Origin of the sequence: Pseudomonas sp. SJZ080, from assembly GCF_007828295.1 — a bacterium.
GTDB lineage: Bacteria > Pseudomonadota > Gammaproteobacteria > Pseudomonadales > Pseudomonadaceae > Aquipseudomonas > Aquipseudomonas migulae_A.
The window spans coordinates 1-42,774 of record NZ_VIUK01000037.1; the positions used below are offsets into that span (position 1 = coordinate 1).

The window sequence follows — 42,774 nt, forward strand, 5'->3', positions numbered from 1 at the left end:
CATGCGAATATTACTGATCAGACTGAATGCCATGCTGAGAGATGGCACCGAATGGCGGTGACGAATGGCAGGGTGAAGACAGTTGCTCCCACATTAGATCGGTGTAGTGCCTACTTTTTTGCGACACAGCGTTAAACCGTCTCCTACAGGCAACAACGACAGATCCACACGCGAGTCATCCTTCAAGGCGAGATTGAGCGCCTGGATGGCTCGGGTGTCTTCGCTCTCGGGATTCTGCTCAAGCACCCGCCCGCTCCACAGCGTGTTATCGAACACCGCCAGGCCTCCGACACGCAGCAAACGCAGCGCATGCTCCAGGTAGGCTGGATAGTTCGCCTTGTCGGCATCAATGAAAATCAAATCGAATTGTCCGGGCTGATCCAACTGACCCAAGGTTTCCAGCGCAGGCGCCAGGCGCAGGTCAATTCGTTCGGCGAGCCCTGCTTCCTGCCAGTAACGGCGCGCCGTGGCGTTGTAGTCACCAGGAATGTCACAGCAGATTAGTGAACCGTCCTCCGGCAACGCCGCCGCCATGCACAACGCGCTGTAACCGGTGAAGGTGCCGACTTCCAGCAAGCGCCTGGCGCCGGTGAGTTTCACTAGCAATGCGAGGAATTGCCCCTGCTCCGGGGCCACCTGCCAGCGTGCCATCGGCAGCGCCTGGGTTTCATCGCGCAAACGCTTGAGCAGCGGCGTTTCCCTCAGGGAAACGTCGAGCAGGTATTGATACAGGGAATCGTCGAGATTGAGTGTCCGAGCGGTCATGACGACCTCTGCGAATTAAGGGTTACGCGCCAGATGCTCAGGTTGCAGGACACGCTTGGCGCTGAGGTAGGCTTTCTGCCAATAAGCTTTGGACAAGCTGTCGAGCTTCACTGTGCCACCCGTGGCCGGCGCATGGACGAAGCGGCCTTCACCGACGTAGATCCCGGCGTGGCTGACCTGAGAGCCGCCATTGGTGGCAAAGAAAATCAGGTCGCCGGTTTGCAGGCCTTCCTTGCCGACATTGGCCGCTTGCATGCTGATCATCTCGCGGGTAGTGCGCGGCAGAGAGATGCCGGTGACGTCACGGTAGACGTAACCGATCAGGCCGCTGCAATCGAACCCGGAATCGGGCGTATTGCCGCCCCAGCGATAAGGCGTGCCGACCAGGCCCAACGCGCGAAACAGCACATCTTCGGCCTCAGGCGAAAAAGGTTGGGGTGAACCGAAGACAATCGGCGCGCGAACCACCGGCGCAGGCGGCGGTGTACGGCTGGCGCAGGCGCTGAGCAGCGCTGCGAAGAACATGAGTGCGAGGCGGGCCGACATCGTCATAAGCAGAACATCCTGATCTGGCTGCGGCTTTTTTCTGCCGACAGGGCAGAAAAGAAAACCGCCTGCGCAGGACGCAGGCGGTTTGCCATCAATAATAGATCAGGATTCTAGCGGCTATGCGGCAAACTTCAAGTAAGACTTTAAGTTCGCCTTACAAACTGTCCGCCTACTCTGTTGCAGAGAGGCTTTTTGTCGCCACTGAAGTGGCGACAGGTTGATGCATTACTTGCGAGCCGTGACCACGGTCGGGGCCATCGCGAGTGCGCGCTTGGCTTCAATGAAGGTCTTGCTCCAGTAGCTGTCGCCCAGGCTATCGACCCGGACACCACCGCTTTTGCGGCTGCTGGAATGGATGAACTGGTTGTCACCGAGGTAGATCCCCGCGTGACTGACACGACCGCGACGGCCGTTGGTGGCGAAGAACAGCAGATCGCCCGGTTTGAGCGCGCTACGAGCAACCAGCGGCGCGTCCACGTTGATCATTTCGCGAGTGGAACGCGGCAGGTTCATGCCGGCTTCTTCACGGAACAGATAACCGATGAAACCGCTGCAATCGAAGCCAGCCTCGGAGGTGCCGCCGAAACGGTAACGGGTACCGATCAGGGACATGCCACGTTCGAGGATGCTGTCGGCCAGAACCGGAAGCTGGTAGGACTTGCCGTCAGCGAAGTCTGCCAGTTCTTTATCGGTGGCCAGCTCTTCCTGGAAAAGAACGGAAGAGGATTGCGCAGTAACAGAATTTTTAACCTGCTGTTGAGGCGCTTGCTCCGACACTGGAGAGTGGGCAGCGCAACCGAACAACAGGGTGACGAGTGCGAGAGGCACGAGGGGTGCAAAGCGATTTAGCATGGGCACGACCGTGGCTGATAGTTGTAAAGAAGCCGAGACTATGCCCGCTATCATCCTCATTTGCAAATTCAATCGAACTTTATGTGACTTTCCGGTTTCGCGTTTCCATCTAAGCGCTTAAGCCCCATTTAGACGCTTGCGCGACCTACACCCCGTAGGAAAGCGCACTTTTTGGCGCCTGAAAAATGCCAAAAACCTTGCAGGGCTTGGCTTTTACCAGCCCAGAGTCTCTTTCAGAAACGGAATGGTCAGCTTGCGCTGAGCTTGAAGGGAGGCCTGATCGAGACGCTCAAGCAGCTCGAAAAGCGCACTCATGCTGCGAGTGCCACGGGTCAGAATAAAATGCCCGACTTCATCGGTCAGGTGCAATCCACGACGAGACGCACGCAGTTGAAGGGCGCGCAATTTGTCTTCGTCGGACAGCGGTCGCATCTGGAAGATCAGTGCCAGCGTGAGACGGGATTTCAGGTCCGCCAGCTTCACCGGCAATTCGCGCGGTGACGTCGATGCTGCAATCAGCAGGCGCCGACCGCTGTCACGCAGGCGATTGAACAGATGGAACAACGCCTCTTCCCAGTCCGCCTTGCCGGCAACCGCCTGCAGATCATCCAGGCAGACCAGTTCGTACTGTTCGAGGTTGTCGAGAATTTCGGTGCCGCGATCCATCAACTCGGCCAGTGGCAGATACACCGCCGGCTCACCCATCTGCTCGAAGCGCAAGCAGGCTGCCTGCAACAAATGCGTACGCCCTACCCCGTGCTTGCCCCAGAGGTAAATCAGGCTTTCGGTCCAGCCGGCGTCGGCTTCGCACAGCCGCTCGACATAGCCGAGTGCAGCGGCATTGGCGCCTGGGTAGTAATTGATAAAGGTAGCGTCATCACGCAGACGCACACCTAGGGGCAGCTGAATCGGTTTCATGCTGACTGAACAGTTCCAAAGGAACCGTTAGTGGCCTCTGTGTAAAGTGTGCGAAGTTTATACCCGTGAAGCTGACCGCACAATGCGACAGACCATAAGCAAAATCAAAGGTTTGCGTTATCGCCCCGGTTTCATGTGCGTTTCTTTGGCGGCGTATGTGACAGCCGCCCATGGGACACGGGCCAGCCTGTCACTGAACCAGGCCGCCCGCAATGCGTCATCGGCGACCTCTAGAGCTCAGGTTCGTCGACGCCGCCGTAGATATCAGAATCTTTATACAAATCATGCACATGGCGCACCAGCACCATAATCACCGCCGCCACCGGGAGCGCCAGCAGCACGCCGGTAAAACCGAACAGCTCACCACCGGCCAGAATCGCAAAGATCACCGCCACCGGGTGCAGACCGATGCGGTCGCCCACCAGCAACGGCGTCAGCACCATGCCCTCCAGCGCCTGGCCAACCATGAACACCGCAACGATGCCAACCATTGGGTACAAGTCGCCACCAAACTGGAACAGGCCGGCAATCAGCGCCGCGCCAATCCCGATGACAAACCCCATGTACGGCACAATCGCCGCCAGACCGGCAATCATCCCGATCAACAGCCCCAGTTCCAGCCCGACCAGCATCAGCCCTGCCGAATAGATGACACCCAGCGCCACCATCACCAGCAATTGCCCGCGCACGAACGCACCAAGCACTTCATGGCATTCGCCTGCCAGGATCACCACGCGCTCTTCACGGTCACGGGGTAGCAGGCTGCGGATCTTGGCCACCATCAGGTCCCAGTCCCGCAATAGATAGAAGCTCACGACCGGGATCAGCACCAGATTGGCCAGCCAACCGATCAACGCAAGACCGGATGCAGTGGCCTGACTCAGCACCACGCCCACGATGTCGGTGGTCTGCCCCATGTGTTCGCTGATCGCCGCTTTAAGCTTGTCGAACTTCCAGAAACCGTCCGACAGCCCGAATTTCGATTGCGCCCACGGCAATGAGGTGTGCTGCAACCAGTCGAGCATCTGCGGCGCCAGCTCGTACAGGCGAAACAACTGCTTGGCGAGCATCGGCACCAGCACCAGCAGCAACGTGGTGAAGATCAAGGTGAACAGCGCGAACACCGCCACCACGCCCCAGGTCCGGGACAGGCCGGCCTTTTCCAGCCGATCCACCAGCGGATCGAACAAATATGCCAACAGCAACGCCACAAGAAACGGCGTCAGAATCGGATGCAACAGCCAGATAAACGCGCAGAGCAGAACCACCCCACCCAACCAGAACCAACGCCGCGTATCGGCCATGTACCACTCCATTTGCATCTATATAAAGAAAGAAAGCCTTACCAACGGAAACGCAACTGCGGCACCGGTGCAGGCGGTGGCGCGACAACAGGCGCCGAGCCCTCTGCCACCGGCTGGACAGGCACGGTCGGCGCCGGGGCTTCACCCGCCGGAACCTCTTGCAACTTCGCCAGCGACAACTGCGACCGCAACTGCTCGGCGCTGCCATTGACCCGGTAGAGAATCCGGTCAGCGTCAACACTTTGCAGGCGCGCGCCAAACGGTTCCAGCAAACGCCCAAGCGTCGCATAACGCTCCAGATTCATGCCCTGCACTTCCAGCAGCTGCTCGCCCGAACTTCCGGGCTTGACCACAAAGCGTGGTGCCAGTCGCTGGCTGACCGCGAGCAGTACCGCATCGGCGACAGCGGCCTGATCCGCGCCCTGCACGCTGCCCGCTTCTTTCTGGTCGCCCAGCCACAGATGCCATTTGGCCTGCCACTGACCACTCTCTTCACGGGCATGCACGGCCAGCAAGGCGTCGGCATTGTAACGATCCGATGCGCCGCGCAGGGGCGCCGCATCGGTGCCTTCAAGATTCGGCGCGGTGGCGACCAGTTGCTCGCTCAGGTCCGCCAGTGGCAGCCGCAGCGGCAGACCACGGTGCTGTGCCGCGCGACGCAGTGGCGCCGCGCTGGCCTGGCCATCACCCACCAGACTCGAACCTTCGGTCGAGTCGTTCAGCCACCACGTCAGAATCGATGGCCGGTTCGCGCCCCACAATGACAGCCCGGCACGGCGCAACGCCTGCTCGGTGCTGGCCGGGTCGAAATCCACCTTCAGTACTTCCGGCGGGCCGGCTTCGAAACCGTACTGGCTGATGATCTGCTGCGGGTCCTTGCGAATGGCGGCCAACCCCGGACTTTGCACAGCCTTGGGATCGCCGGTCAGGCGCAGCACCAGCGTGTCGAGCGCACGCTGGGTGGCTTGATCACGCTCCTCTGGCGCCTGGCTGGTGACAGGCTCGCGCACCTGATAAAGGCTTTTGACCGTTTCGGCATGACTCACCAGGCTGACCAGAGACAAACAACCCACAAACAATGATCTGAAAAAACGCATGGAGGATTCCTGACGACAAGAGCGGCTGGAACTGACCGCATGAAGATAATCGGGCAAGGCTGTGACCATCGCCCCCCGTAAAACATTCACACGTCCCGGTTAAGTTTTTCGCACTGCCATAACGATAGACGGATAATCGCGATACCTTATACAGCCAAGCGGGAGGCGACCAACACGGGCAATAACGGTTTTTTTGTATCGATATGCCCCTGCTGTCGGCCTGAGGATGGCCGCTGCCCCTCAAGCCTGATAAAATCGCGCGCCTTCGCAGACCGGCAACAGCCGGGCACCCTGAAATTCGCGCAAGGCACATGCCCTTCGTTTGTTTCGGCGGTCCCACTGGACTCGGTCGTTACCCCTGAATCCCCCCTAAAGGCCTGGATCATGAGCAAGCAACCCTCCCTGAGCTACAAGGACGCCGGTGTAGACATCGACGCCGGTGAAGCATTGGTCGAACGCATCAAGAGCGTCGCCAAGCGCACTGCGCGCCCGGAAGTCATGGGCGGCCTGGGCGGTTTTGGCGCCCTCTGCGAAATCCCGGCCGGCTACAAGCAGCCAGTGCTGGTTTCCGGCACTGACGGCGTCGGCACCAAGCTGCGTCTGGCGCTGAACCTGAACAAGCACGACAGCATCGGCATCGACCTGGTGGCCATGTGCGTGAACGACCTGGTGGTCTGCGGCGCCGAGCCGCTGTTCTTCCTGGACTACTACGCCACCGGCAAACTGAACGTCGAAACCGCGACCCAGGTCGTGACCGGCATCGGCGCAGGCTGCGAACTGTCCGGCTGCTCCCTGGTCGGCGGCGAAACCGCTGAAATGCCGGGCATGTACGAAGGCGAAGACTACGACCTGGCCGGCTTCTGCGTCGGCGTCGTGGAAAAATCCGAAATCATCGACGGTTCCAAAGTCGCTGCCGGCGATGCCCTGCTCGCCCTGCCGTCTTCCGGCCCGCACTCCAACGGCTACTCGCTGATCCGCAAGATCATCGAAGTGTCCGGTGCCGACATCGAAAACATCCAGCTCGACGGCAAGCCGCTGACCGACCTGCTGATGGCCCCGACCCGCATCTACGTGAAACCGCTGTTGAAGCTGATCAAGGAAACCGGCGCAGTCAAAGCCATGGCCCACATCACCGGTGGCGGCCTGCTGGACAACATCCCGCGCGTGCTGCCAAAAGGCGCTCAAGCGGTGGTTGACGTTGCAAGCTGGACTCGCCCGGCCGTGTTCGACTGGCTGCAAGAGAAAGGCAACGTCGACGAAAACGAAATGCACCGCGTGCTGAACTGCGGCGTTGGCATGGTGATCTGCGTAGCTCAAGAGCACGTCGAAACCGCGCTGAACGTGCTGCGTGAAGCCGGCGAGCAGCCTTGGGTCATCGGCCAGATCGCCACCGCTGCCGAAGGCGCGGCCCAGGTTGAACTGAAGAACCTCAAGGCTCATTGATGTCTCAGACCTGTGATGTGGTGGTGCTGTTGTCCGGCACCGGCAGTAACTTGCAGGCCCTGATCGACAGCACGCGGACCGGCGACAGCCCGGTCCGCATCGCCGCGGTGATTTCCAACCGCGCCGACGCCTACGGCCTGCAACGTGCCAGGGAGGCGGGTATCGACACCCGCTCCCTGGATCACAAGGCGTTCGAAGGCCGCGAAGCCTTCGATGCCGCGCTGATCGAACTGATCGACACCTTCAATCCCAAACTCGTGGTCCTGGCCGGTTTCATGCGCATCCTCAGCGCTGACTTCGTGCGCCACTACGCGGGTCGCCTGCTCAACATCCATCCCTCGCTGTTACCCAAATACAAAGGGTTACACACCCATCAGCGCGCGCTGGAGGCCGGAGACACTGAACACGGCTGTTCCGTGCACTTTGTCACCGAGGAACTCGATGGCGGACCACTGGTCGTACAGGCAGTAATACCGGTAGAGTTGCAGGATTCGCCGCAGAGTCTGGCGCAGCGAGTTCACACCCAGGAACACCTGATCTACCCGATGGCCGTACGCTGGTTTGCCGAAGGCCGTTTATCACTCGGCGAACAAGGTGCTTTACTGGATGGCAAGTTACTCGCGGCCAGCGGCCACTTGATTCGAACCTAGGAGATTTTATGCGTCGCGCCCTGCTCTTCGCTTGCGCTCTGCTTGCCCTGCCTTTTGCGCAGGCAACAGAACTTCAACCTTTCTCCGCCAGCTACACCGCCGACTGGAAGCAGCTTCCAATGAGCGGCACTGCCGAGCGCAGCCTGACCAAGGAAGCCAACGGTGTCTGGAAGCTCAGCTTCAAGGCCTCGATGATGATCGCCAGCCTGACCGAAGAAAGCACCCTGACCCTGGACAAGGACACCCTGCTGCCACAGTCCTACCACTTTGAACGCGGTGGCCTGGGCAAAGCCAAAAAGGCTGACCTGGATTTCGACTGGACCGCCAAAATGGTCACCGGCACCGATCGCGGCGACGCGGTCAAGATCCCGCTCAACCGCGGCATGGTCGACAAATCCACCTATCAGCTGGCCCTGCAACACGACGTGGCCGCCGGCAAAAAAAGCATGAGCTATCAGGTGGTCGATGATGGTGAAGTCGATACCTACGACTTCCGCGTGCTGGGTTCGGAAAAAGTCGACACCAAGGCTGGCCAGATCGACGCGATCAAGGTCGAGCGCGTGCGCGACCCGACACAAAGCAAGCGCATTACCGTGCTGTGGTTCGCCAAGGACTGGGATTACCTGCTGGTTCGCCTGCAACAGGTCGAAACCGACGGCAAGGAGTACAACATCATGCTCCTGGACGGCAAGGTCAACGGCAAGTCCGTCAAAGGCAGCTGATCCGGATCGACACGAATGAGCCCCGCAAATGCGGGGCTTTTTTTCGCCTAATGCTTCGTCTACATAACCTGTGGCGAGGGAGCTTGCTCCCGCTGGGTTGCGATCACCTCAACAAGAAAGTGGAACGCGCATCAGGTGGAATGCTCTATACCTTCAAGGTCTTTTTTGATCGAATGACTTTTCCTACTGCTGAGGTTTCCCATGACAGTTACCGTCAATACCGTTTCCGCCGAAGGTTTTCGTCACAGCGTACAAATCGATGACCACGAACTCTTTGCCGACGTACCGACCTCCGCGGGCGGTGAAGGCTCGGCACCCGAGCCGCACGATTACTTCGACGCAGCGCTCGGCGCGTGCAAGGCCCTGACCCTGAAGCTGTATGCGAAGAAAAAAGACATTCCGCTGACGGGTGTTGGTGTGGAGGTCAAACGCGACAACAGTGAAGAGCAGAAAGGCAAATACGCCCTGCACGTCAAACTCACCCTCAAGGGTGTGCTCACCGATGCCCAGCGCGACGAACTGCACCGCGTGGCCGACCGTTGCCCGGTGCACAAGCTGATGACCACCACGCAAGTCAGCATCGAAACCCATCTGTCTGAAGGCGCATTCAGCCAATAGCGGCAAGGGCCGGGCAAGCGGGTTATGCTCCACGCGTCACCCGCTCAGCCTGGAATGCACCATGAACACTCCCCTCGTGATCCGCCCCCGCGCCGAAGATGTCGAAGGCCAGCCGATTCTTCGTCCGCTGCCGTCAGCCAAATGCCGCAGCGTCGGGCCCTTTGTGTTTTTCGACCACATGCTGGAAACCCGTTATCCGGCGGGCAAAGGCATGAACATCCGTCAGCATCCGCACATTGGTCTGTCGACCCTCACCTACTTGTTTGAAGGAAAAATCCAGCACAAGGACAGCCTTGGCTCCGATCAGGTGGTGGAGGCCGGTGACGTCAGCTGGATGACCGCCGGCAGCGCCATAGCCCACGTCGAGCGTACGCCCGAGGCATTGAAGGAAAGCGGATTCACGATGCACGGTTTGCAGATCTGGCTGGCATCGCCGAAGGATCATGAGCGAGGCCCGGGGCACTACAGCCATCACCCGGCAGCCACGTTGCCGGTCAGCGATAACCTTGGCGTGAAGATCCGGATGATCGCCGGGTCAGGCTTTTGCCTGGAATCGCCAGTGCCGGTGCTTTCTCCTACGCTGTACGCGGAATTGAACCTGCAAACAGCAACCACGCTGCTGATTCCCACCGAGCATGAAGAACGGGCCCTGTATGTGTTGAGCGGTGATGCGCAGCTCGATGGCGAGCCGTTAGAGCCGTACTCGCTAGTGGTGCTGCCGGCCGGGGAAGAAATGACGTTGTTCGCCGAGAGCGACTGTCATGCGGTGTTGTTCGGCGGCGCGCCGCTGGATGGACCGCGACGGATCAACTGGAATTTTGTGGCGAGCGATCCGGCGGCTATCGACGAAGCGCGGCGACGCTGGGCGGCCGGGGATTGGCCGACTGTGCCGGGGGAAAGCGAGCGTATTGAGCTGCCTTGAGGTTTGTGGCGTTATTGCCGCCGCCATCGCGAGCAGGCTCACTCCTACGGTAGACCGAGTCGCAATCACTGTTCCCACATTGGAATGCGGTCTACTGTAGGAGCCGGCTTGCTGGCGATGGCGGCGTCGAAATCGCCATCGCCAGCAAGCCGACTCCTACAGGATCGGGTTCACAGCCAAAAAAATTCAGGTCATAAAAAACCCGCCGAAGCGGGTTTTTTTACAACGTCGTTAAACCGACAGTTCAACCAGCAGCTTGTTGAGACGGCGCACATACGCGGCCGGGTCCTTCAAGCTGTCGCCGGCCGCCAGAGCCGCTTGATCGAAGAGGATGTGCGACAGGTCGCCGAAGCGCTCGTCGCTCTGCTCGTTGTCGAGCTTCTCGATCAGCGGGTGCGCCGGGTTGAATTCGAAGATAGGCTTCGAATCCGGAACCTTCTGACCGCTGGCTTCCAGGATCTGACGCATTTGCATGCCCAGGTCCTGCTCGCCGATGGCCAGAATCGCCGGGGAGTCGGTCAGACGATGGGAAACCCGCACTTCAGCCACGGATTCGCCCAGCGCAGTTTTCAGACGCTCAACCAGACCTTCTTTGGACTTGGCGACTTCTTCCGCGGCTTTCTTGTCTTCTTCCGAATCCAGGTTACCCAGATCGAGGTCACCGCGCGCCACGTCGACAAAGCTCTTGCCGTCGAAGTCGCTGAGGTAGCTCATCAGCCACTCGTCGATGCGGTCGGTCAGCAGCAGCACTTCGATGCCTTTCTTGCGGAAGACTTCCAGGTGCGGGCTGTTTTTGACTTGCGCGTAGGTTTCGCCGGTCAGGTAGTAAATCTTGTCCTGACCTTCCTTGGCGCGCGCCAGGTACTCGGCCAGACCCACGACTTGCTCACCTTCTTCGCCCTGAGTGGACGCGAAACGCAGCAGGCCAGCGATTTTCTCTTTATTGGCGAAGTCTTCTGCCGGGCCTTCTTTCATGACCTGGCCAAAGTTTTTCCAGAAGCTTTTGTATTGCTCAGGCTCGTTCTTCGCCAGCTTTTCCAGCATGTCGAGAACGCGCTTGGTCAGCGCCGACTTCATGGAATCGATGATCGGGTCTTTCTGCAGAATTTCCCGCGACACGTTCAGCGACAGGTCATTGGAATCGACCACGCCTTTGATGAAGCGCAGGTACAGCGGCAGGAACGACTCGGCCTGATCCATCACGAACACGCGCTGCACATACAGCTTCAGGCCTTTCGGCGCTTCACGCTGGTACAGGTCGAACGGAGCACGGGCTGGTACGTAAAGCAGCGAGCTGTACTCAAGCTTGCCTTCGACCTTGTTGTGGCTCCAGCTCAGCGGGTTTTCGAAGTCATGAGCGATGTGTTTGTAGAACTCCTGATATTCCTCGTCCTTGATCTCGGTGCGAGGACGGGTCCACAGGGCACTGGCGCGGTTGACGGTTTCCCACTCAACGGCCGGCTTCTCTTCACCTTCAGCGGCTGCCACTTCTTTCGGCAACTCAATCGGCAAAGCGATGTGGTCGGAGTACTTCTTGATGATGTTGCGCAGACGCCAGCCATCGGCGAACTCGTCTTCACCGGACTTCAGGTGCAGGACGATGCGAGTACCACGATCGGCTTTCTCGACGGTGGCAACTTCGAAATTACCTTCGCCCTTCGACGACCAATGCACGCCTTCGCTGGCGGCAGCACCGGCACGACGACTGAACACGTCGACTTTGTCGGCGACGATGAAGGCAGAGTAGAAACCCACACCGAACTGACCGATCAGGTGCGAATCCTTTTTCTGATCGCCCGTCAGGTGTTTCATGAAATCGGCGGTGCCGGATTTGGCGATGGTACCCAGGTGGGTGATCGCATCTTCACGGCTCATGCCGATGCCGTTGTCTTCGAGGGTGACGGTTTTAGCGTCTTTGTCGAAGCTCACACGGATTTTCAGTTCGGCGCCACCTTCCAGCAACTCAGGCTTGGACAGGGCTTCGAAACGTAATTTGTCGACAGCGTCAGAGGCGTTCGAGATCAATTCGCGAAGGAAGATTTCCTTGTTGGAATACAGCGAATGGATCATGAGGTGCAGCAGCTGCTTCACCTCGGTCTGGAAGCCCAGGGTTTCCTTTTGAGTTTCCACACTCATGGTCATCAAACTCCAATCAGATGGCAGTGGCCGCGACCTAGAGGGTCGGCGGCGGGTTGTCATCAAAGTTGGGGGCTCGGATCAGGATTTCAAGGGCTCATCGATTTTGAAGTGGGCGCGGGCCGTGGCGATGGGTTCGGATTCGGTGCTTTGCCAGGCGGTCACTGCCACGTTGGCGACACGCCGCCCCTGACGGCACACCTGACATCTGGCCCACGTGTCACGAAACTGCCCAGCGCGCAGGTAGTCGAGGGAAAAGTCGATGATCTTCGGCACGCCCGGCGAACCGGTGAGAATCAGCAAGTGCAATGCGGCGGACAGCTCCATGAACCCTGCAATCACACCGCCATGAATCGCCGGCAGTAAAGGGTTACCAATGTTGTCCTTGTTTGCCGGGAGGCGAAACAACAGGTCATCCCCGACCCGCGCGCATTCGACACCGATCAGCTTGGCGTAGGGAATCAGGTGCAGCAGCGCGGCGTAGTCGCCCTGCTCATGGGCCTGTTGCAGTTGTTCCTTGAAGTTGTCGGTCATTTCGCTCCTCCGGCGATGGCGCCACCAAATCCCTTGGTGCCTTTGACGCCCTTGCCCATGCGCATGAACGTACCCACGACATGGGCGATGGGCTGTTCGGGATCGTCCTGATAGGCAAAACCACGGGCGAAGATCACGTCCGTGGTGACCCGGTAGCACTGGGCAAAGCCATACACATCCTTGTGCAGCTCGGCCGCGTGCATGTAGTCGATGCGCAGGTCGAGGGTCGGGCAGACTTCGAACTCGGGCAGTACGCAGAGGGTGGACATGCCGCACGCGGTGTCCATCAAGGTAGTCAGCGCCCCGCCGTGGATCACGCCGGTTTGCGGATTGCCGATGATTTGCGGGCTGTACGGCAGAATCACTGTGAGTCCGTCACTGCTGGCACTGTGAACTCGCAGCCCGAGTACCTGACAGTGTCGCAATGCCGATAGAAATCGTGTCGCGCGCTCAAAAACGGGGTTTTCGGCCATTTGATAAAAACTCTTCTTAGTATTCCGACATCGCACTAGGCGTGTTCGGTAAAAGTTCCCGTGGGAATAATCTTATATATCTGAACGAATTGAGGAACTTAACCCTGTTGGCTGTGCTCGAAAGGCCAAGTAGATATTTTTCCCAAGGAGAAACACCCCATGCGTAAGACTTTAGCTATTGCCTTGATGTTGACCGCTTCCCTCGGTCTCGCTGCCTGCGATAAAAAATCCGAGGACAAAGCTCAAGATGCTAACCAACATGCTGAGCAAGCTCAGCAAGACATGAACAAAGCTCAGGATAAAGTGAACGACGCAGCGAAAGAAAACGCCGAAGCTGCCAAAGCTCAGGCTGAATCGAACGAAGCCGCTGCAAAAGAAGCACCTAAAAACTAAAACAGTTTTTAGCGTGATAAAGAAAACCCGCCAAGTGCGGGTTTTCTTTTGCTCGTCATTTGCCTTGCTAGAGCAAAACAGTTCTAAAAGTCGGACTAATCATCAACAGCAACGAACACACTAGTCCGACAAACCACACCAGACTTCGCTGCCAGGCGAGATCGCCCCAATAGCACAATAAGTAAATGATTCGCGTCATCACGAAGATGATTGCCAGCGAATCAATCAGCCATCCCGCCGTCTGCGTGGTGTGCGCCATCAACACCCCCGCCGAGAACAAGATGAAGGCTTCGAAGCAGTTCTGATGGGCCGCCACCGCTCGTGCACCGAAGCCGGTGAGTTGTGCCTGCTGCTGGCGCGGCAGGTGATTGTTGTAACCCCCCTGCTCTTTCATGGCCTTGGCCACCGGCATGCGGGCCACGTAAATCAGCAAGGCGCTGATAAACACACACCAGAACGGAATACTCATCAAGCAGCCTCTTTGATCGCTTCAGGCAAGGGCGCCTCTGTAGGGGTATAGACCATCACGTCGAGAACGTCGGAATGAAACTCCCGGCGATAGAGCACCAGCACCACGCCGGCACTCATCAGCATGAACAACCAGGGGCTGACAAACCAGGCCAGCATGGTCATGCCGAAGTAATAGGAGCGCAGGCCGAAGTTGAACTGGTTGGCGGCCATTGAAATGACACGCGCCGCCCGGGACGCAAAGGCTTTGCGCTCCTGCTCCGAGACATGGCGCTCGCCGACCATGGGCGCCGAACCAATCAGAATGGCCGCGAAGTTGTATTGGCGCATGCACCAGCTGAACGTAAAGAACGCATACACAAACACCAGCGCCAGGCACAGCAACTTGATCTCGGACATTCCCTGGGAGGCCTGCTGCACCATCGGGATATCCGCCAGCAAAGACACAGCCCTCTCCGACGCACCCAGCACGGTGAGAATGCCGGCCAGGATAATCAGTGTGCTCGAGGCGAAGAACGACGCGTTGCGCTCCAGGTTACCGACCACGCTGGCGTCGGCGATGCGGTTGTCGCGCAGCAGCATGCGGCGCATCCAGTCTTCGCGGTACAGGTGCAGCACACTGGCCAGGCACGCAGTGTCGCGGCCCTTCCACGTCGCATAACGGGTATAGCCGCCCCAGCAGATGACAAACCAGATAGCGGCGAGAATGTGGATCAGGTTGGCGTGGATGAACGACATGCAGGTCCTTGTGATGTGTTAAAGAGTAACGAAATCGAATGTGGGAGCGGGCTTGCTCGCGAAGACGGAGGGTCAGTCGATATCAATGTTGAATGATAAGCCGTCTTCGCGAGCAAGCCCGCTCCCACATTGGATTTTGCAATGCTTCGACGTTAGCTCAAGAAAAAAGACACCGCATCACGCGCATAAAAAATGCCCCGTATCGATTGATACGGGGCATTTCTGTTGTAGCTCAAGACCCGCTTATGGCGGGCCGTGACAGCCTTAAGCCAGCGCTTCTTCGCGCTTGCCCAGCATACGGTCGCAAACCACCGCAACCACCAGCGTCATGACCGACGGCACCAGCCACGCCAGGCCTTGCTCGCTCAGCGGCAGGTGAGCCAGTTGCGTCGGCATCCAGTCCGCCAGACCTGCGCCCTTGAGCGCGTCGATCAGACCGAAGATGAACGACACCAGCATCACCGGACCGACGATGCGGCCCTGTTCATACCAGAAGTCCTTGCAGAAGCTCAGGGCGACCAGCGCGATGCACGGCGGGTAGATCGCGGTGAGTACCGGGATCGAAAACGCAATCAGCTTGGTGAGGCCCAGGTTGGACACAAACAGGGAAAACACGGCGAGGATAATGACCAGTGTCTTGTAGGACAGTGGCAACACACGGCTGAAGTATTCGGCGCAAGCACAGGTCAGGCCGACCGCTGTGACCAGGCAGGCCAACGAGATCAGCACCGCGAGGAAACCGCTGCCCAGCGAACCAAAGGTGTGTTGAACGTAAGCGTGCAATACCGCTGCGCCGTTGGTCGCACCGGCAGCCACTCCATGGCTGCCCGAACCGAGACGGAACAGACTGACATACACCAGCGCCAGACCAACGCCCGCAATCAACCCGGCAATGATCGCATAGCGGGTGATCAACACCGGCGACTCGACACCACGGGAGCGGATGGCGTTGACGATGACAATGCCGAACACCAGCGCACCGAGGGTATCCATGGTCAGGTAACCATTGATGAAGCCTTGGGAAAACGGTGCTGCGACATACTCCGGCGTCGCCACGCCGATATCACCGGCCGGCAAAGCGAACGCGGCGATGCCGAGAGCGGCCAGGGCGGTGATCTTCAGCGGTGCGAGAAACCGTCCTACGGTATCCAGCAAACGGCCCGGGTAGAGCGAGATGAAGAACACCAGCAGGAAATACACCGAGCTATAGAGGAACAGCGCCAGCGGGCTTTCGCCGGTCAGCGGCGCCAGGCCCACTTCGAACGATACGGTCGCAGTGCGCGGCGTCGCGAACAGCGGGCCAACGGCGAGGTAGCACGCAGCGGCCAGCAAGCCACCGGCGATTTTGCCGATCGGACTGCTCAAGGCATCCATCGCGCCGCCGACCTTGGCCAGGGCCACGACGGTGATCACCGGCAGACCGACCGCGGTAATCAGAAAGCCCAGCGCCGCCATCCAGACATGAGGCCCGGACTGCAAACCGACGATAGGCGGGAAGATGATGTTGCCAGCCCCGACGAACAGGGCAAATGTCATAAAACCAAGTGCCAGGATGTCCTGGCCTTTCAACACTTTCATTAAGGAAATACCACACTACTGAATCGGAATTTAGAGAGGGATTTCCCTTATGGGTGAGGGAAATGCTGTCGGTCCGCATAGGACTGACCCTTTAGCGCGTAGCGGCCTTGTGGGCTGCGGACGCAAAAATGGCGGCTAGCCTAACGAATTTGCGCGACAAACGCACTGTTAGGGGGCGAACTATCCGATCTGCGACAGTTTCGTGTCGCGTTTTTGCATGTAAATGGTTGGCGTCTGTAAGTACGCCTTCGCGAGCAAGCCCGCTCCCACACTGGATCAGCGTCGTACATAAGAATTTGTAACAACGCAGATCCAGTGTGGAAGCGGGCTTGCTCGCGAAGGGGCCGGTCCTGCTTGAAGTAAACCCCGGAAACGACAAAGGCCACCCGAAGGTGGCCTTTGTCTGGTGAAGCGTCAGCTAAGCGCGAGGCTTACTTGACAGCCCAACCGGTCAGCTCGGCCAAGGCCTTGCCGATGTCTGCCAGCGAACGCACGGTTTTAACGCCTGCGTCTTGCAGCGCAGCGAATTTCTCGTCCGCAGTGCCTTTGCCGCCAGAGATGATTGCGCCAGCATGGCCCATGCGCTTGCCCGGAGGAGCAGTCACACCAGCGATGTAGGAAACAACCGGCTTGGTCACGTGTGCCTTGATGTAGGCAGCCGCTTCTTCTTCAGCCGAACCGCCGATCTCGCCGATCATGACGATCGCTTCGGTCTTCGGGTCTTCCTGGAACAGCTTCAGGATGTCGATGAAGTTCGAACCCGGGATCGGGTCACCGCCGATGCCGACGCAAGTCGACTGACCGAAACCGGCGTCAGTGGTCTGCTTCACAGCTTCGTAGGTCAGGGTGCCGGAACGGGAAACGATACCGACCTTGCCTGGCAAGTGAATGTGACCTGGCATGATGCCGATCTTGCATTCGCCTGGAGTGATCACGCCTGGGCAGTTAGGGCCGATCAGGGTGATACCCAGCTCGTCGCACTTGACCTTGGCATCCAGCATGTCCAGGGTAGGAATGCCTTCAGTGATGCAAACGATCAGCTTGATGCCGCCGAATGCTGCTTCCAGGATGGAGTCCTTGCAGAAAGGAGCTGGAACGTAGATCACGCTGGCGGTGGCGCCAGTGGCAGCTACAGCGTCTTTCACGGTGTTGAACACTGGCAGACCCAGGTGCTCGGTGCCGCCTTTGCCCGGAGTTACACCACCAACCATCTTGGTGCCGTACTCGATGGCTTGCTGGGTGTGGAAACTACCTTGCGAACCGGTAATACCCTGGCAGATAACTTTGGTGTCTTTATTGATCAGGACGCTCATTATTTGCCCTCCGCAGCTTTAACGACTTGTTGAGCAGCGTCGGTCAGGCTGGTAGCAGCGATGATGTTCAAACCGCTTTCTGCCAGTACTTTAGCGCCCAGCTCAGCGTTGTTGCCTTCAAGGCGAACAACAACCGGGATTTTCACGCCGACTTCTTTCACAGCGCCGATGATGCCTTCGGCAATCATGTCGCAACGAACGATGCCGCCGAAGATGTTGACCAGTACTGCAGCGACGTTAGTGTCGGACAGGATGATCTTGAACGCTTCGGTAACGCGTTCTTTGGTAGCACCGCCGCCCACGTCGAGGAAGTTGGCTGGTTTGCCGCCATGCAGGTTGACGATGTCCATGGTACCCATGGCCAGGCCAGCACCGTTGACCATGCAACCGATGTTGCCTTCCAGCGCTACGTAGTTCAGTTCGAACTTGGCAGCGTGCGCTTCGCGCGGATCGTCTTGCGACGGATCGTGGAAAGTCTTCAGCTTAGGCTGACGGTACATGGCGTTGGCGTCGATGTTGATCTTGGCGTCGAGGCAATGCAGATCGCCGTCAGCCTTGATCACCAGCGGGTTCACTTCCAGCAGAGCCAGATCGTGATCCTTGAACAGTTTGGCCAGACCTACGAAGATCTTGGCGAACTGAGCAACTTGCTTGCCTTCCAGACCCAGCTGGAATGCCAGCTCGCGACCCTGGAATGGCTGAGCGCCAACCAGTGGATCGATAGTGGCCTTGAGGATTTTCTCAGGGGTGTCGTGAGCGATTTTCTCGATGTCCACGCCACCTTCGGTGGAAGCCATGAACACGATGCGACGGCTCGAACGGTCAACGACAGCGCCCAGGTACAGCTCTTTAGCGATATCAGTGCACGATTCAACCAGGATCTTGGTGACTGGCTGACCATTGGCATCAGTCTGGTAAGTCACCAGACGCTTGCCCAGCCACTGCTGCGCGAATGCCTTGGCGTCTTCTTTGCTGCGAACCAGCTTTACGCCGCCCGCTTTACCGCGACCACCAGCGTGGACCTGGGCTTTGACAACCCACTCGGTGCCGCCGATCTTGTCGCAAGCTTCTGCTGCTGCTTCCGGGGTGTCTACCGCATAACCGGTGGAAACTGGCAGGCCGTACTCAGCGAACAGCTGCTTACCCTGATACTCGTGAAGATTCATGCTTATTACCGTCTTCGTTAGGTACTGCGCATTCGGTGCTGCACTCGTTCAAGTGCCGCACCACCTGTGACTGCTGCTTGCGTAACCTTTCCGGACAACCGGTGCAGCTACGCAAGACTGCGTCCAGCGGATATTCCGCGGTGAGTCTTGCATGCAAGGCTCACGACGGGCCATACCGCCGTGGTTTCTTATTGTCTTAACGCTTCTTGCGGTTGGCGATGTGAATGGCGCCGCCATTCACTGCCAGAGCTGCTTCGTGCAAGGCTTCAGACAGGGTCGGATGGGAGAAAACCATCATGCCCAAGTCTTCAGCGCTGGTGCCGAATTCCATACCGATCGCGCCCTGCTGAACCAGTTCTGCAGCGCTCGGGCCAATCACGTGGACGCCCAATACGCGGTCAGTCTTGGCATCGGCAATGACTTTCACGAAACCGCCGGTATCGTTGGCTGCCATGGCACGGCCACTGGCTGCGAACGGGAAGGTGCCAACGTTAACTTCAACGCCTTCAGCCTTCAAGGTCTGCTCGGTTTTGCCGACCCACGCGATTTCCGGGTGAGTATAAATAACAGACGGGATCAGGTCATAGTTGATTTGGGCTTTGTGGCCCTTGATGCGCTCAACCACCATGATGCCTTCTTCGGACGCCTTGTGCGCCAGCATCATGCCGCGAACCACGTCACCGATCGCGTAAACACCCGGTACGCTGGTGGCGCACTGGTCGTCAACGAATACGAAACCGCGCTCGTCGATGGTCACACCGCTGTCGGCAGCCAACAGTTCGGTGGTCACTGGACGGCGACCAACGGCAACGATCAGTTTGTCGAAAGTGATGTTCTGTTCGCCGTTGGCATCGGTGTAGTTCACAACGACTTCGTCGCCGTTCACTTTGGAACCGGTAACGCGAGCGCCCAGCTTGATGTCCAGACCTTGTTTGGTCAGGGTCTTGAAAGCTTCTTTGGAAACCGCGTCGTCAGCGGCTGGCAGGAACTTCTCCAGCGCTTCCAGAACCAGGACTTCGGCACCCAGACGCGACCAGACCGAACCCAGTTCCAGACCGATCACGCCGGCGCCGATCACGCCCAGACGTTTTGGTACGGTCTGGAATTCCAGCGCGCCCGTCGAATCGACGATCACGTTCTGGTCAACCGGAGCCGGTGGAATGTCGATCGGACGCGAGCCCGAAGCCAGAATCACGTTCTCGGCTTCGATGATTTCAACGCTGCCGTCTGGCTTGGTCAGTTCGACTTTCTTGCCGGCCAGCAGTTTACCGTGGCCTTGCAGGGAAGTGACGCCGTTCGCCTTGAACAGGGTGGCAACGCCAGAGGTCAGGCCTTTGACGATGTTGGCTTTACGGCCAACCATTGCTGCCACGTCCATGGTCACGCCAGCGTGATTGATACCGTGGATCGCGAAGCCTTCTTTGGCTTCCTTGTATTTCCAGGAGCTGTCCAGCAGCGCCTTGGATGGAATGCAGCCGACGTTCAGGCAAGTACCGCCGAGGGCCAGTTTGCCTTCCTTGTCGGTGTATTTCTCGATGCAGGCAGTGGTGAGGCCCAGTTGCGCTGCTTTGATGGCAGCCACGTAGCCGCCAGGGCCCGCGCCAATCACTACCACGTCGAATTTCTGAGTCATGTGTCATTCCTTCTCGAATCAAACCGGACGGCCCCTTTTGGGGACCGTCGTGGGACGAAGCTGGTCATTACAGACGGGCCGCCATCCTGCAGCGGCCCATGCAACGAAATCAGATATCCAGCAGCAAACGAGCCGGGTCTTCCAGCAGGTTCTTGATGGTAACCAGGAAGGTCACAGCTTCTTTGCCATCGATCAGACGGTGATCGTAGGACAGAGCCAGGTACATCATCGGACGGATCACGACCTGACCGTTGATCGCCATCGGGCGCTGCAGAATGTTGTGCATGCCCAGGATTGCCGCTTGCGGCGGGTTGACGATCGGAGTCGACATCATCGAACCGAAGGTACCACCGTTGGTGATGGTGAACGTACCGCCGGTCATTTCGTCCATCGACAGTTTGCCGTCGCGAGCCTTCTTGCCGAAGGTGGCGATGCCGCCTTCGATTTCAGCCAGGCTCATCAGTTCGGCGTTACGCAGAACCGGTACAACCAGACCGCGGTCGCTGGAAACAGCAACACCGACGTCAGCGTAGCCGTGGTAAACGATGTCGGAACCGTCGATCGACGCGTTGACAGCCGGGAAGCGTTTCAGCGCTTCGGTGGCCGCTTTCACGAAGAACGACATGAAGCCCAGGCGTACGCCGTTGTGGGACTTCTCGAACAGGTCCTTGTACTTCGAACGCAGGGCCATGACTTCAGTCATGTCGACTTCGTTGAACGTGGTCAGCATCGCCATGTTCGACTGGGCTTCTACCAGACGCTTGGCCACAGTAGCGCGAACGCGGGTCATCGGTACGCGCTTCTCGATGCGGTCGCCAGCGGCGAACACAGGAGCAGCGGCAGCAGGAGCAGCAGCCTTGGCAGGTGCGGCAGCCGGAGCGGCTTTCTTCGCGGCAACAGCAGCGACCACGTCTTCCTTGGTCACACGACCGCCTTTGCCGGTACCGGCAACGGAAGCGATGTTGATGCCGTTTTCTTCAGCCAGCTTGCGAGCAGCCGGTGCAGCAACAGGATCGTCTTCGCCTTCGGCGGCAGGAGCAGCAGCCTGTGCCGCGGCCGGAGCAGCAGCGGCAGCCGGAGCAGCGGCAGCAGCGCCGCCTTCAACGATGGAGCCCAGAACTTCGTCGGACAGAACGGTGTCGCCTTCGTTCTTGACGATAGCGCCCAGCACGCCGTCAGCAGTCGCCAACACTTCCAGCACAACCTTGTCGGTTTCGATGTCGACGATCAGGTCATCACGCTTTACAGCGTCGCCCGGTTGTTTGTGCCAGGTGGCAACGGTGCCGTCGGCAACCGATTCCGGGAAAGTGGGGGCTTTGATTTCGATAGCCATTATCTGTGAGTCCTTAAATTCGGTTTCAGGTGCGCGAAGGCGTTAAACAGTAAAGGCGTCTTGCAGCAGTTTTTCCTGCTGCTCAGCGTGCATCGATGCGTAACCGCATGCAGGTGCAGCAGAAGCCTCACGGCCCGCGTACTCAAGTACGAGAGACTTGTTGAGATTGCTGATGCTGCGACGCATGTGGTGTTGGCTGCAGTACCACGCCCCCTGGTTCATCGGCTCTTCCTGGCACCACACGGCATTTTTGACGTTGGTGTAAGGAGCCAGGACTTCTTTCAGATCGTCCTCAGGGAATGGATACAGTTGCTCGATACGCACGATGGCGATGTCATCACGACCTTCGGCACGGCGTTTTTCCAGCAGGTCGTAGTAGACCTTGCCGCTACACAGAACAACGCGCTCGACCTTTTTCGGGTCCAGTGCATCGATTTCCGGGATAACGGTCTGGAACGAACCTTCGGCCAGATCTTCCAGGGTCGAAATGGCCAACTTGTGACGCAACAGCGACTTCGGAGTCAGAACGATCAATGGCTTGCGCAGCGGGCGAATCACCTGACGACGCAGCAAGTGGTAGATCTGAGCAGGTGTAGTCGGTACGGCTACCTGAATGTTGTGCTCGGCGCACAGTTGCAGATAACGTTCCAGACGAGCCGAAGAGTGCTCCGGCCCCTGACCTTCATAACCGTGCGGCAACAGCATGGTCAGACCGCAGAGACGGCCCCACTTGTGCTCGCCACTGGTGATGAACTGGTCGATAACCACCTGGGCACCGTTGGCGAAGTCGCCGAACTGGGCTTCCCAGATAACCAGGGCATTCGGCTGGGTAGTCGAGTAACCGTATTCGAACGCCAGTACCGCTTCTTCCGACAGGAACGAGTCGTACAGGTCGAAGCGTGGCTGACCGTTGTACAGGTTCTGCAGCGGAATGTAGCTGCTCGCGTCTTTCTGGTTGTGCAAGACAGCGTGACGGTGCGAGAACGTACCGCGACCGATGTCCTGACCCGTCATGCGAATCGGGTGACCTTCGAACGCCAGGGTCGCGTACGCCATGGTTTCGGCGTAACCCCAGTTGATCGGCAGGCCGCCGGCTTGCATTTTCTGACGGTCTTCGTAGATCTTCGAGACCTGGCGCTGAACCACAAAGCCTTCTGGAATTTCCAGTAGCTTGGCAGACAGTTCCTGCAAGGTTTTCAGATCGAAACGCGTGTCGTGACGCGCGGTCCAGGCGTGGCCCAGATACGGACGCCAGTCCACGAACAACTCTTTGTTCGGCTCTTTGACCAGGCTTTTTACAACATGCAGACCGTTGTCCAACGCGTTGCGGTATTCATCGACTTTCGCCTGAACACGCTCAACGTCCAGCACACCGCTCTGAGTCAGGCGATCGGCATACAGCTCACGGGTAGTGCGCTGTTTGGTGATCTGCTGATACATCAGAGGCTGGGTGCCGCTAGGCTCGTCGGCCTCGTTGTGGCCGCGACGACGGTAGCAGACCAGGTCGATCACCACGTCACGCTTGAACTGCATGCGGTAGTCGATGGCCAGCTGGGTCACGAACAATACGGCTTCCGGATCATCACCATTCACATGGAGGATCGGCGCCTGGATCATCTTCGCAACGTCGGTCGCGTACTCGGTGGAACGCGAGTCCAGCGGGTTGCTGATGGTGAAACCAACCTGGTTGTTGATCACGATGTGCACGGTGCCGCCGGTCTTGAAACCGCGGGTCTGCGACATCTGGAAGGTTTCCATGACCACGCCCTGACCGGCGAATGCCGCGTCACCGTGGATGGAAATCGGCAGAACCTTCTCACCGGTAGGGTCATTACGACGATCCTGACGGGCGCGAACGGAACCCTCGACCACTGGAGATACGATTTCCAGGTGGGACGGGTTGAACGCCATGGCCAGGTGAACTTCACCACCGGTGGTCATGACGTTGGACGAGAAGCCCTGGTGATATTTAACGTCACCGGAACCCAGCTCGACCTTCTTCTTGCCTTCGAACTCGTCGAACAGCTCGCGCGGGTTCTTGCCGAAGGTGTTGACCAGCACGTTCAGACGGCCACGGTGGGCCATGCCGATGACGATTTCCTTGGTGCCGTAGGAACCGGAACGCTGGATCAGCTCGTCGAGCATCGGAATCAGGCTCTCGCCGCCTTCCAGACCGAAACGCTTGGTGCCCGGGTATTTGGTGCCCAGGTATTTTTCCAGGCCTTCACCGGCAGTCACGCGCTCGAGCAGGTGGCTCTTGATGTCGGCGGAGTACGTCGGACGACCACGCACGCTTTCCAGACGCTGCTGGAACCACTGGCGCTGCTCGGAATCGGTGATATGCGTGAATTCAGCGCCGATGGTGCGGCAATATGTCTGCTGCAACGCTTCGTGAATTTCGCGTAGGCTCGCCTCCTCTTTGCCGATGAACAGGTCGCCGGCACGGAAGGTCGTATCAAGATCGGCATTGGTCAAGCCGTAATGATTGATCGACAGGTCTGCAGGTGCAGGACGCTGCCACAGCCCCAGCGGGTCAAGCTGGGCTGCCTGGTGGCCACGCATACGGTAGGCCTGGATCAATCGCAGCACTTCAACTTGCTTCTTCTCGTGCTCACTGCTCACGCTGCCGGCGGAAACCGGTTGTGCGCGGCGCTGGTTCTTTGCCAGCAAGACGAAATGATCGCGAATTGTGGAGTGCGAAACATCGGTGGCAGAGTTGCCGTCAGTAGGCAACTTCTGAAAGTAGGTGCGCCACTCTTCTGGCACAGCGTTAGGGTCGTGCAGGTAGAGCTCATAAAGCTCTTCCACATAGGCAGCGTTTCCACCTGAAAGGTGGGCACTGTTCCACATGCGCTGCATCACGCTTTCTTGCATGCTTGGTCACCCTCGGTTAGGGGAACACCACCGGCGTCGACACCGAGCAAACTTGCAGAAGTCCGAATGCAGCGACCAAAACAAGCCACTTAGGATCACGCTGATAGTCCGGGTACCAGCCCGGATGCCCCTGCTTGTCTCATTTCTTCAAAATAAGAGCGGCAGCTTTGTGAGCTGCTGCTCAGGTTAAAACTACGGCGCCGGTTGAAGCCTGCGCCGTAGCATCTACGGGTACAGCGGTCCTACGGGTACTGCTGAATCACACGCCGCTTTGCAGCAACATGTGACGCACGTGACCGATGGCCTTAGTCGGGTTCAGGCCTTTCGGACAAACGTTGACGCAGTTCATGATCCCGCGGCAGCGGAATACGCTGAACGGGTCATCCAGCGAAGCCAGACGCTCGGCAGTCTTGGTGTCACGGCTGTCTGCCAGGAAGCGGTACGCTTGCAGCAGAGCAGCTGGACCCAGGAACTTGTCCGGGTTCCACCAAAAGGACGGGCAAGAGGTCGAGCAGCAAGCGCACAGGATGCACTCGTACAGACCGTCGAGCTTTTCACGCTCTTCCGGAGTCTGCAGACGCTCGATGGCCGGAGCCGGCGTGTCGTTCTGCAGGAATGGCTTAACCTTCTCGTATTGCTTGTAGAAGATGCTCATATCGACGACCAGGTCACGGATAACCGGCAAACCTGGCAACGGACGAACGATCAGCTTGTTACCTTTTACGACAGAAGACAGCGGCGTGACGCACGCCAGACCGTTTTTGCCGTTGATGTTCATGCCGTCGGAACCGCAAACGCCTTCACGGCAAGAGCGACGATAGGAGAAACCTTCGTCCTGCTCTTTGATCAGGGCCAGCACGTCCAGCACCATCAGGTCTTTACCACCGGTATCGACCTGGAATTCCTGCATGAACGGCGCAGCGTCCTGATCAGGGTTGTAGCGATAAACACTGACTTGCAACATGGCGGCCACCCTTAATAAGTCCGAATCTTAGGTTCAAAAGTCGGAACAGTCTTCGGCGAGAAGTTCACAGCACGCTTGGTCACGCGCTTGTCACCCGGGAAGTACAGGGTGTGGCACAGCCAGTTTTCGTCGTCGCGATCTTCGTAGTCTTCACGGGCGTGAGCGCCGCGGGACTCTTTGCGGATCTCTGCAGCGATGGCGGTGGCTTCGGCCACTTCCAGCAGGTTTTGCAGTTCCAGGGCTTCGATTCGAGCGGTGTTGAACGCCTGGCTCTTGTCGTTGATCTTGACGTTGGCGATACGGCCACGCAGATCAGCCAGCTGGGCAATACCCTTCTGCATGTATTCGCCGGTACGGAATACACCGAAGTAGTTCTGCATGCAGCTTTGCAGCTCTTTGCGCAGAGTAGCGACGTCTTCGCCTTCGGTACGCGAGTTCAGGCCATCGAGACGTGCCAGGGCAGCGTCGATGTCGGACTGGCGAGGACGGGCGTAATCAACGCCTTCTTTCAGGGTCTGCTCCAGGAACAGGCCAGCGGCACGACCGAATACCACCAGGTCGAGCAGCGAGTTGCCGCCCAGACGGTTGGCACCGTGAACCGATACGCACGCCACTTCACCTACGGCGAACAGGCCAGGAATGATCTGGTCCTTGCCTTCAGCGTCTTGAGTGATTGCCTGACCATGAATGTTGGTGGCAACGCCGCCCATCATATAGTGGCAGGTTGGAACGACCGGAATCGGCGCCACGGCTGGATCGACGTGAGCGAAGGTCTTGGACAGTTCCATGATGCCTGGCAGACGGCTGTGCAGAACTTCTTCACCGAGGTGATCGAGTTTCAGCATTACGTGGTCGCCATCCGGACCGCAACCGTTGCCGGCGATGATTTCCTTAACCATCGAACGGGCAACAACGTCACGACCCGCCAGGTCTTTGGCGTTCGGAGCATAACGCTCCATGAAACGCTCGCCGTGCTTGTTGATCAGGTAACCGCCTTCACCGCGGCAGCCTTCTGTAACCAGTACACCGGCGCCGGCGATGCCGGTCGGGTGGAACTGCCACATTTCAATGTCTTGTACCGGTACGCCAGCACGCAGAGCCATGCCGACGCCGTCACCGGTGTTGATCAGGGCATTGGTAGTGGACGAGTAGATACGACCTGCACCGCCAGTCGCCAGAACGGTGGCGTTAGCGCGGACGTACGAGGTTTCACCGGTTTCGATGCAGATGACGATCATGCCGACAAAGGCGCCGTCTTCGTTCTTCACCAGGTCGACGCCGTAGTATTCATTGAGGAATACGGTGCCGGCCTTCAGGTTGGCCTGGTACAGGGTGTGCAGCAATGCGTGACCGGTACGGTCGGCAGCAGCGCAAGTACGGGCAGCCTGGCCACCTTTACCGAAGTCTTTCGACTGACCGCCGAACGGACGCTGATAGATGCGGCCCTGTTCGGTACGGGAGAACGGCAAACCCATGTGCTCGAGTTCGAAGACCGCTTCCGGGCCTACGGAACACATGTATTCGATAGCGTCCTGGTCACCGATATAGTCGGAACCCTTGACGGTATCGTACATGTGCCAGCGCCAGTCATCGTTCGGATCTGCCGAAGCGATGGCACAGGTGATACCACCCTGGGCGGATACAGTGTGCGAACGGGTCGGGAAAACCTTGGTAACTACGGCAGTCTTGTGACCACCTTGTGCCAGCTGCAGCGCAGCGCGCATGCCGGCACCGCCGCCGCCAATGATGATGGCGTCGAACGAAAGCGTATTAACTGTAGTAGACATGAATCAGATACCCCAGAGAATCTGCACACCCCAGACGAAGTAAGCGAACATCGCAACGCCGCATACCGCCTGGAAAAGGAAACGTACTGCAGTCGCGGACTTGCCCAGCGCCATCGGCGTCAGGTAGTCGGTCGCGATGGTCCACATGCCGACCCAGGCGTGAGCGCCCAGGGCCACAAGGGCCAGCAGACTGAAGATACGCATTCCGTTGTGCGCGAACAGGCCATGCCATTGGTCGTAGCCAATGCCCGGATTCGCAACGAGGTATCCGATCAGGAAGATGAAATAAGCCGCGAGAACGACCGCAGACACACGTTGTGCCATCCAGTCGTAGAGGCCTGAACGCGACAGGTTCGTAACGCTGGTTACCATATCCAAACTCCCGCCAGAACGATCAACACCGCAGACACGGCGATAATGATTTTCGAGCCCAGTGTGCCGCCTTCCAGCGTCTCACCGATGCCCATGTCCATGATCATATGGCGCACACCGGCTACCAAGTGATACAGAAGAGCGGACAGGAGGCCCCATGCTACGAACTTGGCCAGAGGGCTGGTCAAGGTTGCCTTCACGTCGGCAAAACCTTCCTCGGAACCCAGGGATTTGCTCAATGCATACAGCATGAAGCCAAGGCCCAGGAAGAGGATGATGCCGGAAACACGGTGAAGAAACGACGTAACGCCGGTGATGGGGAGTTTGATGGTCCTTAGGTCTAGGTTTACAGGTCGTTGGCTTTTCACGGCTTTTTTTCACACTGAAGAGCCCCTAACAATCAGGGCAAAGTTGTTGGGGAGTGCACTGGTCAGGTAACCACCACCCAGGGATGCGACCCCCAATAAAGCAGGCCCAAAAGCCCCTGGCGGTCGGTGGCCGAGTATAGACAGTTAGGCTACTAATGACAACGCGTTCGCCTTCCCCTAATAGCTGATTGCACAAGTTGGATAAAAGGCGTAAATGGCAGTCAATTTCGAGGAAAAAGTCCGGTTAAAGCCTTCTGGAGCAAGACTTTAGGCAAATTGACATTCGAATTTATCTCACTATAGTGGTGCGGGCCCTGCGTGGGGGGTCTGTCTGATGATTTCAAGCATAAATAGGAGGCCACATGGCTGACAAAAAAGCGCAGTTGATCATCGAGGGCGCAGCCCCCGTCGAGCTGCCCATTTTAACCGGCACCGTTGGTCCCGATGTTATCGATGTTCGGGGCCTGACGGCCACGGGCCGTTTCACCTTTGACCCTGGTTTCATGTCGACAGCTTCCTGCGAGTCGAAGATCACCTATATCGACGGCGACAACGGCATTCTGTTGCACCGCGGCTACCCGATCGAACAGCTGGCTGAAAAGTCGGACTACCTGGAAACCTGCTATCTGTTGCTCAACGGCGAACTGCCGACCGCAGAACAGAAGGCCCAGTTCGTCAGCACCGTAAAGAACCACACCATGGTTCACGAGCAGCTGAAGACGTTCTTCAACGGCTTCCGTCGCGACGCCCACCCGATGGCCGTCATGTGCGGCGTAGTCGGCGCCCTCTCGGCCTTCTACCACGACTCCCTCGACATCAATAACCCGCAGCATCGCGAAATCTCCGCGATCCGCCTGGTTGCCAAGATGCCGACCCTCGCAGCGATGGTTTACAAGTACTCCATGGGCCAACCCATGATGTACCCGCGCAACGACCTGTCGTACGCGGAAAACTTCCTGCACATGATGTTCAACACCCCGTGCGAGATCAAACCGATCAGCCCGGTACTCGCCAAGGCCATGGACCGGATCTTCATCCTCCATGCCGACCACGAGCAGAACGCATCGACGTCCACCGTGCGCCTGGCCGGCTCTTCGGGTGCAAACCCGTTCGCCTGCATCGCCGCCGGCATCGCTGCACTGTGGGGCCCTGCCCACGGCGGCGCGAACGAAGCCGTTCTGACCATGCTCGATGAAATTGGCGATGTCTCGAACATCGACAAGTACATCGCCAAGGCCAAGGACAAGAACGATCCGTTCAAGCTGATGGGCTTCGGTCACCGGGTTTACAAAAACCGCGACCCACGCGCCACCGTGATGAAACAGACCTGCGACGAAGTGTTGAAGGAACTGGGCATCACCAACGATCCGCAACTCGAACTGGCCATGCGCCTGGAAGAGATCGCCCTGACCGATCCGTACTTCATCGAGCGCTCGCTGTACCCGAACGTCGACTTCTACTCGGGGATCATCCTCAAGGCGATCGGCATTCCAACCAGCATGTTCACGGTGATCTTCGCTCTGGCGCGGACTGTCGGCTGGATCTCCCACTGGAAAGAAATGCTCTCCAGCCCGTACAAGATTGGCCGTCCGCGCCAGCTGTACACCGGCTACGAGTCGCGTGATATCACCAAGCTGGAAGACCGCAAATAAGACCTGTCTTGCGATAACGTCTTAAAGTGGTATCGGGAACGGCCTCTATTTATATAGGGGCCGTTTTTGTTTGTGCTGACGCAGCGGCCTTAGGGCCAACTGGCGCTTTGGTTGTGTGTATATCCGTTTCTTCGGTAACGGCCGCCTAAGGTTCCGCCCTTGCGGCGGGTTACTTGGAAATGCGCCAAGTAACCAAGCGCTTTTGCCACTTTCGTTCGGTGCCTCGCCAAGCCCTCCTTCCGACCCTGCTCCGTGGGCCCGCCGCCACAGCACCGCGAGGCGGCCTGCGGGCCGGCCTTTCTCTTTGATCGTACACACCCCCCTGCTAGCGATGAACGCTAACGATTACGCGTGCGGTCTGAATGAACGCGGTGTCCGGACGTTTTTCGCGAGCAAGCCCGCTCCCACAAGGTCAGCGTATGTCGGCGAGAACAGGTTGGTTGGCAGGCCGTCTTCGCCAGCAAGCCGGCTCCTACGAGGTCAGCGTAAATTAGCGAGAATAGGTTGGCTGGCAGGCCGTCATCGCCAGCAAGCTGGCTCCTACGAGGTCAGCGTATAGCCGCGAGAACAGGTCGGCTGGCAGGCCGTCTTCGCCAGCAAGCCGGCTCCTACGAGATCAGCGTATTTCCGCGAGGATAGGTTGGCTGGCAGGCCGCCATCGTTAGCAAGTCGGCTCCTGCGAGGTCAGCGTATTTCCGCGAGAATAGGTTGGCTGGCAGGGCGCCATCGCCAGCAAGCCGGCTCCTACGAGGTCAGCGTATTTCCGCGAGAATAGGTTGGTTGGCAGGCCGTCTTCGCCAGCAAGCCGGCTCCTACAAGGTCTGCGTATAGCCGCGAGAACAGGCCGGCTGTCAGGCCGCCATCGCCAGCAAGCCGGCGCCTACAAAAGCAGATCGGCATACACCCGCTTCTCACCACTCATCAGGCCGAGCGTTAGCTCGCCTGCAGCTCTTGATCTTGATCCACCCGCCCCTTCGGGAGGCTGAGTGGAGGGGTTCATCCGGGGAGTGGCGCGCAGCGCCGTTCGACGCAGTCGAACTCATCGCATGTAGGTGCCAGCGAAGCCAACCGGAGGGCGATGCCCCCGGATGAATACCGGAGCGAAGGAACGCCGAGCCTCAGCGAGGGGCTGGACGCTCGGGGCGAGACCTTTTGGTTCCTTTTGGGGCGTTTGCCAAAAGGGACTCGCCGTAAGGGCGAAACCGCCAGCCGCCGTTACCGCAGAAATGGATATGTACACCCAAAAGAAAATGGTCGACCACCAGGCCGCCTTCGCCAACACGCCAATCTCACACCTACAAACAGCAATAACCGCCCAATAAAAAATGCCCCGATCTCTCGACCGGGGCATTTCTATTCAACCCAACTGTTACACAAACAATCTCGAAGCCTTAGTGCGAAACCGCCCCACTCGCCCCCAAACCAGTCTGCGAACGAACAAACTGCGGGAAGAACAACGCCCGCTCATTATCCGCAGCAGCCGACTTGTCAGTGATCGAGAAGAACCAGATCCCCACAAACGCAATGATCATCGAGAACAACGCCGGGTACTCATACGGGAAGATAGCCTTCTCGTGATGCAGGATCTGCACCCAGATGGTTGGCCCGAGAATCATCAAGCCAACAGCACTGACCAGACCCAGCCAGCCACCAATCATCGCACCGCGCGTGGTCAGCTTCTTCCAGTACATGGAAAGCAGCAGCACCGGGAAGTTACAGCTCGCCGCGATCGAGAACGCCAGGCCCACCATGAACGCGATGTTCTGGCTTTCGAACAGAATGCCCAGACCGATCGCCAGCACCGCCAGGGCGATGGTGGTGATTTTCGAGACACGGATCTCGTCCTTCTCGTTCGCCTTGCCTTTCTTGATCACACTGGCATACAGGTCATGGGACACCGCCGAAGCACCGGCCAGGGTCAGACCGGCAACCACTGCCAGAATGGTCGCGAACGCTACCGCCGAGATGAAGCCCAGGAAGATACTGCCACCTACCGCGTTGGCCAGGTGCACCGCCGCCATATTGTTGCCGCCCAACAGCGCGCCAGCCGCATCTTTGAAGGCAGGGTTGGTGCTGACCAGCAGGATCGCGCCGAAGCCGATGATGAAGGTCAGGATGTAGAAGTAACCAATGAAGCCAGTTGCATACAGCACGCTCTTGCGAGCTTCTTTCGCGTCACTCACGGTGAAGAAGCGCATCAGGATGTGTGGCAGGCCAGCGGTACCGAACATCAGTGCCAGCCCCAGGGAGAACGCGGAGATCGGATCTTTCACCAGGCCGCCCGGGCTCATGATCGCCTCACCTTTAGGGTGAACCTTGATCGCCTCGGAGAACAGTGCGCTGAAGTCGAAGTTGACGTGCTTCATCACCATCAGCGCCATGAACGAGGCACCGGACAGCAACAGCACAGCCTTGATGATCTGCACCCAAGTGGTCGCCAGCATGCCGCCGAACAACACGTACATGCACATCAGGATACCGACCAGGATCACCGCAACGTGATAGTCGAGACCGAACAGCAGCTGGATCAGCTTGCCGGCACCGACCATTTGCGCGATCAGGTAGAACGCCACCACCACCAGCGAACCGCAAGCGGACAGCGAGCGAATCTGGGTTTGCCCGAGGCGGTAGGACGCCACGTCGGCAAAGGTGTATTTACCCAGGTTACGCAGGCGCTCGGCGATCAGGAACAGAATGATCGGCCAGCCCACCAGGAAGCCGATCGAGTAGATCAGGCCGTCGTAGCCGGAGGTGAACACCAGGGCGGAAATACCCAGGAAGGACGCCGCGGACATGTAGTCGCCAGCGATCGCCAGGCCGTTCTGGAAACCGGTGATTTTGCCGCCGGCCGCGTAGTAGTCGGCCGCCGAGTTGTTTTTCTTCGAAGCCCAGTAGGTGATGTACAACGTCGCGCCGACGAACGCCACGAACATCAGGATTGCAGCGATGTTCAGTGGTTGTTTCTGCACGGCACCCGTCAGGGCTTCGGCCGCCCAGGCGCCCGGTGCGAAGGCTGCGATGCTCAATAAAGCCATTAGACGCCGGATCATTGCTGAGCCTCCTTGAGAATCGCATTGTTCAGGTCGTCGAATTCGCCATTGGCGCGTCGAACGTAGATCGCGGTAAGGACGAAGGCTGAAAGAATCAGCCCGACACCGATCGGTATGCCCCAGGTTATCGATGACTCAGGGCTGATCTTCGCGCCCAGAATATGCGGCCCGTAAGCGATCAAAAGGATGAATCCGGAGTAAAGCCCAAGCATGATCGCCGAAAGAATCCAGGCGAACCTTTCTCGCTTACTAACCAGCTCCTTGAAGCGCGGGCTGTTTTGAATCGAGAGGTAAATGCTGTCGTTCATTGTTTTTATCCTCGCAGCACAGATGAAGTTACAACGTGATCCACTTTATGCGGCTGCGGAACTGGTTCCAGACGACCTTAGTATTAGAACGACATGACCGATTCGCCAATGCTTGGTGTAGCACGGCCTTTGCAGGAGCCCGGCTTGCCGGCGATGGCGTCCTCACAATCGCCATCGCCGGCAAGCCGGGCTCCTACAGAAAAGCAAAAAAGCCCCTTGACTGTTATGCCAAGGGGCCTTGAGAGGTGCTGACCAAACGCGTCAGCTCAGATTATTTGGTCCAGTCTGCAACACGCTCCGGGTGCTTGGCGACCCAATCCTTCGCGGCGGCTTCAGGTTTGGCGCCCTCTTGAATGGCCAGCATGACTTCGCCGATTTCGTCTTTCGAAGACCACTGGAAGTTCTTCAGGAACTTGGCCACTTCCGGTGCTTTGGTTGCCAGCTCTTTGCTGCCGATGCTGTTCACGGTTTCAGCCGCGCCATACACGCCTTTCGGGTCTTCGAGGAAGCGCAGTTTCCACTTGGCGAACATCCAGTGCGGCACCCAACCGGTCACGGCAATGGATTCGTTTTTCTTCTCGGCACGAGTCAGCTCGGCAATCATGCCGGCGCCAGAACTGGCCTTGAGTTGATAGCCGGTCAGGTCATAGTCCTTGATCGCCTGCTCGGTCTTGAGCATCACGCCTGAACCGGCGTCGATGCCGACAATGCGTTTCTTGAAGCTGTCGTCGGTTTTCAGATCTTCAAGCGACTTGGCCTTGACGTACTCCGGCACGATCAAGCCGATTTTCGCGTCCTTGAAGTTCGGGCCGTAATCGACGACCTGGTCTTTGTTCTTGGCCCAGTAATCACCGTGGGTCACCGGCAGCCAGGCCGACAGCATGGCGTCCAGTTTACCGGTGGCCACGCCCTGCCACATGATCCCGGTAGCGACGGCTTGGAGCTTCACGTCATAACCCAGCTTCTGCTTGATCACTTCGGCGGCCACATGAGTGGTCGCTACGCTGTCGGACCAGCCATCAACGTAACCGATGCTCAGGGTCTTGCTCTCGGCATTGGCGAATGTGGAGCCAATCGCAAGTACCAGAGCGGCACCTGCGCCTAAAAGTCGTCGCATCTTCATCGTTACTTCCCCGAAAGTGCTGCGCTCGACGGATGCCGAGCCGCGTCAACGTATTGTTATGGTGCACAGCGCCCCCATCACGCCCACCGCAAACTCGTTCGAATGTCAGCGGAGTACTGACGGTTCGATAATCAACCTGACGCCAACCGGAACCTGTGCTGTCTGCGACCTCAAGGCATCGAGAAACGACATCAGAACGCCATTAATCACGACCACCTTTGATGCTCCCGCCGATCCGCCTGAACTTTGCATGTCAAAATCATGCAAGCCACCAAGCGCGGAGCAATTGCAGGTAACATGCGCGGCTTTGCTCCCAGACGGCCTGACCATGCCCGCGACATCACGCTTTCCTTTTTTTGCTTATTTATTCGCCTGCCTGTTGGGGCTTTTTGCCCTCGGCGGTTTTTGGTACGGACTCGGCAAACCGGTGATTCTGCCGGACGTGGCCAGCGCGACGCACAAGCTGCAATGCGCCTCCTACACTCCATTCGACAAAGACCAATCGCCGTTCGATCAGCCGTTCAAGTTGCGCCCCGAGCGCATGGACGCCGACCTCGCCCTGCTGGCCACCCGCTTCGAATGCATCCGCACCTATTCCATGACCGGCCTCGAGGCCTTGCCCGATCTGGCGCGCAAGCATGGCTTGAAGTTGATGATCGGCGCCTGGGTCAACAGCAACCCGGTGGACACCGAGAAAGAAGTCGACTTGCTGATTGCCTCCGCCAACGCCAACCCGGACGTGGTGACGTCAGTGATCGTCGGCAACGAAACCCTGTTGCGCAAGGAAGTCACCGGCGCGCAGCTGGTCAGGCTGATCAGCAAGGTCAAAAGCCAGGTCAAGCAGCCTGTCACTTATGCCGACGTCTGGGAGTTCTGGCTCAAACACCCGGAAATCGCCCCAGCGGTGGATTTCCTGACTATCCACTTGCTGCCGTACTGGGAGGACGAGCCTTCGAACATCGACGCCGCCCTGCAGCATGTTCGCGAAGTGCGTCAGGTGTTCGGCAACAAATTTGCGCCCAAAGACGTGATGATTGGCGAAACCGGCTGGCCGAGCGAAGGCCGTCAGCGCGAAACCGCTTTGCCGAGCCGGGTCAATGAAGCCAAGTTCATTCGCGCCTTTGTCATCATCGCCGAACAGGAAGGCTGGCATTACAACCTGATCGAAGCCTTTGACCAGCCCTGGAAACGCGCCAGTGAAGGTGCGGTCGGCGGTTACTGGGGGCTGTTTGATGCTGATCGCCAGGACAAGGGCGTGCTGGCGGGTCCGGTGTCGAATGTGCCGTACTGGTCGCAATGGCTGGCGGTGGGCGGAGTGATTTTTCTCGGCACGCTGATTCTTGGCGGACGCGTACGCAGCACCCGCTCGGCACTGGTTCTGCCACTGCTGGGCGCGCTGGCGGCCTGCTCGATTGGCGCGTGGGGCGACCTGGCGCGGGTGACCACGCGGTTTGCCAGTGAATGGTTGTGGGTCGCCTTGCTGACCGGTTTGAATCTGTTGGTGCTGGCACATGCAGCGCTGACATTGAGTGCTCGCACGGGCTGGCGCGGGCAGGCCTTCACTGCGCTGGAGCGTCGGGCGGGCTGGTTGCTGGCGGTGGCAGGTTTTGCGGCGGCGGTGATGATGCTGGAGCTGGTGTTCGATCCGCGTTATCGCAGCTTCCCGAGTGTCGCGTTCATCCTGCCGGCGCTGGTTTACCTGTGCCGTCCGGTGAGCGTGCCGCGTCGAGAGATTGCCTTGCTGACCTTCATCATCGGCGCTTGCATTGCGCCGCAGTTGTATCGCGAAGGTTTGCAAAACCAGCAGGCCTGGGGTTGGGCGTTGGTGAGTGTGTTGATGGTGGCGGCGTTGTGGCGCAGTTTGCGGGTTCGCAAGGCTGATCTTCAGCGCAGCTGATGGCCCATTCGCGAGCAAGCCCGCTCCCACAGTAGATCTTCAGTGAGCACAGTATTTGTGTACGACGACGATCAAATATGGGAGCGGGCTTGCTCGCGAAGACTGACTATCAGGCGCTACGAGACGCTCTGACCAACCGCAAAGCAGCAATCACCACCGCAAACACCGCCATCGTCGTGTTGTACAACGCCAGCGCCGGAAACCCGAACACCAGCGCCAGCACCGCCAACCACCACCCTGCCCGGCCAGGCAGCACAAAGCCGATCACCGCTGCCGCCAGGGCTGCCCAGCCCAATACCTGGAAATGAATCATCAGGCCCAGGTTCGAACGGACCACGCATTCCCAGCGGCTCGCCTCGTCAACGCAGATGCCGACCCACTGCGCATCCTCCATGAAGCCATAACGCGCGCCATAACTGGCGGCCAGCCATAAAGGCAGCAAAACAAGCAGCAGAATCACGGGCAGACGGCGGGACATAGGGCACTCCAATAAGCGAAAACGGCGGCCAGCTTAATCTGCCGACAGCCTGACGCAAGCGTTAACAACAGTTAACTGGGCAGTCATTCGCTGCAAAGTGTATCGTCCCAGCTACCATTACTCTGAAATTAGGCCTGTTTGGTGCCGAGGCATGGCACTTTGGCGCACCCCCTGTGGTCATAGCCTGCGAACTTCATCCGGCACCTTTCTCTCTAAGGGATCTAGTCATGCTCCGTTCCTTGCGCTTTGCCGCCCTGTTTGGCGGCCTTATTTTGAGTGCGTCCGCACTGGCGGTCGATATCGACGCCGCCAGTTATGGCTACCCCTTGACCAATCCGTTCGAGGCGACCATTGCGACGACACCGCCGGACCTGCGTCCGGAATTGCCGCTGGACGATGACATCGACCAGGAAACCCGCACCGTCACGTTGCGTCCGGAGCGTGAATTCGAACTACCGGACAACTTCTGGCCGGTGAAGAAACTGACCTATCGCATCGCCACCCAGGATAAAGCCGCCCCGCTGATCTTCCTGATTGCCGGCACTGGCGCGCGCTATGACAGCAGCCTTAACGAATACCTGAAAAAGCTCTACTACAAGGCCGGCTATCACGTTGTGCAACTGTCGTCGCCTACCAGCTTCGACTTCATGAGCGCCGCCTCACGCTTTGCCACACCCGGCATCACCAAGGATGACGCCGAAGACATGTACCGGGTGATGCAAGCCGTGCGGGCGCAAAATCCGAAACTGCCTGTCACTGATTACTACCTGACCGGATATAGCCTGGGTGCACTGGACGCCGCATTCGTCGCACACCTGGACGAAACCCGCCGCAGTTTCAATTTCAAGAAAGTCTTGCTGCTCAACCCGCCAGTCAACCTCTACACCTCGATCACCAACCTGGACAGACTCGTCCAGACAGAGGTCAAGGGCATCAACAACAGCACCACGTTCTATGAACTGGTACTGAACAAACTGACCCGCTACTTCCAGCAAAAAGGCTACATCGACCTCAACGATGCCCTGCTCTATGACTTCCAGCAGTCCAAGCAGCACTTGAGCAACGAACAGATGGCCATGTTGATCGGCACCTCGTTCCGCTTCTCGGCCGCCGACATCGCCTTTACCTCGGACCTGATCAACCGTCGCGGCCTGATCACTCCACCAAAAACGCCTATCACAGAAGGCACCACGCTTACGCCGTACCTCAAGCGTGCGCTGCAGTGTGACTTCGACTGCTACATCACCGAACAAGTGATCCCGATGTGGCGTGCGCGCACCGATGGCGGCAGCCTGCTGCAACTGATCGACCAGGTCAGCCTGTATGCCTTGAAGGATTATCTGCACGACAGCCCGAAAATCGCGGTCATGCATAACGCCGACGACGTGATCCTCGGCCCTGGCGACCTGGGTTTCCTGCGCAAGACTTTCGGCGACCGTTTGACCGTTTATCCACTGGGCGGCCATTGCGGCAACCTTAACTATCGCGTCAACAGCGACGCCATGCTGGAGTTCTTCCGTGGCTAAATACCTCCTGCTTATCGCAGCGTTACTCTGTGCAGGCGTCGCCAATGCCGACAACAGCAAAGCCAACGCGCCGGTGGTCATCGACAATGACGGTTTCAAGGAGCCGTTGAGCAAACTCAAATTCAACCCGGGCCTGGATCAGCGTGAATTCGAACGCTCCAGCCTCAACGCACTGAACGTGTACGACCCGCTGGAAGAGTGGAACCGCCGGGTGTATCACTTCAACTACCGCTTCGACCAATGGGTGTTCCTGCCGGTGGTCGACGGTTATCGCTACATCACGCCAAGCTTCCTGCGCACCGGCGTCAGCAACTTCTTCAACAACCTCGGCGACGTGCCGAACCTGATGAACAGCCTGCTGCAGTTCAAAGGCAAACGCTCGATGGAAACCACCGCGCGCCTGCTGCTCAACACCACTATCGGCATCGCCGGCCTGTGGGACCCGGCCACCTCCATGGGCCTGCCGCGCCAGAGCGAAGACTTCGGCCAGACGCTCGGTTTCTACGGCGTACCGGGCGGCGCCTACTTTGTGTTGCCGATCCTCGGCCCTTCCAACATCCGCGACACCGGCGGCCTGGCCGTAGACTTCACCGCCGAGTCGGCGATCAACTTCCTGAACGTCGCCGAAGTCAGCTCCAACCACCCTGAAGTGTGGGTCCTTCGCAGCATCGACAAGCGCCACCAGAACAGCTTCCGTTATGGCCAGCTGAACTCGCCGTTCGAGTATGAGAAGGTGCGCTACGTGTATACCGAGTCGCGCAAGTTGCAGATCGCCGAGTAATCCGGCGGCAACAAAAAAGGCCATTCGATGCGAGTCGAATGGCCTTTTTCATGCACGGAACTTCAAACACCACAAATCAACTGTGGGAGCGGGCTTGCTCGCGAAGGCGGAGTGTCAGTCGATATCTATGTTGAATGACACACCGCCTTCGCGAGTAAGCCCGCTCCCACAGTTGAACAGTGTCAGCCTTCAGCCTTTCACTGTTTTCCAGAGCTTGCTGACAACCATCACACACGCCAACACCACCGCACCCGCCACAATCCCTGCCACCGCATTCAACAACGTCGGCACGATAAACCCGGCACCACCCGCCCCCGCACTGACACTTTCAATCCAGTGGTGAACCATCGGCACGCCGTGGGTGAGAATCCCGCCGCCCACCAGGAACATCGCCGCCGTGCCGATCACCGACAGGCTTTTCATCATGTACGGCGCCGCGCGCAGAATCCCGCCGCCGATGCTTTTAGCCATCTGGCCGGGCTTCTGGGTCAGCCACAAGCCGAGGTCATCAAGCTTGACGATGCCGGCCACCAGTCCATAGACGCCGATGGTCATGACGATGGCGATGCCCGACAGCACGATCACTTGCTGGGTCAGCGACGCATCCGCCACGGTGCCTAGGGTGATGGCAATGATTTCCGCCGAGATTACATTTAAGCCACCGAAAATATGCCCAATGCAAGGTACTTCGCGGGCTTCAGCTTAATATGTCCCTGTGCAGATAGCGAAACTGCACAAAGCCTTTGCAGCCTCCTCGAACTAACTCGGTAGGTCGCTGCGCTCAGAGACGCAGAACCATTACAAGATGCAATCACCTGACATCCGTACGTCTCAACTCAAGCACACAGACAATCGTAAGTATTAAACGGGAGGCAGGTGATACGCGCCTCGAGAGCAACGAGCCCCATTGCAAGACTTAAAATTAAGAGCAGAATTTTTTCAAGACCCGGAAATTCGAGTATCACCCAAGGGCAAAACCTCGGAATGGGATGTCCCCCCCTTATTTTTCAACCAGGTCTGGACTAATCGCACCAAAAATCGCAACGATTTACACGCTATATGTTGAACTTGTCGCCGCGACATTGAAATCCAAGGCTGATGTACGATTAGACAACTCACTAAAAAAATCGCTATAGCATATACAATAAGATAAACTCCCAATCCACCTTTATCCAAGTTAGCTTAAGGAGCTTTAAGCAATGCTCGTTTATGACCCACTAGATAAAACAGTGCGGGCCTGGTTTCATGCAGAAATCGAAGGTCCGTGCTTCGTCGTGACCATCACTTCCTTGGAAACCGGAGAGTCGAACCGAGCAGCGCTGCTGGATTGTGCCTATACCCTTTATCGATACTTACTCTTCGCAAAGGGTGTAGAAATTAAGCAAATTCAAATGATGTGCCCGCCCTCGGTCAGCGGGAGAAGTCATTGGGTTTTAGAAGATTTGGTCAGTGTAACGATTGTTGAGGGGCTTGAATCACCAGATAGTGCAGTCATGTATCGCACCAGTGAGTCGATGTACAAAATCGGAGAACTGGACCTGAGGAAAAAAAAGCGATCTCGGATTATCTATAGCGCCCAGCATCTTCAAGATTACGATTCAAAACCGAATCCTCAACGCCTAGCCCCGGGACCACTGCAGCTTTACGGCCCGATGCAGTAACACAGAGTGAACATCCCAACGGAACAAGCCATAACTACCCAGCACCTTGCAAAAATCTCTATAGCGTATAGAGATTTTCGCTCAAGCAAGGCCTTATCGTTCCTTTTGCGGGAAAGCAAATGGAACTCAAAGAATCATTTGGAGAAACGGTCAAATCCATCCGTCGAGACAAGGGCCTTCCTCAGGGCGCGATAGGCACTAACCAAGGCTATATCAGTGAGGTTGAAGGCGGACTGAAGGCTCCAACACTGCCAAAAATAGTGGAGATTGCCAAAAACTTGGAAATCCATCCGCTCACACTACTGACTGCTGCTTACGAAAAAATGGGCCCGGAAAGTGCGGAGCAACTTCTAGCCAAGGTTGCATCTGAACTCAAAGGACTAAAAAAAATGCACCGCGGTTGATATTTATGTTCCAGGCAGTAGTACAGCAGTGCGCTACTGACCTACCAAGCTTTCGCTGAAAACACTTTCACGCGCTCGGTGCACCGTATCAATGTTTCCCCGCGAGTACCCCCAAAGGCTCGAAGTCTGGACCATGGGCCAATGCTGCGTCGAGAAACCTATGAGCAGACTTCAAAGACCTCTTCGATAGCAAGCAGCGAGCGTCGACTTCATGCGAATTCTTAAAACGCCACTTGATGGCTTTATCCTTCCGCTTTCCTTTCATGGGGTCCTCGAGCGATTATTTGATAGGCGGGTATATTGTTGTCATGCACATACCTGCTATGTAAAGCTAAATTAGCGTAGTGACAACATACAATAGTCGCCAGGTTAAAGAATGGATAAACCAAAGCTAGCAGCGTCACCTCTAACTTCGTCGACTTCCATTACCTGAGAAAAGAGGTGGCGATACAATATACTCAATCAGATTACAGCATGCACCAAAACATCTAACTTCCGAATAACCAAACAATTACAAAGTACTATAAAAAGCTTCCTCAAGCACGTTTTCAAGAAGGTGTCCACATTAAAAGAAAATTTATGGAGACTCAGTATTGGGTGAAATAACAGGAATCGCCCTGTTTGCTAGACGCGCCAACGTCCTCTGTGGGTCGTTTTCAGTCCTTCGCGACAGGCTGATATCGGCCAAAAGCTGCCATTGGCGACCGGCAGACAATGGCCAGAAGCGGACGTAATGGCGTTTGTGTACTATCTGCCTCTCTTCCCACCTATATGAGGTGCCCGATGTCTAGCCGACACTCCCCATCCCCTATAAGAGCTGTCCTAGACCTGCAAAACGCATGTTCGCTTTTGGGAAAGCGGCTGAGCGTGCTGCTGCACGACCAGTACTATTTCAACGACGAGAAAGATCTGGGATACATAGGTTCTCTAGAGTGGCGTTTTGGCGAGGGAGAGGTTCTATCCATGTATCTCTTGAGTGATGGCGAGAGAGTAGGCGCGGACTTGTTGCCTTCTGATACGCCGGCTTCCTTCGAGATAGAGCCGAACGTGACCTGCTCCTGGAAGAGGGAAAACTTGCTTGCAGATCTATCAGCAACCCACCTCGAAAACACAAAAATTTGCGCAGTTGAGGGAATTCTTGACTCTTTCAACAGGCAAGAATCTTGGCTTGCCGGATTCAGAGTTACGTTCGAGACCGGTGACTCATTGATGTACGTTAACCAGGGCGACGATGCCGTCGTATTGATTAATGCGCTACTGCCAGTAAGTGTAGGCCTCGAAACCCGCTTCGTTACCTCAATTTAATGACAGCTATGGGGTCGATTTCTGCCCTTGGTGACAGCCAGCAATCGGCCAGGTGCGGACCTTCATTTTAGACGCGTGCATTCGCCTATAGCGGCCTGTAGTAGGATGCGGATTTGAACAAAAGAAGCTTCATCATGGATGTTCACGCACTTGAAGAAAGCAGTGTCTTATCGATCACAGTGGACCAAGCCCATCGCTATTTCGAGATGGTTGTCAGACTGGATGACGGGTCCAGAAATAAGCTGATGGCATGGAACGCGGACGGCACTGAGCTAACTGTCAGGCTTGGCGCTCTTAACGTTCAAAACACCAGCGAACTCGGAGAGCTTGAAGGGATAAACATCGTTGATAATGTTCTATCCCTTGAAGGTGATTTTGGAGATATAACGATCACAGCCACCTCGATTTTGATTGAAAAGCTGACGTAACTACCGTGAGGGAGGCTACTTCGAGCTGAATGCTAACCGTCACGGATGTCTGATTGTGGCTGTTTTAGCCTGTGCTGATCGGCAGCTATGGGTCGGATACGTAAGCGGCTGGGGAAGTCACCTTCCGAACTCCAGCATTAAGGGCGATGGTGTCCGCGTATTTTTAAGCGGACGCGATCGCCCTTAACGTC

39 protein-coding genes and 1 pseudogene are annotated in these 42,774 nt (G+C 57.6%); 14 read left to right on the top strand and 26 right to left on the bottom strand.

Translation table 11 applies throughout. The annotated features are described in order from the left end of the window. Nucleotides 1-93: 93 nt before the first annotated feature. From FBY04_RS29900 to FBY04_RS29925, 6 genes are all read right to left on the bottom strand, one after another. Nucleotides 94-765, bottom strand: coding sequence for an O-methyltransferase (locus FBY04_RS29900; protein WP_145319031.1), 672 nt, complete (start codon nucleotides 763-765; stop codon nucleotides 94-96). A gap of 15 nt (nucleotides 766-780) precedes the next feature. Continuing rightward, nucleotides 781-1,317: a C40 family peptidase gene (locus FBY04_RS29905; RefSeq protein WP_084322346.1), complete on the bottom strand. Its 537-nt coding sequence runs from the start codon at nucleotides 1,315-1,317 to the stop codon at nucleotides 781-783. A 222-nt stretch (nucleotides 1,318-1,539) separates the two neighbouring features. After that, a complete protein-coding gene (locus tag FBY04_RS29910) occupies nucleotides 1,540-2,166 on the bottom strand; it encodes a C40 family peptidase (RefSeq protein ID WP_017337261.1) in 627 nt (208 codons plus the stop codon). Between the two features lie 213 nt (nucleotides 2,167-2,379). Beyond that, nucleotides 2,380-3,084, bottom strand: coding sequence for a DnaA regulatory inactivator Hda (gene hda / locus FBY04_RS29915; protein WP_084322345.1), 705 nt, complete (start codon nucleotides 3,082-3,084; stop codon nucleotides 2,380-2,382). Between the two features lie 230 nt (nucleotides 3,085-3,314). Then, nucleotides 3,315-4,388, bottom strand: coding sequence for an AI-2E family transporter (locus FBY04_RS29920; RefSeq protein ID WP_145319034.1), 1,074 nt, complete (start codon nucleotides 4,386-4,388; stop codon nucleotides 3,315-3,317). 38 nt (nucleotides 4,389-4,426) lie between these two features. Then, nucleotides 4,427-5,485 (bottom strand): DUF2066 domain-containing protein, encoded by a 1,059-nt coding sequence (locus FBY04_RS29925; protein ID WP_145319037.1) that lies wholly within the window; start codon nucleotides 5,483-5,485, stop codon nucleotides 4,427-4,429. A 384-nt stretch (nucleotides 5,486-5,869) separates the two neighbouring features. On the opposite strand from FBY04_RS29925, the gene purM reads away from it, so the two are divergent. The 5 genes from purM (at nucleotide 5,870) to FBY04_RS29950 (ending at nucleotide 9,840) form a co-directional block, all read left to right on the top strand. Next, nucleotides 5,870-6,928, top strand: coding sequence for a phosphoribosylformylglycinamidine cyclo-ligase (purM, locus tag FBY04_RS29930; RefSeq protein WP_008013877.1), 1,059 nt, complete (start codon nucleotides 5,870-5,872; stop codon nucleotides 6,926-6,928). Continuing rightward, a complete protein-coding gene (gene purN, locus FBY04_RS29935) occupies nucleotides 6,928-7,578 on the top strand; it encodes a phosphoribosylglycinamide formyltransferase (RefSeq protein ID WP_084322342.1) in 651 nt (216 codons plus the stop codon). Before purM ends, purN begins: the two co-directional genes overlap by 1 nt. An 8-nt stretch (nucleotides 7,579-7,586) precedes the next feature. After that, nucleotides 7,587-8,300 (top strand): DUF3108 domain-containing protein, encoded by a 714-nt coding sequence (locus tag FBY04_RS29940; protein WP_084322341.1) that lies wholly within the window; start codon nucleotides 7,587-7,589, stop codon nucleotides 8,298-8,300. Between the two features lie 201 nt (nucleotides 8,301-8,501). Next, nucleotides 8,502-8,918, top strand: a complete 417-nt coding sequence (locus FBY04_RS29945) for an OsmC family protein (RefSeq protein WP_084322340.1) — start codon at nucleotides 8,502-8,504, stop codon at nucleotides 8,916-8,918. A 61-nt stretch (nucleotides 8,919-8,979) separates the two neighbouring features. Continuing rightward, complete coding sequence (locus FBY04_RS29950) at nucleotides 8,980-9,840, top strand: pirin family protein (protein WP_145319040.1); 861 nt, start codon at nucleotides 8,980-8,982, stop codon at nucleotides 9,838-9,840. 231 nt (nucleotides 9,841-10,071) lie between these two features. Here the strand turns inward: FBY04_RS29950 and htpG are convergent, their stop codons facing one another. From htpG to FBY04_RS29965, 3 genes are all read right to left on the bottom strand, one after another. Further along, complete coding sequence (gene htpG / locus FBY04_RS29955) at nucleotides 10,072-11,976, bottom strand: molecular chaperone HtpG (RefSeq protein WP_084322390.1); 1,905 nt, start codon at nucleotides 11,974-11,976, stop codon at nucleotides 10,072-10,074. An 81-nt stretch (nucleotides 11,977-12,057) separates the two neighbouring features. Then, a complete protein-coding gene (locus FBY04_RS29960) occupies nucleotides 12,058-12,510 on the bottom strand; it encodes a PaaI family thioesterase (protein WP_145319043.1) in 453 nt (150 codons plus the stop codon). Continuing rightward, a complete protein-coding gene (locus FBY04_RS29965) occupies nucleotides 12,507-12,983 on the bottom strand; it encodes a PaaI family thioesterase (RefSeq protein ID WP_084322337.1) in 477 nt (158 codons plus the stop codon). The genes FBY04_RS29960 and FBY04_RS29965 overlap by 4 nt, the downstream gene beginning before the upstream one ends. Before the next feature lie 159 nt (nucleotides 12,984-13,142). Here FBY04_RS29965 and FBY04_RS29970 point away from each other — a divergent pair, with 159 nt between their 5' ends. Continuing rightward, the gene (locus FBY04_RS29970) at nucleotides 13,143-13,376 is read left to right on the top strand and encodes a hypothetical protein (protein ID WP_064679026.1); all 234 of its coding nucleotides are present in this window, start codon (nucleotides 13,143-13,145) and stop codon (nucleotides 13,374-13,376) included. A 67-nt stretch (nucleotides 13,377-13,443) separates the two neighbouring features. On the opposite strand, the gene FBY04_RS29975 is transcribed toward FBY04_RS29970, so the two are convergent. The 12 genes from FBY04_RS29975 to sdhC form a co-directional block, all read right to left on the bottom strand. Next, entirely contained in the window at nucleotides 13,444-13,845 is a 402-nt protein-coding gene (locus FBY04_RS29975) for an MAPEG family protein (protein WP_145319046.1), read from the bottom strand. Continuing rightward, entirely contained in the window at nucleotides 13,845-14,582 is a 738-nt protein-coding gene (locus FBY04_RS29980) for a DUF599 domain-containing protein (RefSeq protein ID WP_084322335.1), read from the bottom strand. The genes FBY04_RS29975 and FBY04_RS29980 overlap by 1 nt, the downstream gene beginning before the upstream one ends. Nucleotides 14,583-14,846: 264 nt before the next feature. Continuing rightward, a complete protein-coding gene (brnQ, locus tag FBY04_RS29990) occupies nucleotides 14,847-16,160 on the bottom strand; it encodes a branched-chain amino acid transport system II carrier protein (RefSeq protein WP_145319052.1) in 1,314 nt (437 codons plus the stop codon). 431 nt (nucleotides 16,161-16,591) lie between these two features. Beyond that, nucleotides 16,592-17,473 (bottom strand): succinate--CoA ligase subunit alpha, encoded by an 882-nt coding sequence (sucD, locus tag FBY04_RS29995; protein WP_008032672.1) that lies wholly within the window; start codon nucleotides 17,471-17,473, stop codon nucleotides 16,592-16,594. Then, a complete protein-coding gene (sucC, locus tag FBY04_RS30000) occupies nucleotides 17,473-18,639 on the bottom strand; it encodes an ADP-forming succinate--CoA ligase subunit beta (RefSeq protein ID WP_007898980.1) in 1,167 nt (388 codons plus the stop codon). Before sucC ends, sucD begins: the two co-directional genes overlap by 1 nt. Nucleotides 18,640-18,835: 196 nt before the next feature. Continuing rightward, nucleotides 18,836-20,272 (bottom strand): dihydrolipoyl dehydrogenase, encoded by a 1,437-nt coding sequence (gene lpdA, locus FBY04_RS30005; RefSeq protein ID WP_145319055.1) that lies wholly within the window; start codon nucleotides 20,270-20,272, stop codon nucleotides 18,836-18,838. A gap of 109 nt (nucleotides 20,273-20,381) precedes the next feature. Further along, nucleotides 20,382-21,605 carry a 2-oxoglutarate dehydrogenase complex dihydrolipoyllysine-residue succinyltransferase gene (gene odhB / locus FBY04_RS30010; protein ID WP_145319058.1) on the bottom strand — a complete coding sequence of 408 codons (1,224 nt, stop codon included), beginning with the start codon at nucleotides 21,603-21,605 and terminating at the stop codon, nucleotides 20,382-20,384. 42 nt (nucleotides 21,606-21,647) lie between these two features. After that, nucleotides 21,648-24,479 carry a 2-oxoglutarate dehydrogenase E1 component gene (locus FBY04_RS30015; RefSeq protein ID WP_145319061.1) on the bottom strand — a complete coding sequence of 944 codons (2,832 nt, stop codon included), beginning with the start codon at nucleotides 24,477-24,479 and terminating at the stop codon, nucleotides 21,648-21,650. Between the two features lie 259 nt (nucleotides 24,480-24,738). After that, complete coding sequence (locus tag FBY04_RS30020) at nucleotides 24,739-25,443, bottom strand: succinate dehydrogenase iron-sulfur subunit (protein WP_145319064.1); 705 nt, start codon at nucleotides 25,441-25,443, stop codon at nucleotides 24,739-24,741. An 11-nt stretch (nucleotides 25,444-25,454) separates the two neighbouring features. Then, the gene (sdhA, locus tag FBY04_RS30025; RefSeq protein WP_084322330.1) at nucleotides 25,455-27,230 is read right to left on the bottom strand and encodes a succinate dehydrogenase flavoprotein subunit; all 1,776 of its coding nucleotides are present in this window, start codon (nucleotides 27,228-27,230) and stop codon (nucleotides 25,455-25,457) included. A gap of 3 nt (nucleotides 27,231-27,233) precedes the next feature. Then, nucleotides 27,234-27,602, bottom strand: coding sequence for a succinate dehydrogenase, hydrophobic membrane anchor protein (sdhD, locus tag FBY04_RS30030; protein ID WP_007959040.1), 369 nt, complete (start codon nucleotides 27,600-27,602; stop codon nucleotides 27,234-27,236). Continuing rightward, nucleotides 27,596-27,970 (bottom strand): succinate dehydrogenase, cytochrome b556 subunit, encoded by a 375-nt coding sequence (gene sdhC / locus FBY04_RS30035; RefSeq protein ID WP_084322329.1) that lies wholly within the window; start codon nucleotides 27,968-27,970, stop codon nucleotides 27,596-27,598. The genes sdhD and sdhC overlap by 7 nt, the downstream gene beginning before the upstream one ends. Nucleotides 27,971-28,332: 362 nt before the next feature. Here sdhC and gltA point away from each other — a divergent pair, with 362 nt between their 5' ends. Then, nucleotides 28,333-29,622 (top strand): citrate synthase, encoded by a 1,290-nt coding sequence (gene gltA / locus FBY04_RS30040; RefSeq protein ID WP_084322328.1) that lies wholly within the window; start codon nucleotides 28,333-28,335, stop codon nucleotides 29,620-29,622. Nucleotides 29,623-31,013: 1,391 nt separating this feature from the next. Here the strand turns inward: gltA and FBY04_RS30055 are convergent. The 3 genes from FBY04_RS30055 to FBY04_RS30065 all read right to left on the bottom strand — a co-directional run bounded on the left by FBY04_RS30055 (nucleotide 31,014) and on the right by FBY04_RS30065 (nucleotide 34,103). Continuing rightward, nucleotides 31,014-32,672, bottom strand: a complete 1,659-nt coding sequence (locus FBY04_RS30055) for a cation acetate symporter (RefSeq protein ID WP_084320610.1) — start codon at nucleotides 32,670-32,672, stop codon at nucleotides 31,014-31,016. Next, a complete protein-coding gene (locus FBY04_RS30060) occupies nucleotides 32,669-32,980 on the bottom strand; it encodes a DUF485 domain-containing protein (protein ID WP_084320609.1) in 312 nt (103 codons plus the stop codon). Before FBY04_RS30060 ends, FBY04_RS30055 begins: the two co-directional genes overlap by 4 nt. A gap of 271 nt (nucleotides 32,981-33,251) precedes the next feature. Beyond that, nucleotides 33,252-34,103 carry a glycine betaine ABC transporter substrate-binding protein gene (locus FBY04_RS30065; protein WP_084320608.1) on the bottom strand — a complete coding sequence of 284 codons (852 nt, stop codon included), beginning with the start codon at nucleotides 34,101-34,103 and terminating at the stop codon, nucleotides 33,252-33,254. A 328-nt stretch (nucleotides 34,104-34,431) separates the two neighbouring features. On the opposite strand from FBY04_RS30065, the gene FBY04_RS30075 reads away from it, so the two are divergent. Next, the gene (locus FBY04_RS30075; RefSeq protein ID WP_235864404.1) at nucleotides 34,432-36,000 is read left to right on the top strand and encodes a beta (1-6) glucans synthase; all 1,569 of its coding nucleotides are present in this window, start codon (nucleotides 34,432-34,434) and stop codon (nucleotides 35,998-36,000) included. Between the two features lie 109 nt (nucleotides 36,001-36,109). Here the strand turns inward: FBY04_RS30075 and FBY04_RS30080 are convergent, their stop codons facing one another. Next, nucleotides 36,110-36,478 (bottom strand): hypothetical protein, encoded by a 369-nt coding sequence (locus FBY04_RS30080; RefSeq protein WP_084320607.1) that lies wholly within the window; start codon nucleotides 36,476-36,478, stop codon nucleotides 36,110-36,112. Between the two features lie 227 nt (nucleotides 36,479-36,705). On the opposite strand from FBY04_RS30080, the gene FBY04_RS30085 reads away from it, so the two are divergent. Together FBY04_RS30085 and FBY04_RS30090 are read left to right on the top strand one after the other, a co-directional pair. Further along, complete coding sequence (locus FBY04_RS30085; RefSeq protein ID WP_084320606.1) at nucleotides 36,706-38,004, top strand: serine/threonine protein kinase; 1,299 nt, start codon at nucleotides 36,706-36,708, stop codon at nucleotides 38,002-38,004. Further along, on the top strand, nucleotides 37,997-38,785 hold the full coding sequence (locus FBY04_RS30090) for a VacJ family lipoprotein (protein ID WP_084320605.1): 789 nt from the start codon (nucleotides 37,997-37,999) through the stop codon (nucleotides 38,783-38,785). The genes FBY04_RS30085 and FBY04_RS30090 overlap by 8 nt, the downstream gene beginning before the upstream one ends. A 189-nt stretch (nucleotides 38,786-38,974) precedes the next feature. Here FBY04_RS30090 and FBY04_RS30100 read toward each other — a convergent pair. After that, a pseudogene (locus FBY04_RS30100) lies at nucleotides 38,975-39,436 on the bottom strand (DUF808 family protein); the annotation flags it as partial. Nucleotides 39,437-39,984: 548 nt separating this feature from the next. Between FBY04_RS30100 and FBY04_RS30105 the strand changes: the two are divergent. The 4 genes from FBY04_RS30105 (at nucleotide 39,985) to FBY04_RS30120 (ending at nucleotide 42,583) form a co-directional block, all read left to right on the top strand. Then, on the top strand, nucleotides 39,985-40,446 hold the full coding sequence (locus tag FBY04_RS30105) for a hypothetical protein (protein ID WP_145319076.1): 462 nt from the start codon (nucleotides 39,985-39,987) through the stop codon (nucleotides 40,444-40,446). Nucleotides 40,447-40,565: 119 nt separating this feature from the next. After that, nucleotides 40,566-40,850, top strand: a complete 285-nt coding sequence (locus FBY04_RS30110) for a helix-turn-helix domain-containing protein (RefSeq protein WP_145319080.1) — start codon at nucleotides 40,566-40,568, stop codon at nucleotides 40,848-40,850. 867 nt (nucleotides 40,851-41,717) lie between these two features. After that, complete coding sequence (locus tag FBY04_RS30115) at nucleotides 41,718-42,155, top strand: hypothetical protein (RefSeq protein ID WP_256667207.1); 438 nt, start codon at nucleotides 41,718-41,720, stop codon at nucleotides 42,153-42,155. 134 nt (nucleotides 42,156-42,289) lie between these two features. Continuing rightward, complete coding sequence (locus FBY04_RS30120; RefSeq protein WP_145319086.1) at nucleotides 42,290-42,583, top strand: hypothetical protein; 294 nt, start codon at nucleotides 42,290-42,292, stop codon at nucleotides 42,581-42,583. Nucleotides 42,584-42,774 lie beyond the last annotated feature (191 nt).

What these genes read in the sequence shown, in the direction of transcription:
- FBY04_RS29940 (WP_084322341.1), top strand. Translation starts at nt 7,587, where the DNA reads ATGCGTCGCGCCCTGCTCTTCGCTTGCGCTCTGCTTGCCCTGCCTTTT.
- FBY04_RS30055 (WP_084320610.1), bottom strand. Translation starts at nt 32,672, where the DNA reads ATGATCCGGCGTCTAATGGCTTTATTGAGCATCGCAGCCTTCGCACCG.
- sucC (WP_007898980.1), bottom strand. Translation starts at nt 18,639, where the DNA reads ATGAATCTTCACGAGTATCAGGGTAAGCAGCTGTTCGCTGAGTACGGC.
- FBY04_RS30085 (WP_084320606.1), top strand. Translation starts at nt 36,706, where the DNA reads ATGCTCCGTTCCTTGCGCTTTGCCGCCCTGTTTGGCGGCCTTATTTTG.
- FBY04_RS29925 (WP_145319037.1), bottom strand. Translation starts at nt 5,485, where the DNA reads ATGCGTTTTTTCAGATCATTGTTTGTGGGTTGTTTGTCTCTGGTCAGC.
- odhB (WP_145319058.1), bottom strand. Translation starts at nt 21,605, where the DNA reads ATGGCTATCGAAATCAAAGCCCCCACTTTCCCGGAATCGGTTGCCGAC.
- FBY04_RS29910 (WP_017337261.1), bottom strand. Translation starts at nt 2,166, where the DNA reads ATGCTAAATCGCTTTGCACCCCTCGTGCCTCTCGCACTCGTCACCCTG.
- FBY04_RS29900 (WP_145319031.1), bottom strand. Translation starts at nt 765, where the DNA reads ATGACCGCTCGGACACTCAATCTCGACGATTCCCTGTATCAATACCTG.
- FBY04_RS30020 (WP_145319064.1), bottom strand. Translation starts at nt 25,443, where the DNA reads ATGTTGCAAGTCAGTGTTTATCGCTACAACCCTGATCAGGACGCTGCG.
- FBY04_RS29980 (WP_084322335.1), bottom strand. Translation starts at nt 14,582, where the DNA reads ATGTCGTTCATCCACGCCAACCTGATCCACATTCTCGCCGCTATCTGG.
- FBY04_RS30060 (WP_084320609.1), bottom strand. Translation starts at nt 32,980, where the DNA reads ATGAACGACAGCATTTACCTCTCGATTCAAAACAGCCCGCGCTTCAAG.
- FBY04_RS29905 (WP_084322346.1), bottom strand. Translation starts at nt 1,317, where the DNA reads ATGACGATGTCGGCCCGCCTCGCACTCATGTTCTTCGCAGCGCTGCTC.
- FBY04_RS29945 (WP_084322340.1), top strand. Translation starts at nt 8,502, where the DNA reads ATGACAGTTACCGTCAATACCGTTTCCGCCGAAGGTTTTCGTCACAGC.
- hda (WP_084322345.1), bottom strand. Translation starts at nt 3,084, where the DNA reads ATGAAACCGATTCAGCTGCCCCTAGGTGTGCGTCTGCGTGATGACGCT.
- FBY04_RS30120 (WP_145319086.1), top strand. Translation starts at nt 42,290, where the DNA reads ATGGATGTTCACGCACTTGAAGAAAGCAGTGTCTTATCGATCACAGTG.
- FBY04_RS30105 (WP_145319076.1), top strand. Translation starts at nt 39,985, where the DNA reads ATGCTCGTTTATGACCCACTAGATAAAACAGTGCGGGCCTGGTTTCAT.
- FBY04_RS29975 (WP_145319046.1), bottom strand. Translation starts at nt 13,845, where the DNA reads ATGAGTATTCCGTTCTGGTGTGTGTTTATCAGCGCCTTGCTGATTTAC.
- FBY04_RS29920 (WP_145319034.1), bottom strand. Translation starts at nt 4,388, where the DNA reads ATGGCCGATACGCGGCGTTGGTTCTGGTTGGGTGGGGTGGTTCTGCTC.
- purM (WP_008013877.1), top strand. Translation starts at nt 5,870, where the DNA reads ATGAGCAAGCAACCCTCCCTGAGCTACAAGGACGCCGGTGTAGACATC.
- FBY04_RS29950 (WP_145319040.1), top strand. Translation starts at nt 8,980, where the DNA reads ATGAACACTCCCCTCGTGATCCGCCCCCGCGCCGAAGATGTCGAAGGC.
- FBY04_RS30080 (WP_084320607.1), bottom strand. Translation starts at nt 36,478, where the DNA reads ATGTCCCGCCGTCTGCCCGTGATTCTGCTGCTTGTTTTGCTGCCTTTA.
- FBY04_RS29960 (WP_145319043.1), bottom strand. Translation starts at nt 12,510, where the DNA reads ATGACCGACAACTTCAAGGAACAACTGCAACAGGCCCATGAGCAGGGC.
- FBY04_RS30065 (WP_084320608.1), bottom strand. Translation starts at nt 34,103, where the DNA reads ATGAAGATGCGACGACTTTTAGGCGCAGGTGCCGCTCTGGTACTTGCG.
- FBY04_RS30110 (WP_145319080.1), top strand. Translation starts at nt 40,566, where the DNA reads ATGGAACTCAAAGAATCATTTGGAGAAACGGTCAAATCCATCCGTCGA.
- htpG (WP_084322390.1), bottom strand. Translation starts at nt 11,976, where the DNA reads ATGAGTGTGGAAACTCAAAAGGAAACCCTGGGCTTCCAGACCGAGGTG.
- sucD (WP_008032672.1), bottom strand. Translation starts at nt 17,473, where the DNA reads ATGAGCGTCCTGATCAATAAAGACACCAAAGTTATCTGCCAGGGTATT.
- FBY04_RS29970 (WP_064679026.1), top strand. Translation starts at nt 13,143, where the DNA reads ATGCGTAAGACTTTAGCTATTGCCTTGATGTTGACCGCTTCCCTCGGT.
- FBY04_RS30015 (WP_145319061.1), bottom strand. Translation starts at nt 24,479, where the DNA reads ATGCAAGAAAGCGTGATGCAGCGCATGTGGAACAGTGCCCACCTTTCA.
- gltA (WP_084322328.1), top strand. Translation starts at nt 28,333, where the DNA reads ATGGCTGACAAAAAAGCGCAGTTGATCATCGAGGGCGCAGCCCCCGTC.
- brnQ (WP_145319052.1), bottom strand. Translation starts at nt 16,160, where the DNA reads ATGAAAGTGTTGAAAGGCCAGGACATCCTGGCACTTGGTTTTATGACA.
- sdhD (WP_007959040.1), bottom strand. Translation starts at nt 27,602, where the DNA reads ATGGTAACCAGCGTTACGAACCTGTCGCGTTCAGGCCTCTACGACTGG.
- lpdA (WP_145319055.1), bottom strand. Translation starts at nt 20,272, where the DNA reads ATGACTCAGAAATTCGACGTGGTAGTGATTGGCGCGGGCCCTGGCGGC.
- purN (WP_084322342.1), top strand. Translation starts at nt 6,928, where the DNA reads ATGTCTCAGACCTGTGATGTGGTGGTGCTGTTGTCCGGCACCGGCAGT.
- FBY04_RS29965 (WP_084322337.1), bottom strand. Translation starts at nt 12,983, where the DNA reads ATGGCCGAAAACCCCGTTTTTGAGCGCGCGACACGATTTCTATCGGCA.
- sdhA (WP_084322330.1), bottom strand. Translation starts at nt 27,230, where the DNA reads ATGTCTACTACAGTTAATACGCTTTCGTTCGACGCCATCATCATTGGC.
- FBY04_RS30075 (WP_235864404.1), top strand. Translation starts at nt 34,432, where the DNA reads ATGCCCGCGACATCACGCTTTCCTTTTTTTGCTTATTTATTCGCCTGC.